Annotated in this window: 57 protein-coding genes, 1 pseudogene and 1 other annotated feature (1 of these 59 cut by a window edge); of the genes and pseudogenes, 18 read left to right on the forward strand and 40 right to left on the reverse strand. The window is 40.0% G+C overall.

Translation table 11 applies throughout. The features are described from left to right. Positions 1–30 precede the first annotated feature (30 nt). Entirely contained in the window at positions 31–942 is a 912-nt protein-coding gene (locus AC1TPB_RS09580; protein WP_482076265.1) for a LysR family transcriptional regulator, read from the forward strand. Here AC1TPB_RS09580 and AC1TPB_RS09585 read toward each other — a convergent pair. The 3 genes from AC1TPB_RS09585 to AC1TPB_RS09595 are packed head-to-tail and all read right to left on the reverse strand — an operon-like array spanning position 921 to position 3,495. Continuing rightward, positions 921–1,703 carry an ABC transporter permease gene (locus AC1TPB_RS09585; protein ID WP_482076266.1) on the reverse strand — a complete coding sequence of 261 codons (783 nt, stop codon included), beginning with the start codon at positions 1,701–1,703 and terminating at the stop codon, positions 921–923. The two genes, AC1TPB_RS09580 and AC1TPB_RS09585, sit on opposite strands and share 22 nt — an antisense overlap. A 2-nt stretch (positions 1,704–1,705) precedes the next feature. Continuing rightward, complete coding sequence (locus AC1TPB_RS09590; protein ID WP_482076267.1) at positions 1,706–2,509, reverse strand: ABC transporter permease; 804 nt, start codon at positions 2,507–2,509, stop codon at positions 1,706–1,708. Then, positions 2,506–3,495, reverse strand: coding sequence for an ABC transporter ATP-binding protein (locus tag AC1TPB_RS09595; protein ID WP_482076268.1), 990 nt, complete (start codon positions 3,493–3,495; stop codon positions 2,506–2,508). Before AC1TPB_RS09595 ends, AC1TPB_RS09590 begins: the two co-directional genes overlap by 4 nt. A 187-nt stretch (positions 3,496–3,682) precedes the next feature. Between AC1TPB_RS09595 and AC1TPB_RS09600 the strand changes: the two genes are divergently transcribed. Continuing rightward, positions 3,683–3,958: a hypothetical protein gene (locus AC1TPB_RS09600; RefSeq protein WP_482076269.1), complete on the forward strand. Its 276-nt coding sequence runs from the start codon at positions 3,683–3,685 to the stop codon at positions 3,956–3,958. A 77-nt stretch (positions 3,959–4,035) separates the two neighbouring features. Here the strand turns inward: AC1TPB_RS09600 and AC1TPB_RS09605 are convergent, their stop codons facing one another. After that, a complete protein-coding gene (locus AC1TPB_RS09605; RefSeq protein WP_482076366.1) occupies positions 4,036–5,109 on the reverse strand; it encodes a Gfo/Idh/MocA family protein in 1,074 nt (357 codons plus the stop codon). Positions 5,110–5,125: 16 nt separating this feature from the next. Beyond that, complete coding sequence (locus AC1TPB_RS09610) at positions 5,126–6,247, reverse strand: Gfo/Idh/MocA family protein (protein WP_482076270.1); 1,122 nt, start codon at positions 6,245–6,247, stop codon at positions 5,126–5,128. A 213-nt stretch (positions 6,248–6,460) separates the two neighbouring features. Here AC1TPB_RS09610 and AC1TPB_RS09615 point away from each other — a divergent pair, with 213 nt between their 5' ends. Then, complete coding sequence (locus tag AC1TPB_RS09615) at positions 6,461–7,318, forward strand: helix-turn-helix transcriptional regulator (RefSeq protein ID WP_482076271.1); 858 nt, start codon at positions 6,461–6,463, stop codon at positions 7,316–7,318. Positions 7,319–7,634: 316 nt separating this feature from the next. Here AC1TPB_RS09615 and AC1TPB_RS09620 read toward each other — a convergent pair whose 3' ends face one another. From AC1TPB_RS09620 to ilvC, 8 genes are all read right to left on the reverse strand, one after another. Continuing rightward, on the reverse strand, positions 7,635–9,224 hold the full coding sequence (locus AC1TPB_RS09620; RefSeq protein WP_482061612.1) for an ATP-binding protein: 1,590 nt from the start codon (positions 9,222–9,224) through the stop codon (positions 7,635–7,637). A 108-nt stretch (positions 9,225–9,332) separates the two neighbouring features. Beyond that, a complete protein-coding gene (gene odhB / locus AC1TPB_RS09625; protein WP_482076272.1) occupies positions 9,333–10,568 on the reverse strand; it encodes a 2-oxoglutarate dehydrogenase complex dihydrolipoyllysine-residue succinyltransferase in 1,236 nt (411 codons plus the stop codon). A gap of 7 nt (positions 10,569–10,575) precedes the next feature. Then, the gene (locus AC1TPB_RS09630) at positions 10,576–13,485 is read right to left on the reverse strand and encodes a 2-oxoglutarate dehydrogenase E1 component (RefSeq protein WP_482076273.1); all 2,910 of its coding nucleotides are present in this window, start codon (positions 13,483–13,485) and stop codon (positions 10,576–10,578) included. 217 nt (positions 13,486–13,702) lie between these two features. After that, complete coding sequence (locus tag AC1TPB_RS09635; RefSeq protein ID WP_482076274.1) at positions 13,703–15,208, reverse strand: leucyl aminopeptidase; 1,506 nt, start codon at positions 15,206–15,208, stop codon at positions 13,703–13,705. Between the two features lie 225 nt (positions 15,209–15,433). After that, positions 15,434–15,979, reverse strand: coding sequence for a peroxiredoxin (locus AC1TPB_RS09640; protein ID WP_482076275.1), 546 nt, complete (start codon positions 15,977–15,979; stop codon positions 15,434–15,436). 215 nt (positions 15,980–16,194) lie between these two features. Further along, positions 16,195–18,036, reverse strand: coding sequence for a BclA C-terminal domain-containing protein (locus AC1TPB_RS09645; protein WP_482076276.1), 1,842 nt, complete (start codon positions 18,034–18,036; stop codon positions 16,195–16,197). Positions 18,037–18,293: 257 nt separating this feature from the next. After that, positions 18,294–19,373: a 3-isopropylmalate dehydrogenase gene (gene leuB, locus AC1TPB_RS09650; protein ID WP_482076277.1), complete on the reverse strand. Its 1,080-nt coding sequence runs from the start codon at positions 19,371–19,373 to the stop codon at positions 18,294–18,296. Positions 19,374–19,608: 235 nt separating this feature from the next. After that, positions 19,609–20,601 carry a ketol-acid reductoisomerase gene (ilvC, locus tag AC1TPB_RS09655; protein ID WP_482061619.1) on the reverse strand — a complete coding sequence of 331 codons (993 nt, stop codon included), beginning with the start codon at positions 20,599–20,601 and terminating at the stop codon, positions 19,609–19,611. 389 nt (positions 20,602–20,990) lie between these two features. On the opposite strand from ilvC, the gene AC1TPB_RS09660 reads away from it, so the two are divergent. Beyond that, the gene (locus AC1TPB_RS09660; protein WP_482076278.1) at positions 20,991–21,134 is read left to right on the forward strand and encodes a hypothetical protein; all 144 of its coding nucleotides are present in this window, start codon (positions 20,991–20,993) and stop codon (positions 21,132–21,134) included. 22 nt (positions 21,135–21,156) lie between these two features. Here the strand turns inward: AC1TPB_RS09660 and ilvN are convergent, their stop codons facing one another. The 7 genes from ilvN to AC1TPB_RS09695 all read right to left on the reverse strand — a co-directional run bounded on the left by ilvN (position 21,157) and on the right by AC1TPB_RS09695 (position 27,026). Beyond that, a complete protein-coding gene (gene ilvN / locus AC1TPB_RS09665) occupies positions 21,157–21,642 on the reverse strand; it encodes an acetolactate synthase small subunit (protein WP_482076279.1) in 486 nt (161 codons plus the stop codon). Next, positions 21,639–23,384, reverse strand: a complete 1,746-nt coding sequence (gene ilvB / locus AC1TPB_RS09670) for a biosynthetic-type acetolactate synthase large subunit (RefSeq protein ID WP_482076280.1) — start codon at positions 23,382–23,384, stop codon at positions 21,639–21,641. The genes ilvN and ilvB overlap by 4 nt, the downstream gene beginning before the upstream one ends. Positions 23,385–23,451: 67 nt before the next feature. Beyond that, positions 23,452–23,729, reverse strand: a binding site (T-box leader). Between the two features lie 123 nt (positions 23,730–23,852). Next, a complete protein-coding gene (locus AC1TPB_RS09675; RefSeq protein ID WP_482076281.1) occupies positions 23,853–24,224 on the reverse strand; it encodes an LSm family protein in 372 nt (123 codons plus the stop codon). Positions 24,225–24,370: 146 nt separating this feature from the next. Next, complete coding sequence (gene rplT / locus AC1TPB_RS09680; protein ID WP_482061623.1) at positions 24,371–24,730, reverse strand: 50S ribosomal protein L20; 360 nt, start codon at positions 24,728–24,730, stop codon at positions 24,371–24,373. A 44-nt stretch (positions 24,731–24,774) separates the two neighbouring features. Further along, complete coding sequence (gene rpmI, locus AC1TPB_RS09685; protein ID WP_251666071.1) at positions 24,775–24,975, reverse strand: 50S ribosomal protein L35; 201 nt, start codon at positions 24,973–24,975, stop codon at positions 24,775–24,777. 32 nt (positions 24,976–25,007) lie between these two features. Then, complete coding sequence (infC, locus tag AC1TPB_RS09690) at positions 25,008–25,589, reverse strand: translation initiation factor IF-3 (protein WP_482061624.1); 582 nt, start codon at positions 25,587–25,589, stop codon at positions 25,008–25,010. A gap of 207 nt (positions 25,590–25,796) precedes the next feature. Next, entirely contained in the window at positions 25,797–27,026 is a 1,230-nt protein-coding gene (locus AC1TPB_RS09695) for a glycosyltransferase family 2 protein (RefSeq protein WP_482076367.1), read from the reverse strand. 391 nt (positions 27,027–27,417) lie between these two features. On the opposite strand from AC1TPB_RS09695, the gene AC1TPB_RS09700 reads away from it, so the two are divergent. Next, on the forward strand, positions 27,418–27,984 hold the full coding sequence (locus AC1TPB_RS09700) for a phosphatase PAP2 family protein (RefSeq protein WP_482076282.1): 567 nt from the start codon (positions 27,418–27,420) through the stop codon (positions 27,982–27,984). Positions 27,985–28,169: 185 nt separating this feature from the next. On the opposite strand, the gene AC1TPB_RS09705 is transcribed toward AC1TPB_RS09700, so the two are convergent. The 3 genes from AC1TPB_RS09705 to AC1TPB_RS09715 form a co-directional block, all read right to left on the reverse strand. Then, positions 28,170–29,474 carry a hypothetical protein gene (locus tag AC1TPB_RS09705; RefSeq protein WP_482076283.1) on the reverse strand — a complete coding sequence of 435 codons (1,305 nt, stop codon included), beginning with the start codon at positions 29,472–29,474 and terminating at the stop codon, positions 28,170–28,172. 127 nt (positions 29,475–29,601) lie between these two features. Continuing rightward, the gene (gene trmB / locus AC1TPB_RS09710; protein ID WP_482076284.1) at positions 29,602–30,315 is read right to left on the reverse strand and encodes a tRNA (guanosine(46)-N7)-methyltransferase TrmB; all 714 of its coding nucleotides are present in this window, start codon (positions 30,313–30,315) and stop codon (positions 29,602–29,604) included. A 244-nt stretch (positions 30,316–30,559) separates the two neighbouring features. Beyond that, positions 30,560–30,754, reverse strand: a complete 195-nt coding sequence (locus AC1TPB_RS09715) for a hypothetical protein (protein ID WP_482076285.1) — start codon at positions 30,752–30,754, stop codon at positions 30,560–30,562. A gap of 264 nt (positions 30,755–31,018) precedes the next feature. Between AC1TPB_RS09715 and mnmL the strand changes: the two genes are divergently transcribed. The 7 genes and pseudogenes from mnmL to AC1TPB_RS09750 all read left to right on the forward strand — a co-directional run bounded on the left by mnmL (position 31,019) and on the right by AC1TPB_RS09750 (position 37,607). Next, positions 31,019–31,981 carry a tRNA modification radical SAM protein MnmL/YtqA gene (gene mnmL, locus AC1TPB_RS09720; RefSeq protein WP_482076286.1) on the forward strand — a complete coding sequence of 321 codons (963 nt, stop codon included), beginning with the start codon at positions 31,019–31,021 and terminating at the stop codon, positions 31,979–31,981. A 4-nt stretch (positions 31,982–31,985) separates the two neighbouring features. Then, the gene (mnmM, locus tag AC1TPB_RS09725; protein WP_482076287.1) at positions 31,986–32,561 is read left to right on the forward strand and encodes a tRNA 5-(aminomethyl)-2-thiouridylate-methyltransferase MnmM; all 576 of its coding nucleotides are present in this window, start codon (positions 31,986–31,988) and stop codon (positions 32,559–32,561) included. A 34-nt stretch (positions 32,562–32,595) separates the two neighbouring features. Next, positions 32,596–32,958 (forward strand): annotated as a pseudogene (locus tag AC1TPB_RS09730) (VOC family protein); the annotation flags it as partial. 27 nt (positions 32,959–32,985) lie between these two features. Further along, positions 32,986–33,957 (forward strand): type I phosphomannose isomerase catalytic subunit, encoded by a 972-nt coding sequence (locus AC1TPB_RS09735; protein ID WP_482076368.1) that lies wholly within the window; start codon positions 32,986–32,988, stop codon positions 33,955–33,957. A 466-nt stretch (positions 33,958–34,423) separates the two neighbouring features. Further along, positions 34,424–35,755, forward strand: a complete 1,332-nt coding sequence (locus AC1TPB_RS09740; RefSeq protein ID WP_482076288.1) for an ABC transporter substrate-binding protein — start codon at positions 34,424–34,426, stop codon at positions 35,753–35,755. Between the two features lie 125 nt (positions 35,756–35,880). Continuing rightward, positions 35,881–36,771, forward strand: a complete 891-nt coding sequence (locus AC1TPB_RS09745; protein ID WP_482076289.1) for a carbohydrate ABC transporter permease — start codon at positions 35,881–35,883, stop codon at positions 36,769–36,771. Between the two features lie 2 nt (positions 36,772–36,773). Beyond that, complete coding sequence (locus AC1TPB_RS09750; RefSeq protein ID WP_482076290.1) at positions 36,774–37,607, forward strand: carbohydrate ABC transporter permease; 834 nt, start codon at positions 36,774–36,776, stop codon at positions 37,605–37,607. An 81-nt stretch (positions 37,608–37,688) separates the two neighbouring features. Here the strand turns inward: AC1TPB_RS09750 and AC1TPB_RS09755 are convergent, their stop codons facing one another. The 5 genes from AC1TPB_RS09755 to AC1TPB_RS09775 form a co-directional block, all read right to left on the reverse strand. Beyond that, positions 37,689–39,488 carry a B12-binding domain-containing radical SAM protein gene (locus AC1TPB_RS09755; RefSeq protein WP_482076369.1) on the reverse strand — a complete coding sequence of 600 codons (1,800 nt, stop codon included), beginning with the start codon at positions 39,486–39,488 and terminating at the stop codon, positions 37,689–37,691. Between the two features lie 267 nt (positions 39,489–39,755). Then, positions 39,756–40,262 (reverse strand): ferritin, encoded by a 507-nt coding sequence (locus AC1TPB_RS09760; RefSeq protein ID WP_482061636.1) that lies wholly within the window; start codon positions 40,260–40,262, stop codon positions 39,756–39,758. 382 nt (positions 40,263–40,644) lie between these two features. After that, positions 40,645–40,863, reverse strand: a complete 219-nt coding sequence (locus AC1TPB_RS09765; RefSeq protein ID WP_482076291.1) for a DUF1450 domain-containing protein — start codon at positions 40,861–40,863, stop codon at positions 40,645–40,647. A gap of 190 nt (positions 40,864–41,053) precedes the next feature. Further along, positions 41,054–41,254, reverse strand: a complete 201-nt coding sequence (locus tag AC1TPB_RS09770; protein WP_482061638.1) for a cold-shock protein — start codon at positions 41,252–41,254, stop codon at positions 41,054–41,056. Positions 41,255–41,434: 180 nt separating this feature from the next. After that, the gene (locus AC1TPB_RS09775) at positions 41,435–42,856 is read right to left on the reverse strand and encodes a S41 family peptidase (RefSeq protein ID WP_482076292.1); all 1,422 of its coding nucleotides are present in this window, start codon (positions 42,854–42,856) and stop codon (positions 41,435–41,437) included. A gap of 182 nt (positions 42,857–43,038) precedes the next feature. Here AC1TPB_RS09775 and AC1TPB_RS09780 point away from each other — a divergent pair, with 182 nt between their 5' ends. Continuing rightward, a complete protein-coding gene (locus tag AC1TPB_RS09780) occupies positions 43,039–43,836 on the forward strand; it encodes a Cof-type HAD-IIB family hydrolase (protein WP_482076293.1) in 798 nt (265 codons plus the stop codon). Between the two features lie 80 nt (positions 43,837–43,916). Here AC1TPB_RS09780 and fur read toward each other — a convergent pair whose 3' ends face one another. Then, complete coding sequence (gene fur, locus AC1TPB_RS09785; protein WP_482061641.1) at positions 43,917–44,384, reverse strand: ferric iron uptake transcriptional regulator; 468 nt, start codon at positions 44,382–44,384, stop codon at positions 43,917–43,919. A gap of 672 nt (positions 44,385–45,056) precedes the next feature. On the opposite strand from fur, the gene AC1TPB_RS09790 reads away from it, so the two are divergent. Continuing rightward, positions 45,057–46,328, forward strand: a complete 1,272-nt coding sequence (locus tag AC1TPB_RS09790; RefSeq protein ID WP_482076294.1) for an IS110 family RNA-guided transposase — start codon at positions 45,057–45,059, stop codon at positions 46,326–46,328. Positions 46,329–46,716: 388 nt separating this feature from the next. Here AC1TPB_RS09790 and AC1TPB_RS09795 read toward each other — a convergent pair whose 3' ends face one another. After that, positions 46,717–47,187: a hypothetical protein gene (locus AC1TPB_RS09795; protein WP_482076295.1), complete on the reverse strand. Its 471-nt coding sequence runs from the start codon at positions 47,185–47,187 to the stop codon at positions 46,717–46,719. Positions 47,188–47,353: 166 nt separating this feature from the next. Beyond that, the gene (gene thyA, locus AC1TPB_RS09800; RefSeq protein WP_482076296.1) at positions 47,354–48,187 is read right to left on the reverse strand and encodes a thymidylate synthase; all 834 of its coding nucleotides are present in this window, start codon (positions 48,185–48,187) and stop codon (positions 47,354–47,356) included. A gap of 482 nt (positions 48,188–48,669) precedes the next feature. Here thyA and AC1TPB_RS09805 point away from each other — a divergent pair, with 482 nt between their 5' ends. Genes AC1TPB_RS09805 through AC1TPB_RS09815 form a run of 3 tightly spaced genes read left to right on the forward strand, consistent with a single transcriptional unit; the run spans position 48,670 to position 49,419 of the window. Then, entirely contained in the window at positions 48,670–48,861 is a 192-nt protein-coding gene (locus AC1TPB_RS09805) for a hypothetical protein (protein WP_482076297.1), read from the forward strand. Further along, positions 48,858–49,220 carry a hypothetical protein gene (locus AC1TPB_RS09810; RefSeq protein WP_482076298.1) on the forward strand — a complete coding sequence of 121 codons (363 nt, stop codon included), beginning with the start codon at positions 48,858–48,860 and terminating at the stop codon, positions 49,218–49,220. The genes AC1TPB_RS09805 and AC1TPB_RS09810 overlap by 4 nt, the downstream gene beginning before the upstream one ends. Positions 49,221–49,233: 13 nt before the next feature. Then, the gene (locus AC1TPB_RS09815; RefSeq protein ID WP_482076299.1) at positions 49,234–49,419 is read left to right on the forward strand and encodes a hypothetical protein; all 186 of its coding nucleotides are present in this window, start codon (positions 49,234–49,236) and stop codon (positions 49,417–49,419) included. On the opposite strand, the gene AC1TPB_RS09820 is transcribed toward AC1TPB_RS09815, so the two are convergent. From AC1TPB_RS09820 to AC1TPB_RS09845, 6 genes are all read right to left on the reverse strand, one after another. Continuing rightward, a complete protein-coding gene (locus AC1TPB_RS09820) occupies positions 49,416–50,426 on the reverse strand; it encodes a sulfate ABC transporter substrate-binding protein (protein WP_482076300.1) in 1,011 nt (336 codons plus the stop codon). The two genes, AC1TPB_RS09815 and AC1TPB_RS09820, sit on opposite strands and share 4 nt — an antisense overlap. A gap of 103 nt (positions 50,427–50,529) precedes the next feature. Further along, positions 50,530–51,594: a sulfate/molybdate ABC transporter ATP-binding protein gene (locus tag AC1TPB_RS09825; RefSeq protein WP_482076370.1), complete on the reverse strand. Its 1,065-nt coding sequence runs from the start codon at positions 51,592–51,594 to the stop codon at positions 50,530–50,532. A 3-nt stretch (positions 51,595–51,597) separates the two neighbouring features. Beyond that, positions 51,598–52,395, reverse strand: coding sequence for a sulfate ABC transporter permease subunit (locus AC1TPB_RS09830; RefSeq protein ID WP_482076301.1), 798 nt, complete (start codon positions 52,393–52,395; stop codon positions 51,598–51,600). Continuing rightward, positions 52,392–53,198 carry a sulfate ABC transporter permease subunit CysT gene (gene cysT, locus AC1TPB_RS09835; RefSeq protein ID WP_482076302.1) on the reverse strand — a complete coding sequence of 269 codons (807 nt, stop codon included), beginning with the start codon at positions 53,196–53,198 and terminating at the stop codon, positions 52,392–52,394. Before cysT ends, AC1TPB_RS09830 begins: the two co-directional genes overlap by 4 nt. Positions 53,199–53,390: 192 nt before the next feature. Beyond that, the gene (locus tag AC1TPB_RS09840) at positions 53,391–54,023 is read right to left on the reverse strand and encodes a YigZ family protein (protein WP_482076303.1); all 633 of its coding nucleotides are present in this window, start codon (positions 54,021–54,023) and stop codon (positions 53,391–53,393) included. 19 nt (positions 54,024–54,042) lie between these two features. Beyond that, positions 54,043–55,392: a glucose-6-phosphate isomerase gene (locus tag AC1TPB_RS09845; protein ID WP_482076304.1), complete on the reverse strand. Its 1,350-nt coding sequence runs from the start codon at positions 55,390–55,392 to the stop codon at positions 54,043–54,045. A gap of 131 nt (positions 55,393–55,523) precedes the next feature. On the opposite strand from AC1TPB_RS09845, the gene AC1TPB_RS09850 reads away from it, so the two are divergent. Beyond that, entirely contained in the window at positions 55,524–55,769 is a 246-nt protein-coding gene (locus AC1TPB_RS09850) for a hypothetical protein (RefSeq protein WP_482076305.1), read from the forward strand. Here AC1TPB_RS09850 and AC1TPB_RS09855 read toward each other — a convergent pair. The 3 genes from AC1TPB_RS09855 to tkt form a co-directional block, all read right to left on the reverse strand. Next, entirely contained in the window at positions 55,755–56,276 is a 522-nt protein-coding gene (locus tag AC1TPB_RS09855) for a DUF420 domain-containing protein (RefSeq protein WP_482076306.1), read from the reverse strand. The two genes, AC1TPB_RS09850 and AC1TPB_RS09855, sit on opposite strands and share 15 nt — an antisense overlap. A 218-nt stretch (positions 56,277–56,494) precedes the next feature. Continuing rightward, entirely contained in the window at positions 56,495–56,806 is a 312-nt protein-coding gene (ppnP, locus tag AC1TPB_RS09860; protein ID WP_482076307.1) for a pyrimidine/purine nucleoside phosphorylase, read from the reverse strand. A 252-nt stretch (positions 56,807–57,058) separates the two neighbouring features. Then, positions 57,059–57,671, reverse strand: partial view of a transketolase gene (tkt, locus tag AC1TPB_RS09865; RefSeq protein WP_482076308.1) — the end only. The gene runs 1,406 nt beyond the window's last position; 613 of the gene's 2,019 nt are visible here — the last part of the coding sequence; its start codon lies off the right edge, out of view; the stop codon is at positions 57,059–57,061.

Genomic DNA, 57,671 nt, shown 5'->3' on the forward strand with positions numbered 1-57,671 from the left:
GGTATGACCACATCGAGGGGAAGCGTTGTCATGGATATACGTCAATTGAAATACTTTTTGACTATTGCTCGCGAAGGTCAAGTTACACGCGCAGCGAAAATATTGAATATGGAGCAACCACCTCTAAGTCGTCAATTGAAACAAATAGAGGATGAGCTAGGTGTCCGGTTGTTTGATCGTCACGGTAAAGGTTTGCAGTTAACCGATGCTGGCATCGTACTGAAGCAAAAAGCCGAAACGCTTATTTCGCAATTTAATGAGACGATTGAAGAGATGAAGGAGCTCCAGGAGGGCGTCCGTGGCGTGTTGTCGATCGGCGCTGTATTTTCCTGCATTTCCCTACTCCCGCAGCCGATCGAGCAATTTAGAAGGCTCTACCCTCATGTAAACTTCAAAATATTAGAAGGCGATCATTATTATTTGGGTGAACAGCTAGAAAAACGAGCCATTGATATTGTGTTCGCTCGCCTACCGTTCGAAGCACTTACTGATCCTAAGCAGCTTGCTATTATGCCATTACCCTCTGATCCGTTCGTCGTTGTCATTCCTAGCAAATGGGATCAATATCGCAATACGAAGCAGTTTCAGATCGAGGAGCTTGCAGGTTTACCGCTGTTAACGCTGAAAACAGATCAAACGACTCATATGCATGAGCAGGTTATCGCTGCTTGTCGCAAACATAACTTTGAACCTAATATTATATGCGAATGTTCATCTGTTGCGATTACAATTGCCCTGATTGCTGAAGGAATTGGCATTTCACTTTTGCCGCGTTCAGTTATGCATTCATTTATGGACCCGCGCGTTAAAATGATCCCACTAGCGAATGAGGAGCTACAATCCGATATCGGCATCATCTGGCATAAAGATCATTACTTAACGAAAAGTGCTCGCTTCTTTATCGATTCGATCCGCGAAGATCATGATCCAGTTGAACGATAATGCTTTACGCCAAATTGCCATATCAAGTAACAGGGAATGAGAAATAGTGAGCCACCGAAAGGAATAAGCATCGCTTGCCACAACGGAGCTTCCACTTTGTCTAAAATCATTTGCAATGGGATATAGCTCACTAATCCGAATGGAATAATGAATGTAAATAGCTTCATGACCCACTTTTCATAAATATTAAGCGGATACTGGGCCATCTCACGCCCACCATCTGTAAATACATTAGCAACTTCTAACCCTTGCACCGTCCAAAAGCATAGTGTTGCCGCCAGCATAAATATGCCAATAAAAATACATACACCATTAACAATCATGAACAAAATAATAAGTATATGCTGCCAATGCCATAGCTGTGGGAGCTGGCTAATAGCATAGATAAGTACGATCAAGCTTTGCAACAAACGACCGATTCTCGTAAATTCAAATGCTGAACCGAGAACTTGTAATACAGTATGCCGTGGACGTAATAATAGTCGATCAAAGTCTCCGCGAATAATAAGCGAAGAAAAACTATCGAATCCTCTAGCGAAGCATTCACTTAATGAAAATGATTGGTGAATGATCGCAAAGCATAAAGCAACCTCGGCAAAGTTCCAGCCTTGCAGCGATCCGAACTTCTCGAACATGAAATATAAGCCTGCAAATATTGTAAATGGAATGAAAAATTGCCCGATACTTAACATGAGAAAAGAACCTTTATATTGCAGCTGGGCACGTAAATGCATGAATAAATATTTATAATATAATGTCATAGCTAGCCTCCTTGAATAACAACTGCACGGACAGCTTTATTCATTATCCAATATCCGACAGCGAGTATAACCACTAGCCAACCTAATTGATTACAAATTCCGATTATAAGTTCACTACCTTGTACATGCTCATTAAATACACGGAATGGGAAATCTACCGTCCAGCGAAATGGAAAGGCATATGTAATGAGTTGCATCCACTGTGGCATTAGCGGTATTGGAATAACCAGACCAGCTAAAAACTCTCCCAACACTGCAAATAGTAGCACTGAGCCCGTTGGTGACATTGTCCAAAACACAGAGATATAGATGAGCATTGAGATCGCAACAACTAAAAGTAATGCTAGCAATAAAGTAACGATAAAAGCTAGAAAGGTAATCCAATGAGATGGAATCGTTAGTCGATACGGTTCCGGAATTAATAATACAATGATCGTCACTGGTACGCAGCGTAGCGTCATATTCGCTACACGCTGGGCTAGTAGCTTACTATACCAGAAAGGATAGATCGAGCTTGGACGACATAATTCATAGGCGATATTGCCACTTGTTATTAATTCAAAAATTTCAGGATCACGCACCCATAGCATAACAAGCGATAGGCATATTTGCTGCAACCAAATATAAGATACGACTTGTTGCAAAGAAAGATCCGGCTCTGCTGGTGCTTGATTGTAAAAGGCGATATAGATCATGATGAATATGAAGCCAAAAAACAATTGTGTTGCTATGCCAGCATAAGCTGCTGTACGATACTGCAATCCATTCAAAAAGCGAATTCTCCATACCGAAGTGTATGTTCTCATACCGAATGCTCCTTATATAGAGACAAAATTAAGTCCTCAATCGGGATCGCTTGTACCGTAAAATCAGTTACTTCAATTTGCGCAGTTAACCATTGAATACATTGAGGCACAGTACATAATTCAGTATTTACAGCAAGTGATAATTTCTCTTCACTTTGCTCGATCAACGTAATACCTGGTAAGATTTCATCAACTAAATGTCCACTGTAAGCCACTTGAACAATTTTCCCTGTACCATAGCGCTGTTGTAATTGTGTTAACGTTCCATCGAATAATAGCGTTCCTTTGCCGATCATCATAATCCGATGTGCTAACGCCTCAATATCATTCATATCATGCGTCGTTAAAATGACCGTAACACCATAGCGCTCGTTAATCTCTTTCACAATCGATCGGACAGCAATTTTACTATCCGCATCTAAGCCAATCGTCGGTTCATCTAGAAACAATATGGAAGGTTTATGGAGTAAAGATGCGGCAAGCTCACAGCGCATGCGTTGACCAAGGCTAAGCTGCCTTACAGGGGTATGTAATATATCCGCGAGCTTCAACAAATTTGTTAATTCCTCTAACGTTTCAATATATTGCTGTTCCGGTATACGATATATATCTCTAAGGAGCTGGAAGGAATCAATAACCGGCACATCCCACCACAGCTGAGATCGCTGTCCAAATACAACACCGATTCTAGCTACATATTTTTGCCGATCTAACCACGGCGTCATATTCATTACGCTACAGCTACCGCTATCTGGGAGCAACACCCCACTCATAATTTTGATCGTCGTTGATTTGCCCGCTCCATTGGGACCGATATAACCAACAATTTCACCTTGCTGCACTTGAAAGCTAATATTCTTCAATGCTTCAATAACTTTATAATCCCGTTTAATCAGCGCTTTGAACGCTTCCTTTAAGCCCCCTTTACGTATAGCAACTTGATAGGATTTACTAATTCCGTGCAATGAAATGATAGGCTTATCCATTCCTTCCCTCCTCTTTTTTTAATAGAGCGTGATCACAGTTGGGCTTTTTGAACATCCTCTAATATGATCGGACTTATTACTATATATTAATTTGCACACGCTTTCAACAGTTCTTTTCGAGAATAACGGCTCATATTGAACGAGCCGTTATTCATAAGATCGTAAAGAACACTCGTGACCTCTAGTCGTGAGAGGAATTGATGCATTGAAGATGGATGATTATCATGATACGATCGGAGGCTGTCCATTGACGTTATCACTAGCGCGCTCGCAAAATCCAACCTTTCAAGTTTATATTTTTCGAATGAGTTTAATAAAGCGATATTTTGCGCTTGATATTATAGGGGGACTTGCATTTTATATGGTAGGAAGAATGGTATTTGGCAGCGAATTACTTGGAATTGGATGTAATATAGTAGTCTCTCAGATGCTTCAATATATTGTGCCTATAAATTCTAGTTAATTCCATAGAAAAATATGCCTATATATCCGCATGTCCAGATATATAGGCATATTCATTTAAACTGATATCCTGCTTACTTATTCCACAACAACTGCTTGTTGCTGAGCTAACAACGTCAATTCAGCTACTTTGAAAATATGATTCTGTGTCATAGCGTTCTCCGTACCATGTAAACAATCAAGTATGAACTTTCCGAAGAATGGAAAACCTACTTTACCTTGCAAATTCCAATATTGCTCACCTTGCTTATTCACTAGAAATAGATGATCTCCACCTGCAGACTTTGTTATATCTACATACTTTCGCAGTTCAATATAACCTTCCGTCCCAAGTATAATCGTTCGACCATCTCCCCAACTACTTAATCCGTCAGGTGTCAACCAATCGACACGAATATATGCTGTAGCACCATTAGCCCCTACCAGATGTGTATCGCCAAAATCCTCAAGCTCAGCTCGATGTTTATTATTGTAGTTAGCAACTTGGCTTGAGGTTATGCGAGCGTCATTATTTCCCGAGAAATAAAGAAATTGCTCGATTTGATGAGATGCGATGTCGCATAATATGCCTCCATACTGCTCTTTATTGAAAAACCAGTCTGGTCTACTAGCTTCATTAAGGCGATGTGGTCCTAGCCCGATCATCTGAATAACTCTACCGATTGCTCCTTGCTGAATCAGCTGCTCTGCAAACACAGCACTTTCAACATGAAGTCGTTCACTGTAATACACTGCATATTTACAATTTGTTCGAGCTACAACTTCCTTAACCTGCTCTAGCTGTGCCAATGTAGTAAACGGTGCTTTATCCGTAAAGTAATGTTTACCCGCTTCCATTACTTTAATACCTAACCCCGCTCGTTCATTCGGTATCGCCGCTGCTGCCACTAATTTAATTGTAGCATCCTCTAATATTTGCATTAATGAGCTCGCAATTTGAACAGTAGGATATGTAGCGACAAACTGTGCAACCCTTTGCTCATCCTCGTCATATACCCATTTCAAAGTAGCACCTGCTTCGATTAACCCATTGCACATGCCATATATATGTCCATGATCTAATGCGATCGCCGCGAATTGAAATTCCCCTTGTTCCACGACATGATCTGGCTTTCCAATAGGAGCATAGTTCATTCCATCGCTATGATTCACTATATTTTCCATATCATCACCCCTGAAATTTTGATTTTGCGATCTTTTCTTCTAAATGAGCAAGGTATTTGTCCTCGTCAATCGGAAACTGTACCCAATCATCTTCCCATGTAGACAATAACATCGCATTAGCGAGCATAAGACCTTTAATACCTTCTACACCAGGTGCAATTAGCGGCTCATTATGCAATATCGCATTAGCCCAATTTTGTGTGATTCCCGCATGATCTGGATTGCTACCTTCGATCGGTATATCGATTTGCCAGCATTCAGGCTGAGCAAACGGCTCCGTCGAGCGTGCATTGAATTCAGACTCTGATTCTAGCAATCGATAAAATGTTAATTTACCATTTTCGATCACGACTTTACCGCGATCCCCAACAACCTCGAAGCGGTTCGTTCCAGGCGCTTCTGCTGTCGTCGTTACGAAGACACCTGTAGCACCATTCTCATACTCCACGAAAGCGGTCACATCATTTTCCACTTCAATATTACGATTTTTCCCGAAGTAACAGAACGCACGTAGACGCTGAGGCATCATACTTACCGTCCATTGCCATAGATCAAGCTGATGTGGATCTTGGTTGAGCAATACCCCGCCGCCTTCACCACCCCATGTAGCACGCCATGTCCCTGAATCATAATAGCTTTGCGATCTATACCAATTTGTAATAATCCAATTCGTACGTCTTACTTCGCCTAGCTCACCACTATCGACTAGTTGCTTCAGCTTCCGATAGAGAGGATTCGTTCGTTGATTGTACATCATACTAAATACAACATCACTTTGCTCTGCCGCTTCATTCATATGGCGGACTTGCTTCGTATATACTCCAGCCGGCTTTTCTAGCAGCACATGTTTATTATGCTTAAAGCTAGCAATCGCTAATTCGGGATGTGAGAAGTGCGGCGTACAAATAATAACACCATCCACTACATCAGAGGCAATCAACTCGTAAGGATCGCTATATACATGAACAGCTTCACCTAATGTCTCACTTGCCCATAAGCGACTTCCCTCATTAACATCAGAGACAGCAGTAAGTTCTACACCACTTACCACTCCATTACGAATATATGAAATATGACCTTTACCCATATTACCTAAACCAATAATTCCGATTCTAACTTTTGACATAATAAACCTCCTAAAACTTTTCTAGGCTCCTTGGAGTAACTTCTCGGTACAGAAAAGTTGCTTCGGAAGCCTGAGCCTCAATATTCACTAGCATACTTGTATGTTAGCATTACCAGCTATCCATTACTTCATCACCGTTAATCGATTTCAACATGCAATTAACTCTAGTTGGTGTATAATTTAAGTTAATACAATGATTGAGGTGAATCGGATTTGTCAAACACAACACATCTTATACCATTCACAATAAACTATCATAACAATATTCCTAATCACTTGACGTATCACACCCATGCCACCTATGAAATTTACTATTTTCATGCAGGAAAAGTTAATTACCTTATTAATGATCGCATCTACAAACTAGAATCAGGAGATATGATTCTTATGCACGGAATGACATTACATAAAGCCCATTTAGAACAAACGGATTGTTATGAACGAACCATTATTCATTTCGATCCATTTTATTTCAAACAACATATGCAACCAAGCTTTGTACCCGATCTGCTAATGCCATTTCATAAACTAAAAAATATCCGACTATCGTTCATCGAGCCCGTTCGCATAGAATTAGAAACTCTTCTCCATAAATTAGTGCTGCTGCAGCAAAGCGCAGAGCCATTCGCCATAGAGCGAAGTCATATCGTGCTACTAGAGCTAATGCTATTAATCTACACACAATGCCAGCAACCACTGCAGGATATCCAGCAAAATCAACATGCTTCAACGAAGGAAACCCATGTTCAAAATATCATTTCATATATAGAAGAACACTATAGTGAAGATGTATCGCTGCAACATATCCAGGAAGCGCTTCATCTCAATAAATTTTATCTTAGTAAATCATTCAAAGAAGTAACGGGAACAACAATCTTTCAGTATATGCTAGAACGTCGCATTTACGCTGCCAAAGTATTACTTATCAAGCAGATCAGCACTATAACAGATATTAGCTATGAAGTTGGCTTCAAGCATCCCGCACACTTCTCAAGATCGTTCAAGCTAGTTACCGGAGTAACCGCTGAGCAGTTCCGCAAACAATACAATACCCACGATAAAAACCATTAAGCAGCAAAGCGCTTAATGGTTTTTTATTCCTTATAATTCCCATAATCGTTGCGCGGACAGCCAGCGTGAATCTGCGAGTCTGTTCACTTTCATACAGAAAGTGAACTAGGAGGCAACACCGGAGCATCACCTACAGCTTTTCCGCTTTACTTCGGAGCGTAGATCGCTTGTCAGCACCGAGAAGATGACATGAAGCTAGTGACGCGAGTAGCGGAGTGTACGTTATTGGTACACGAGCAACACAGCTAGCGATGAATGGCATATTCGATGCCGAGTACGCTGCGTCAGCATAATCATCGTGATCACAAGCGGTCGGTTACAAGGGGAGTTGGATGTCTATCAGAGTACCTTCACCAGGCCGACTCGAAATAAGCATCGTCCCTTTATGCTCCTCGATAATACGCGAGCTAACCATCAGCCCTAATCCTGTTCCATTTTCTTTGGTCGTTAAGAACGGTTCGCCAATACGCTTCATAACATCTTCTGGCATCCCATCGCCCTCATCTTGTATTTTCACATGTATCAGTTGTTCGGAAGACTCAAAGCGTACTGAAATCGCTACAGTCCCGCCTTCGAGCATTGCTTCAAAAGCATTTTTTATTACATTTAAAAACACTTGCTTCAATTGATTTTCGTTGCAATATAATTTGGGCATATCGTTCTCAGTCTGAAAATTAACTTCTACACCTAGTAGCATAGCTTGAGTATCTAGAATGGACAGTACACTTTGCAATATATGTTCTATGTCGTTGAATTGAAAGGAATTGTAGTGGGGCTTCGCTAAAGTCATAAATTCATTCACAATAAGGTTGATGCGATCAATTTCAGTACCCATAATGTCAAAATAGTAGCTATGCTCCATATATTTATTACGCAACAGCTGGGTAAATCCTTTCAATGCCGTCAATGGATTACGAATCTCATGGGCAACACCTGCGGCTAGTTGACCAATAACCGATAATTTCTCAGAACGTATGAGGCGTTCTTCATCCTGCCGTCGCTCTGTCAGATCACGCAATACAGTTAATATCGCCGTCCTACCAATATAATTTTCAATTTTCACGCTCGAAAGCTCGACCTCGATGATCTGATCACCGATGCACATTTGCTGTTTGCGAAATGCTGTTGCCTCCTCTAATGAAAGCGCACTTTGAAAATCTTTTAACACTTCTTCACGTTCTACTTCAATAAAATGATCGGTAAACAATTGATCTGATAATCCGCTAACATGCCGTTTACCTAGTAAATCTAGTCCATGGCGATTGGCAAATACAATAGCAGTATCTACCGTTATAAATATCGGTTCCGGTATCGTCATTAACATACGCTGATACATTTTGGCATTACGAATGAGTTCACGTTCTTTCTCATACTTAATCGTCACATCTTGCACTGTTGACAAGTAATAGGATTGATCATGATGAATCATTCTTGTTCGTTTGCCTTCCAAGTAAACCGTCGATTTGTTTTTATGCTTCCCATGCCAACGAATAATTTGACGCTTCGTATATTCCTTATCTAGCACTTCATCAAATGTTTGAGGTAATAACCAATCCTCTTCTTCGATAAAAAGCTCCATCTGGCAATTAATCATTTCATGAACAGCATAACCTAGTAGCTGTGCAAAGTAAGTGTTAACATAAATGATTCTATGGTCGTATACAACGAATACGCCCGCGACAACATGATCCATTAAGTTCTGATAAAAATTAGGCTGTTCTTTAATCAATTCTTCAAAATGATTAATACTTTCCTGTTCTGAATTAGCATACATCATTGGTTCTTGTCCTTCTTCAAATCTTTGTTCACCTATTGAGCTTAATTCAACTGCGCGTCCATAATTATCATCTTTATGTAATTGTTCACGGTATTCATTCGTATTATGTTGATCACATTGAATATTCATGTCATCCTCCTTACTGCTTCCTTACTATAGTATTTGCCATAAAATTCAAAAAACCTCTCGGATTTAGTAATCACCAAGAGGTTTTTTTGAATTTTGTAAGTTTAATAACTATCCTTGAAGAAGTAATTGCTCTGGATCTTCAAGCAACTCTTTAATTGTAACTAAGAAACGAACCGCTTCACTACCGTCAACGATACGGTGATCGTATGATAATGCAAGATACATCATTGGACGATTTTCCATACGTTCTGCATCAATCGCAACGGGACGAAGTTGAATTTTGTGCATACCTAGAATACCAACTTGAGGTGTATTCAAGATTGGAGTAGACAGCAATGATCCAAATACTCCACCATTTGTAATTGTGAAGCTACCACCGTGTAGGTCGTTCAACGTCAATGTATTAGCTCGTGCCTTCTTAGCAAGCTCGCCAATATTACGTTCAATTTCTGCAAAGCCCATACGATCTGCGTCACGTACAACTGGAACAACTAGACCTTCTTTGGCAGCTACAGCAATACCGATATCGAAATATTTCTTCATCACGATATCTTCACCGTCAATCTCAGCATTCAACATTGGGAATGCCTTCAATGCACCGACAACAGCCTTCGTGAAGAAGGACATAAATCCAAGATTAACATCGTTTTTATCAAAGAACGACTGTTTACGGCGTTTACGAAGATCAAGAATAGCCGTCATATCAATTTCATTAAATGTAGTTAGCATGGCTGCTGTTTGTTGAGCTTCAACTAGTCGCTTAGCAATTGTTGCTCTACGACGAGACATACGTTTACGTTCAACCGCTTTGCCGTCTGCTGACACAGAAGCTGGTGTTGAGTTGGCTACAGGAGCAGCTATTGGCGCTGGCGCAGCTGTAGGTTGAACCTGATGTGAACGAACATCTTCAGGGTAGATACGACCGATTGCATCTTTGCCTTGAACTTGAGTTAGATCAACACCTTGCTCACGAGCAAGCTTACGAGCCGCAGGAGACGCATTAACGCTTCCTGACGCTGCAGCTACCGATTCAGTCATTGCTACTGCTACTACTGGCGCTGACGGCTGAGCCGCTACTGCCGTCGCTGGTGCTGGTACAGCGGCAGCAGATGCCCCACCAATCGAACCAATGGCTTCGCCTACTAGTACAACCTCACCGTCCTGCTTCGCAATTGCCTGTACTGCACCGCTACTCTCAGCACTAATTTCGATATTAACTTTATCCGTTTCTAGCTCCAGTAGTACGTCTCCTTGATTAACAGTATCGCCAACTTTGACGAACCATTTCGAGATCGTTCCTTCTGAGATCGATTCTCCTAATTCTGGTACAATAATATCTGCCATTAGTAGCTTACCCCCTTACAATATTCGATTCAAATGGCTGCCCATTCAAAGTAGATGAAATAATTGCTTGTTGTTCTCTTACATGAACCTCTTGATGTCCACTAGCTGTACTAGCGCGATCAGGACGTCCGATGTAATTCACTGTTACATTTTTCGGAGCGATCGCACGTAATCTTGGATCCATGAATAGCCATGATCCCATATTTTTCGGTTCTTCCTGTACCCATATAATTTCCTCTAGCTTCGGATAAAGCTTAACGATACGCTCAATCTCAGCCTCTGGGAATGGGAATAGTTGCTCGATACGTGCAATTCTTAACCATTCATAATCGGTAGGAGCGGAAGATGATTGTGCTTCTTCAAGATCAACCATAACTTTACCTGTTCCGAATACGATACGTTTCACTTTATCACGATCAGCCTTTGCTTCTGTTAAGCTGAACTGTGGCAACACTGGCTTGAACGAGCCTTCGCTAAATTCAACACCATGTGCAGCGACACGAGGATTACGAATTAAGCTCTTCGGCGCAATAAGCACTAATGGACGAACATTTTCACTTCCTAGCATTGCTGCTTGCTTACGTAATAAGTGGAAGTATTGTGATGCACTTGTTAGATTCGCAACTGTCCAGTTATTGTCAGCTGATAGCTGTAAGAAACGCTCAAGGCGTGCACTAGAATGCTCTGGACCTTGACCTTCATATCCGTGAGGTAGAAGAATCGTAATACCAGATTTTTGCGCCCATTTTGCACGACCAGCTGCAATGAATTGATCAAATATTACTTGTGCAACGTTTGCAAAGTCACCATATTGAGCTTCCCAAATCACTAATGTCTCTGGCGCAAATACATTATAACCATATTCGAAGCCTAGAACAGCAGTTTCAGAAAGTGGACTGTTATGAATAGAGAACGACGCTTTAGCTTGCGGAATATAATGTAATGGCGAAAATTTTTGGGCATTTACATTATCATTCAAGACGATATGACGATGTGAGAATGTTCCACGCTCGACATCTTGACCACTCATCCGAATCGGAGTACCATCAGCCAATATTGTAGCAAATGCTAACGCTTCAGCATGTGCCCAATCAACCTTTTCCCCATCATTCAAGCTTACAGCACGACGTTGTAAAATCTTTTGTAGCTTATTATATTCGGTAAAGCTTTCAGGACGATTAAGCATCTCAAGATTGATTTCACGTAATTGCTCCATCACTACGGATGTTTTCACATCTTCTGGAACAGTAAAGCCTTCTGGCTTTTCACGTTTTTCTTTCTTTTGTCCTTCATTAGCTTTCATCGTTGCATACGCATTTTGAAGCACATCCAATGTACGACCACGTAAGCCTGCTACCTGTTCCTTAGTCATAGAATTACGCTCTACCAATTCGTTAGCATAAATCGTACTAACTGTAGGATGGTTACGGATTTTGCTGTACATCAACGGTTGCGTTCCTTCTGGATCGTCCATCTCGTTATGACCGTAGCGACGGTAGCCGATTAGATCGATGACGAAGCCTTTGTTATAGCGTAAACGATACTCACATGCTAATCTAACCGCAGCAAGACAAGCCTCTGGATCATCCGCATTTACGTGAACAATCGGAAGATCGAAGCCTTTCGCCAAGTCACTAGCATAATAAGTCGATCTAGAATCTTGACTATTCGTTGTAAACCCTAGACGATTGTTAGCGATAATATGCAAAGTACCGCCATTACTATAACCGTCCAAATTATTAAAGTTAAGTGTTTCAGCTACAATACCTTCGCCGATAAACGCAGCGTCACCATGAACGCAAATCGTTACTGCGGCATGAGGATCCTGCTTAGGATAACCTGGTTTGGAACGATCCTCTTGAGCGGCTCTTGTAAAGCCTTCTACCACTGGATTAACAAATTCTAAATGTGATGGATTATTAGCAAGTGTAATATTAGCTCGTACCGTTTCACCTTCGCGCACTGTACGATCAGCACCAAGGTGGTACTTAACATCACCTGTCCATCCGTAATTTAAGTTTTTAGCGCTTTCAAGTGCTTTATTAGGTGAGTTTTGGAATTCCGCAAAAATACGCTCATACGGCTTTCCAAGTATGTGGGCAAGTACATTCAGACGCCCACGATGTGCCATTCCCACCAAAATATGCTGTGCACCATCATGTGCCACAGCTCTCACAATTTCATCTAGTACAGGAACTAGCATATCTAGACCTTCGATAGAAAAACGCTTCTGACCAACGAATGTTTTGTGAATGAAGTTTTCAAATAACTCAACCTGTAGTAATCTCTCTAGCAATGCTTCTTTCTCACGATCGGAAAGTGGAGCAGGGAAAGATCCAGATTCAGCTTTTTCAAATAACCAATCACGTTCATGTTCGTCATGAATATGAGTAAATTCATAGGCAGCAGAACGTGCGTAGATTTCACGTAAACGCAGTATAGCTTCCCAACCATTAGCAATATTAGCAGGAGCATTATTCCATATTAATTTTGCTGGAATGGCTTCAAGATCATGCTTAGTTAAGCCAAAAGTTTTCGGTTCCAACAGCTTCGTATCAGCTTTAGGACTTAGATCAAGAGGATTGATATCTGCACCTAGATGTCCATAACGACGAATATTCAACATCAATTGGTGAGCAGCTACAACCTTTTGCAATAAATTACTGTCTAACGGGATGTTACTACTTACGAGTGACGCTCTTGAAGCATTAACTCCAGAATTCGCTACAGAAGATTGCGCTCCACGTGTAGAAAAATCAGTTGGTGGTTCCCCCCAAAGGACAAATAATTCACGAACGGAAGGATCGACCATATTCGGGTCTTGCAAATAAAGCTCATATTGCTCCTGCACATAACCATAGTTATGACCATAGTAACTCTTCCAAGGAGAAGTGTTGCGCTCATCATGGATGCTCATTGCAGTTTATTCCACCCTCTCTATACTTTTAGATCTTGATATTATTATAAGTGCATTAACACTTATATTGAAAAGAGAAGTACACTACTGTTTGTCACAGTATCGTAACTTCTCTATATTCTAGTACATTAATGAAAAGGCTTCAACCGCTATTTTGGCATCGGTTTCATCGATTATCCATATGGATTCAACCGATATCGACCTTTCTGTCCATTTCTCAATCATTTTCAGATATTAATTGATAAAGTGTTCTCACCATTACGCCTGTTGCACCTTTTGTTTCCCATTTGCGAGAGTTGCTCAAAAAGGCAGTACCAGCTATATCTAGATGTACCCATGGTTTTCCTTGAGCAAAATGTCCAACGAATAGACCACCTGTAATGGTACCTCCATGTCTGCCACCACTATTTTTCAAATCAGCAACGTCGCTGCGGATTAGCTTCTTATATTCAGCATATGCAGGAAGCTGCCATACCCGTTCTCCGCTTCTAGTAGATGCAGCAATTACTTGTTGCATTAGCTGCTCATTATTCGTAATCGCACCTGTGGCTTCTGTCCCTAGTGCTACTACAACAGCCCCCGTTAACGTAGCGACGTCAACTAGTTTCGTAGCTCCTCGCTTAATAGCGGTCGTCATCCCATCAGCCAATACTAATCTACCTTCGGCATCGGTATTAACGATTTCTACCGTATATCCACTCATCGTTGTAATAATATCGCCTGGTTTCAAGGCACGGTCACTAGGCATATTTTCTGCTGTTGGAATGACAACGACAACATTGACTGCTAATTTCATCGAAGCAATGGCACGTAATGCACCAAGCACAGCTGCCGCACCACCCATATCAGAAATCATTTCTTCCATGTTTGCAGCAGGTTTCAAGGAAATACCACCTGTATCAAATGTAATCCCTTTACCAACGAGACCCCATTTTTCATCTGAAGAAGGATCACCTTCATAATGAATAACGATCATTCTCGGTGGATTAACACTACCTTGACCAACACCAAGCAGAGCTCCCATATTTTCTTCAGCCAATGTCCACTCATCCAGCACTTCAATATCCAGTTCCAATTCGTCGGCTAATTGTTCAGCATAAAAAGTAAGTCGTTCTGGTGTCAGATCATTGCCTGACATATTCGTCAAGTCACGAGCAAGTTTTACACTTTGTACCATATGCTCTGCTTCATTAACCGCTGCTTCATACATAGCGACATTGGCAAGCTGTGAATCATTAAGTACAAAGTTTAAAACCTGCAAATTATAAAATTTCTGATCTTCTTTCTTCATTACTGTACGCTCATATAATGCTAATTGTAACCCTTCGATCATCGCTTGTACGCTATGATGTGTACCTTGAGTTGATAGCGCTGTCTCTAATTCCGCATTATTCAGTGATAGTGACAAAGAAGCAAGTCGTAATGACTTCACTTGTTTCGCAATAGCTGCAAATAGCTCACGTAATCCATCTGCTCCATCTTCCTCGCTATAAGCTGCAAGCAACAAATATCGCTCATTAATTAAACCTAACGTAGCAATAACAGCAACTTGATTCGCTTTTGCACTAAATTGTTCATTTTCAAACATTGATAAAATATGCTGATCAAGTGCATTTCCTGCAATCGGCGCACCTTGCTTCAATTGTTGTAATTGTTGCTTATTAACTAGCAATAATAATGCATCTGATGGCTGCTCTTTATTGCCATATGTATAAGTTGTCATCTTTTAACCTCCAACGCTTTTCTCTACTTCTTATCAAATGAAATTTTTCTGTGAATTATTCCTTTTCTCATTCTAAACTGTACCACTACAAAAGGCAATTTAGCGTTGCCTTTTGTAGTAATATCCACACTTAGATCAGTCATATAATACAAAAATAAAAAGACCATCTACCGTTGTCAAATTGACAATCGATAAATGATCTTTTGTATTAATTAACTGTTTTAATTAACCTTGAAGGTTAGCTTGTCCTGGTTTCCAGTTAATTGGGCAAAGTCCACCAGATTGAAGTGCTTGAAGTACACGAAGAGTTTCTTCAACGCTACGTCCAACATCATTGTGGTTAACTACTTGATACTTGATTTCGCCTTCTGGATCAATAATGAATAGACCACGTAATGCTACGCCTTCTTCTTCAATAAGAACACCATAATCAGCTGCAACACTCTTCGTAATGTCAGAAGCCAATGGGAAGTTCAAATGTCCAAGACCATTGCTCTCAACTGGAGTAGTAATCCAAGCTTTATGAGTATGCTTACTATCGATAGAAACACCAAGAACTTCAGTGTTCAGTGCTTTAAATTGATCATATGCAAGACTTATTGCTGTAATTTCAGTCGGGCATACAAAAGTGAAATCTAGTGGGTAGAAGAAAAATACTAACCATTTTCCTTTGTAATCAGAAAGTGAAGCAGTTCCAAAATCAGAACCATCACCAAGTGCAGTTTCCATTGTAAAATTAGGTGCTTGAAGACCTACCAAACGTTCAGCCATAATAAATTCCTCCTCATATCCTATCTATTTATTATCATGTAGTTTTCCGTGAAAACCATAATAATGCTCACTGATAAATATTATCATTACAAAAGACTAGTGTCAAGATTATAAGTAATATTTATTTGTAATCATTATAAATAAACTAAAAAAGTCATCATTATTTCACATAATGATGACCTTTTTATTATTAATAATGTCATTAGTTAGGTCAGTTAACTAACCTTCAAAATAGATATTGAAGCGCCTTGACCTTGACTTACCAAGTTCACAACCTCTGAAGCTCCATACAATTGAAGCGAAATCTTACTCCCTGCAGTAATATACTCTATCACAGTAGCTGAATAGCTTGCTTGAGCATGACCTAAAGGAATCGTAGAAGTTAATAATGAAAAATCATTTATAAGCAGACGTGTTCCAATGCTCTTTGCCTCAGTCAAATTGACATGATAGGTAATATAATAAAAGCCAGTTTGTTTAACTTCTATACCGTCCGATAAATGAGTATAGTTAGTTGTATTCAGTGAAGCGCTCGGCCAAGGTATTTTTACTCCATCTGAAGTGACAGAAACGGCTGTATTTTGCGTTACAGCATTCGCCCAAGGAATGGAGTTACTTCCAGACTCACCTTGTGGGCCTGCTGGTCCAATTGCGCCCGTGTCGCCTTTGTCTCCTTGAGGCCCTTCTGCTCCTGCTGCGCCTGGGTCGCCTTTGTCTCCTTTTGCCCCTGCTGCGCCTGCATCGCCTTTATCTCCTTTTGCTCCTGCTGCGCCTGGGTCGCCTTTGTCTCCTTTTGCCCCCGCTGCGCCTGCATCGCCTTTATCTCCTTTTGCTCCTGCTGCGCCTGAATCGCCTTTGTCTCCTTTTGCCCCTGCTGCGCCTGGGTCACCTTTATCTCCTTTTGCCCCCGCTGCGCCTGTTGCTCCCGTGTCACCTTTTTCACCTTGAGTACCTGCTGCGCCTGTTGCACCAGTGTCACCTTTTTCACCTTGAGTACCTGCTGCGCCTGTTGCTCCCGTGTCACCTTTTTCACCTTGAGTACCTGCTGCGCCTGTTGCACCAGTGTCACCTTTTTCACCTTGAGTACCTGCTGCGCCTGTTGCACCAGTGTCACCTTTTTCACCTTGAGTACCTGCTGCGCCTGTTGCACCAGTGTCACCTTTTTCACTTTGAGTACCTGCCACGCCTGTTGCACCAGTGTCACCTTTTTCACCTTGAGTACCGGCTACGCCTGGGTCCCCTTTATCTCCTTTTACCCCTGCTGCGCCTTTGTCTCCTTTAGCTCCGGCTACGCCTGGGTCCCCTTTATCTCCTTGCGGTCCTGCAACGCCTTTGTCTCCTTTATCTCCTTGTGATCCTGCCGGGCCTGTTGCTCCCGTATCTCCTTCATTCCCTTGCGATCCCGCTGATCCCGTTGCCCCTGTAGAACCTGAGGAACCGGTATCTCCTTTATCTCCTTTATCCCCTTTGTCTCCTTTATCTCCTTTGACACCTTGCTCGCCCTGCTCACCCTTTTCATCTGTTGGTTTTTTACCAGCTGATTGAGTGTTAATATTGACTTGTCCATTAATACCATCCCAAGCGATTTCTAACCCTAGAGAAGTGGCAAGCGTTCGAATTGGCAAGTACATACTACCTTGGAACGATAGAGGTGGTGTCGCATTACCATTGCTATCCTTTAGCTGAATCTGTTTGCCATCTACAAAAATAGTAGCATTAGATACTGTTCCTGAAATTGTCGATCCTGCTTTAAGTCCAGTTCCATTAATAGCGGATGTAGTAACCGATGCGGAGCTAGTCGTAATGTATACTGCTTGATCTGCTTGACTCCAGCGAACATTCAACCCAAGTAGCTGTGAAGTCGCACGAAGCGGTAAATATAATCGATTTTCATTAGAAATTGAAAGGATATCCTGCTTGGCTTTCTCACCATCTACATAAATTGGTGTATTCGTTACCTTTCCTTGCTTATTTTCCACAGCTGTTGAAACGGGGACAACAAATGCAATAGAGGCCATCAATATAAAAACTAACAAAACGCACATTCTCTTTTTCATCTTGTTATATCCACCTATTAACTCGTTTCGCATTTCATTTTTAATTATCACTACTATCTTACTCCCTTCGATTCACACATTATTCATAGCACTGTCATCAACTGATATGCCTATGTCTTCTTTATTAAAATTTAACCTATTTATCACTAATAGTATGTAATGCAGATTACAAAGAACAAAAAAAAGAGGAATTTAGAGAAGTAAACCTCTCTAAATTCCTCTTTAAAACAATGTATTTTTATTAATTGCAGATATATTTATTTTTTCATTGCAGCAATAATTAGATCGCCCATTGCTGTTGTTCCAATGGCTTGTTCCTTATCAACTGCTATATCTCCAGTACGGTGACCAGCATCAAGTACTTCTTTCACAGCATCCTCAATCGATTGTGCTGCTTCATGATAGCCAAATGTAAGACGGAACATCAATGCTACAGAAAGTATTGTTGCGATTGGGTTAGAAATACCTTGTCCAGCAATATCAGGTGCAGAACCGTGTACCGGCTCGTATAGCCCGAAGCTACCTTCGCCTAGTGAAGCAGAAGAAAGCATACCGATTGAACCTGTAAGCATTGCTGCTTCATCAGATAGAATATCTCCAAACATGTTTTCCGTTACGATAACGTCAAAGCTAGATGGACGGCGAAGTAACTGCATTGCACAGTTATCAACTAGTATATGCTCTAGTTCAACTTCTGGATATTCCGCAGAAATTTTGATAACAACTTCACGCCATAGACGAGAAGTTTCAAGAACGTTTGCTTTATCTACAGATGCAAGGCGTTTGTCACGAGTCATAGCGATATCGAATGCTTGACGAACAATACGCGTAATTTCCATCTCGTTATATGCACAAGTATCTACTGCTTCGATACCAAATTCAGTTTCACGACGGAATTTTTCTCCGAAGTAAATACCACCAGTAAGTTCACGAACTACGATTAGATCAGTACCTTCAAGCACTTCTGGCTTCAATGTTGATGCATCTTTCAAACAATCAAATACAGTAGCTGGACGGATATTAGAGAAAAGGCCTAGTGCTTTACGAATACCTAGAAGCCCAGTTTCTGGACGAAGATTACCAGGGTTACTATCCCATTTCGGACCACCAACAGCTCCTAATAGTACTGCATCGGATGCTTGACATAGATCCAATGTTTCTTGTGGTAGCGGAGTACCTTTTTCGTCAATTGCGATACCACCGAATAGAGCCTCTTCAGTTTCAAATTTGTAACCAAAAAGCTCCTCCGTTTTTTTCAATACTTTCAAAGCCTCTCCAACTACTTCTGGACCAATACCATCTCCGCCAAGAACGGCGATTTTTTTAACTTCAGACATCGTTAACACTCCTCATACTATTGTTTATGAATTGATTTCGAATAATACTATAATAATTATACTTTCATTTAACCACAATTCATTTCCTTTGACAAAGATATAAAAGCTATCAACTTTATAGGTTATAACTATAATAGAACAAATAAAAAAGCACGAAGCAGTATTACCCGCATTCGCGCTTTTTATGGATGAAACAGTATGCAATGACTTATTCAAACATCAATCCGAAAATTAATTATTTTTTGATCCAGTGCATAAGTTTACGAAGTTCTTTACCAGTTGTTTCAAGTTGGTGCTCGCTCTCGTTACGACGAGTAGCATTCATCATTGCAAAACCAGATTGGTTTTCAAGGATGAAATCACGTGCGAAGCGACCTGATTGAATATCAGCAAGAATAGCTTTCATAGCTACTTTAGTTTCGCTTGTTACAACACGAGGACCACTTACATAGTCACCGTATTCAGCTGTATTGGAGATGGAATCACGCATAGTAGCAAGTCCACCTTCATACATCAAGTCAACGATTAATTTAAGCTCATGTAGACACTCGAAGTATGCCATTTCTGGAGCATAACCAGCTTCAACAAGAGTTTCAAAACCAGCTTTAACTAGCTCAGAAGCACCACCACAAAGAACAGCTTGCTCACCGAATAGGTCAGTTTCTGTTTCTTCTTTGAAAGTAGTTTCGATAACGCCTGCACGAGTACAGCCGATACCTTTAGCATAAGCAAGACCTAGCTCTTTTGCTTTACCAGTAGCATCTTGGTGGATAGCGATTAGACCTGGAACACCAAAACCTTCTTCATACGTACGACGAACCATATGACCTGGAGATTTTGGAGCTACTAGAAATACGTCTTTATCAGCAGACGGTTTGATTTGTGCATAGTGAACGTTGAAACCGTGAGAGAACATAATTGCAGCGCCCTCTTTAAGGTTTGGTTCGATTTCTTCTTTGTATACACGAGCTTGAGTCTCGTCAGGAAGAAGAATTTGTACAATATCAGCGATTTTAGTAGCTTCTGCTACTGTAAGCACTTCAAAACCGTCTTTTTTCGCAACGTCAGCTGATTTACCAGGACGAAGACCGATAACAACTTTTGCACCGCTATCACGAAGGTTTTGCGCTTGAGCATGACCTTGGCTACCGTAACCGATAACCGCGATTGTTTTACCATCTAAAATACTGAAGTTTGCATCTTTTTCATAATATAAAGTAACTGCCATTTCTATAATTGCCTCCTTTAATGTGACCCTTTTGAACGGGTATGTAAGACGAAGAATAGTCTTCCCCTCACATCCCCGTTCAAATAGGGGTAAAAATAATTAAGTATAAATCCTCTAACAAAAGTAATTGGACAAGTCCAATGACGAGACCGAATAAACTAATCATACTTCAAAGCAGCCAAAACTTCCAACACCAAGAAATTGTAGAAACCAATTACAAGACCTGAATAAGCTTACCATACTTTAAAGCAGTCAGACACTCCAACACCAAAAAATTGGAAAATACAATTGCGAGGTCCAAGTAAGCTACCCATTCTTTACAGCATTCAAACCCCACCGCCAAGAAATTGGAGAAGCCAATTGCAAGGTCCGAATTAGCTAATCATTCTTTGAAGCATTCAAAACTTCGGAGCAGTCAAAGCTTTCAGCACCGAGAAGGTTGGACGAAGCAAGACTCTTGGAGCGTAAGCGTACGTTATTGGTACGTGCGCACCCAAGAGGTGAAGCTACGTTCAAGATTCGATGCCGATTAAGCTACGAAGCGGCACTTCGTGATCAAAGCTTGTTGCCACGATTAAGAGCGGTTACACCAGTCCTCGACACCTCACGAATACCGTATGGCTTAAGTAATTCAATCATTGCATCGATTTTTTCAGTATCACCAACAACTTGTACCATTAAGGAATGTGTAGCGATATCGACAACCGATGCTCTGAATGTATCAACAACTCCAAGAACTTCAGGGCGTGATGCTGGCTCAGCATTAACTTTAATTAATGCTAACTCGCGAGATACCATTGCATTCGCACTCAAATCAATAACTTTAATTACATCAATTAATTTATAAAGCTGTTTAATAATTTGTTCAAGCGTATGGTCATCGCCAGAAGAAACGATAACCATACGAGACAAACCTACCTCTTCAGAGGCACCAACTGTAATACTTTCGATATTGAATCCACGTCTTCCGAACAGACCAGACACACGTTGCAGAACGCCTGGCTGATCGTTAACAATTACAGCGACAGTATGTTTCTTCATTCTGCATCCCCCATAATCATTTGATCGATTGTGCTACCTTGAGCAACCATCGGATATACATTCTCATCACGACGTACAACAAACTCAATTACTGCAGGCCCAGGATGGTTCATCGCTTCTTCCCAAACTTTGCGAGATTCTTCTTTATTCGTTGCACGGAAGCCCTTCACTCCATAAGCTTCAGCCAGCTTAACAAAGTCTGGACTACCAGCCAAGTCAATATGGCTAAATCTATTTCCATGAATAAGCTCTTGCCATTGACGTACCATACCTAACACTTGGTTATTCAGAATAACAACTTTAACAGGAATATTGTTAATCGCACAAATAGCTAGCTCTTGCGCACACATCTGCATACCACCGTCACCATTGATTGATACAACTAGACGATCTGGATTAGCCATTTGCGCACCTATTGCCGATGGGAAACCAAAGCCCATTGTTCCTAGACCACCTGAAGTTACCCATGAACGAGGCTTATTGAATTTATAATATTGAGCGGCCCACATCTGATGTTGACCAACGTCAGTTGTAACAATCGCATCACCATTTGTTGTTTCATGAATTAATTCAACAACCCATTGCGGCTTAAGCTCTGTATCTGAATCGATATACTTGAACGGATGTGCGTTTTTGGATGCGAGTAGTTCCGTTCTCCACTCATCCGCTAAATCTGCACGAACTGCTGTTTGATTAGCAATTTCTAGTACCGTCTTAACATCTCCAACGATCGGAATATGTGTATGCACGTTTTTACCAATTTCAGCTGGGTCTATATCGATATGAACAATTTTCGCAAGTGGAGCAAAGCCACTTAGCTTACCTGTTACACGATCATCAAAGCGAGCACCAATATTAATTAGCAAATCCGCTTTTTGAATCGAATTATTAGCAGTGTAGGTACCATGCATACCTGGCATACCCAACCATAAGTCATTACCACTTGGGAAGCCGCCTAATCCTAGTAATGTCGTTGTAATCGGAATCTCAGTTTTCATAACGAACTCAAGTAGTTCTTCATGTGCACCGGAGTAGACTACACCGCCACCTGCAAGGATAAGAGGACGTTTCGCTTCTTGGATCGCTTTAATCATTTTATCAACTTGAAGCTTATTGGGTGATACCGTTGGATTGTAGCCACGAATATTCACTTCACTCACTGGCTTAAACAATGTTTTCGCAGCAGATACGTCCTTCGGAATATCAATTAACACGGGACCTTTACGACCAGTATTGGCAATATGAAATGCTTCGTGAATAACTCTTGGCAAATCTTCAACATCCCGAACCAAATAACTATGCTTCGTAATCGGCATTGTAATCCCTGTAATATCAGCCTCTTGGAAAGCATCAGTACCGATTAATGTACTCATTACATTACCTGTAATAACTACCAATGGTGTAGAATCCATGTACGCTGTTGCAATACCTGTTACAAGATTTGTTGCCCCTGGGCCAGATGTTGCAATACACACACCAACTTTACCACTTGCACGAGCATAACCATCAGCTGCATGGATTGCTCCTTGTTCATGTCTTGTTAATAAATGATTGAAATCTGGATTTCCATGCATTGCATCATATATATAGAGAACTGCACCACCTGGATATCCGAATACACAATCTACTCCCTCAAGCAATAAGCTCCGTAGTAAAATCTCAGAACCTGAAATTACCTCTGGCTTAGAAAACTTCTCGATTAGCTCTTCTCTTGATTTCGTTGTCACATTTGTTGTTGTCATTTGTATTCCTCCTCTCGAAAAATCAAAAAAACCTTCCGTCACTGTCACCATCATTTTCATGAAAGTGTACAGGGACGAAAGGTTGATCTTCCGTGGTACCACCCAAATTCGTTATCTATTTCTCAATAGATAACCTCTGCAGGTTGGAGTCGTATGTAAATAAACATAGGACATCCTACCATTGGCACTTTAACGCTTGCCCTGCGAATTCCCCTAATCTAAAAATTTCAGGGAAATAGCTCCGAGGTGACTTCGTAATATAGGGATTCCGGTGTTGGTTCCAGCTAATCCAACACTCTCTGAGCAGTAGAGCCCTAAATACTTCTTCCTCATCATTGCCTATTTCTTTATATCGTAAATAGTAAAAATATACATTGGATATTGCTTTTCATTATTATATGACGATTAAACACATACGTCAATAACCTTACACTATTCTTTTATTAGTTTAACTTAAATCGTCAGTTTTTATGCATAGCGACGACTTCTATGAACTCTTCTTCTTTTACTTCTACCTCTACATCTATTGCAGCCACATGGTCGACGACGTCGGAACGAACAACCACAGCCACAGCGTCCACGACGTGCTCCACAGCATGAACAAACAAGGATTGCTAATAGTCCAACCGCAATAATCCCGATAATAAAAAAACAAAATAAAAATTTAGTCTCAACTTTTTTATTTTGTTTTTTATTTTTATTCATTGAAAGCGGCGCTAGAAAAATCCGATTACCGTCTACTGCAACAAGTTTTCCTTTGACCTTCGTTCCATCCGCTTTTTCAACATATATGTGTTGACCTACATACTGTTCAAAATCCTTCTTGGCTAAGTTACTCACTGAATAAGACACCTCCTTAAGTTAGATAAGGTAGTCTATGCATTTTGCCACGGACAGGACTGTATGTTTGTCCGTCCATACAACAAAAAAGGCTCTAATTATCCCATCTAAGAGATAAACTAGAGCCTTTATATAGAAGTTAACGACTACGCGCTAACTTTTTCTTTCGCAACTTTAGCTAGAGCATTGAATGATGCAATATCGTTAACTGCTAGCTCAGCTAGCATTTTACGGTTAACTTCAACGCCTGCAAGTTTCAAACCATGCATTAATTTGCTGTAAGAAATATCATTCATACGTGCTGCAGCATTGATACGAACGATCCAAAGTCTGCGGAAATCACGTTTTTTGTTACGGCGGTCACGGTAAGCATACATTAATGAATGCCCAACTTGCTCCTTAGCCGATTTAAATAAGCGATGTTTCGAACCAAAGTAACCTTTAGCTAATTTAAGAATCTTTTTACGACGACGTGTGCGGACAAATCCGCCTTTGACTCTTGCCATGAATAGAAACCTCCTGATTGTATAATCGATTTATTGTTCAATAATTATTTAAGATTAGAAAGACCTTGCTGAATACGACGAACGTCGCCAGCTGCCATCAACGGTTGACCAGCAAGAACTCGTTTTTGACGTCCTGATTTGTGAGAAAGTAAATGGTTTCTGTAAGCTTTGTAACGTTTAACTTTACCTGTACCAGTAATTTTGAAGCGGTCTTTAAGACTGCTGTGCGTTTTCATCTTGGGCATTGTGTTATCCTCCTTAAAAGTTATACATAAGATTAGGTACTGCTTTTTGGTGCCAAAATCATAATCATGCTCCGGCCTTCAAGCTTAGGAGCGCGCTCAACATTGCATATTTCGGCAACCTCTTTTTGCAAACGATCTAAAATCTTTTTCCCTAAATCAGCATGTGCAATTTCACGACCACGGAAACGAACAGAAGCCTTTACTTTATCGCCTTCGCCTAAAAATTTCACAACATTGCGGAATTTAGTTTGATAATCATGTTCATCAATGTTTGCACGGAACCAAACTTCTTTAAGATCAATAACCTTCTGGTTTTTACGTGCTTCTTTTTCTTTCTTCTGTTGCTCATAACGGAATTTACCATAGTCCATAATGCGACATACTGGCGGCTTTGCTGTCGGAGCGACATTCACAAGATCAAGATTCATTTCAATTGCCATTTGTAACGCTTCACGTATTGGCTTAATACCAAGTTGTTCACTCTCTGGACCAACTAGACGAACCTCACGAGCGCGGATTTCGTCATTGATTTGATGTTCTCTGCTAATAGTGTTCCACCTCCAAATTTTATTACCTGCACAAAATAAAGGATGCGGGTTCGATTGAACCCGCATCCTATAAACGTAATGTATCATCAAAATCGAATGATTGCCATTCGATTATTCTGCATTCGTTCATCGCTACCAGTCAGTTTTAACCGAACAGGTGAGAAGCGGGTGCCTCTACTTGTGCAATGTATTCAATTAATGTTCCTCAAATAATATATCACACTACAAATCGCATGTCAAACATTTACCGACAACTACGAAAGATAGCTTAATTTATTTCCCTCTAACCTCTTCGATGCGTACAACACGTGTATGCTCTGTATGGCTCCATACTTTGTTGTTCTGTGTAAAGAACGCATAGAATGTAATTGGGAACCAAGAAATTAAGAAGAATGGTAATGTGATTAGATGAGCGAACATTTTCCACGACTTCACTTTTTCCATCATCATTGCTGCTGGGAATGGTAATACTCCCGCTATAATAATAATCGTAACAAACCAAATCGGCATCGCGCTATAGATTGAGAAAATAACATTGTCAGCCGGAATAATCAAATCAATCCACAATACAACCGTTAATAAGAATCCAATAAGTGTATTGTATACGGAGATCGAATATACAGCAGCATCAATTTTTGTAAGATTACGTTCTTTTATACCTGCCCACAAAAGCGGGAAAAAGTAATTTTTAGCTACGTTGAAATGACCTTGCATCCAACGTAAACGTTGACGAGCTGAAGCCTTAAAAGTAACCGGCTTTTCATCGTATACTTTTGCATCATAGTTCAAGACAGGATATACGTTACGCTTTACACAACGCATAGAGAATTCTAAATCCTCAACTAAACTCGTTGCACCCCAACCCATTTCTTTCAACAAGTTGGTATCGAAGCACATCCCTGTACCGCCTAAGAAATTACTCATTTGCAAGTTTGTACGCGATAACTGCCATAGACGATTACAATACCAATACGTAATCGCATAAGCTGCTGTAACCCATGAATCTTCAGGGTTTTTAGTGTCCAAATACCCTTGGATAACTTTGTAATCCGCACATAGATCATCATTCATTAAAGTTAAGAAGTCGTGGTTAACTAGATTATCAGCATCAAACATGACAACTCCATCATATTGACGAGGCTTAGCCCATAGTTCTTTCAACATCCATTCAATCGCGAATCCTTTACCACGTTGCTCGTGATTTGTACGTTCACAAGCATTTACACCATGTTCGCGTACAATATCAGCTGTACTATCCGTACAATTGTCGCAAATGACAAAAATGTCAAACAACTCAGCTGGATAATCCATTGCTTTCAAATTTTCAATTAACGCCCCTACTACTTTTTCTTCGTTATGCGCTGCTACAAGAACAGCGAATGATTTTTGCGGTTTCTGTCTAGGCCTACTTTTATTTTTCTTGAAGCCAAACATCGATAACGTAAATTGGTATACCGCAATGATAGCCAGTAGAATCTGAATCACAAGAAATGCTACTGTCATAACCATGTTGTATCGCCCCCTTTAATACATCTTTCTCTCTGTGTAAAAATGTTTAAGTAATTCTTTACGAAAACTTTATTAACCTTCTGATTGTGCAGTCTAACGATCACTCTTGTCAAAATGAAAAAAAGGTCTATAATAGCCACATTAGGCTATAAAAACGTTTGCATCGTGATCACTCTTCATTTTTGCTTCACAAAGCTACGAAAACATCCCATTTTCATGTTTTTTGCTTTTGGAAAAGAGATTATTCATACTATTTGTTAGGTTTACCATAATTAAAAGTTTCTATTACCCATACTTAAAACTAAAATGGTATAGTATACATGTAAAAAAAGAATTTCATCACAACATATGCTGTGAAGAGTTATATATTGGAAGGATGTATTGCATGGAAAAATGGATTAGTTGGTTGAGAATCCATGAGGAACGATTGTTAATATGGGCCAACAGAAGACTATCACACCGCATGGTATTTCGCTTTATGCATAATTGGATGAGTATAATAACTCATCTCGGTGGAGCTACTTTCACCATTTGTTTTTCTTTTCTATTGGCAATTTATGCTAAAGGAGAAGTTGCTTTAATTGGTTGGAAATGTTTAACTACTTTGGCGATTAGCCATATTCCCGTTGCCATTTTAAAACGCAAATTTAGACGCTTACGACCATATCAATCCTTACCAGGTGTTAACATCGGATTAAAACCGTTAGAAGATCCATCATTCCCATCTGGACATACAACTGCCATATTCGCACTAATTATTCCCATTGTGTTAAATGCGTCGTTGCTACCATCCTTTGTTGTCCCGCTAGCACTGATCGTTGCTTGCTCCGTTGCATGGTCACGGATGTACCTTGGATTGCATTATCCTTCAGATATTGCAGCAGGTGGCGTGATCGGGACGCTCACTGCTTATGCCGTTGAATTTTTCTGGCAAGGCACTTCAGGTATGTAACAAAAAAGCTATCGCTAACGTTCCTCCTGAAATTCAACAAAATAATTAAATGAATAAAGCTGTCAATGCTTCGTCTTTTTGTTAGGACAAGTATCAACAGCTTTTTGTGTATTCACATTTGACTACATTGATATATTACACCATAATAACCTACTCGTATTAGAGTGTAAGTAGGCCAATTACGTTCAATCTGTTACTTTAGGAGCAAATTGAATATTAGCGATTACCGCAAGCAATAGAGGCCGAACAGTTTCAATATCCTTTGTTAGATAACGTACAGAAACGATAGCTTGATGATCCTCATCATGTTTATACGTATAGTAGTCGTAGCGTATACTCCGGTCGTCTCCATAATACTCCGTTCCAAGATACTCCGAGAAGTTCTCTAGATCAGATTCTTTTCGTAAATAAGGTAAGTTGGACCTATCCTGGTCGATAATATTAATAAGTGAGCCGCTTTCTTTATGCCTAAATTCATATCCATCTTCAAAACTTACTGTTTCAATCGATTCAGGAAAATAAAGTCCGAATTCACTTAAAGGATCTTGAAACCAACTCGCTTCGATCGACGTATCATTTACTTCGAGAGTCACTTGTTCAGTACCGTCAAATACACCACCAATAAATAGAGGCAATTGTGATGATTCTGTATCATTTACAAGTACGAATATATCTTCAAGTCTTTTGTATTGATAAGCAATAGTTTGATCTTCAGTTTGGAAAATAAATTGGTAGCTAACATTATCGTAGTACACAGTATAAGACAAATCCTCACCTAAAATTGTATCTAAATCAACGTATTTGATTTGCTCTCCAAACTTTTTGTATATTCTCATGTTACCATCGACTGTTGACTCCGTAGCTATAATTTCAGTTATCCCATCTTCATCCAGATCTATTTTTTGAGCGTGCGTATTCAATTGAAAATTAATGACGGGAACTGCATAGTCGAAGAAAAACCATAGATTATGCACACAACTAGCTCCACATGAAGAAAACACTTGAATTTGAAAATTTCCAAAGAGATTACTCTTCATAATTTCAATTGTATCCAAATATCCAAGTTCACCAGCAGTTCCTATTTCATACATCTCATTCGTCGGTTCTGATCCAACCCTATCTACCCCAACAGGCATACCTATATAAAGTTCAGTATCCTCTTCACTTTTGGTATAAATGACAAAATCACTAATTTCATCTAGCGAAATTGTAGATTTCACAAAAATTGAAGAGTTTAAAATCTTTTTAGCCCTATATTGATTAATACTTACTGGGAAATCTCCTGCACTTTCTTCTACGTTTTTATAAATCAGTTCAATTTCTTCTTGTGGTTCAAAAAAACTAGGTGCAGGTTCATCAATTAGATCAGTCATTACGGTTTGCGTTGTTGATGGCGAGGTAACTCCAATAATCTCACCTTGATTTTGACAACCTACTAATAAAATTAAAGAACAGATAACTAATACCCAAAAATATAAAAATCTATTCAATATTCACGCCTCCATTTCTGAGTATTAGACGATATATCCAAAACAAAAGTTTCATTATTTTCCATAAAACACAAAAAACCATTAGCATCAAAAGGCACTAATGGTTTTTTGCAACGTTCAATAAGAACTACATACGATATTTCGTTTTCTTCTGCTCGCGATGTTCCTTCAACACTTCTTCACCAATAACAACCTCGACACGATGAATCGGCTGACCTAAATGATAAAACTTCGTTTCATACTCGGTGAACACAAGATCCTCACGGGGCTCGTCTTTATGAAGATTAAGTGAAATATTACGCATCACTAATTCCATATCGGCAAAGCTATTCAATGAGAAATCGAACAATGATTGCGAATCCGTTTTGAAATGAATTTCACCGCGAGTATTAAGCTTCTCCATATACTTTTCGACAAATCGAGGATGAGTTAAGCGACGACGAGCGTGCTTGCTTTTCGGCCACGGATCACTGAAATTCAAATAAATACGTTCAAGCTCCCCATCTGCGAACATTTCATCAATGTTTTCGATATTAGCGCGTAGCAATGCCAGATTAGGAGGTGTTTCTTCACCTTTTTCCTCCCATGCTGTACGCCCCTTCTCGCTTGCACGACGAATAAGTTCATCGTACATATCGACACCAATATAATTAATTTCAGGATTACGCACACTCATTTGACTAATAAATTGACCTTTGCCCATCCCTAATTCCACATAAATAGGATGATTGTTACCAAAAAACTCATGCCATTTTCCTTTATATTGAGAAGCATCAAGCACACATAAGTCAGTTTGTGACTCTATGCTTTCAAGAATCCCTTTTCTCCCTCTTAGACGCATTGTTATATCTCCTTCATTATGTTCAAGTTCATATTATAATCAGCTATTATTGTGCCTAACAAATGCTTGCTTGTAAAGAACTTTCCGTTTTATTGTGCATATTACCAGATAAGTGCAGCAAAAAGAAAGTTCAACAACAAAAAAGACCGATATGGAAAAATCTCTTCCAACCAGTCTTTAGCTAAATTATATAAGCGACGTTACTACGCTAATAGAGCCATCACTTGCCGATCGAGCAGCTCGTTTACCAATAGCGCTCACTTTCGCTAGAAGCCTCTTTGTTCATTGTTTGCTGTAATGCACTGTTTAATTTTTTGTGCGCCGAAACTTTCAAGGATTGGTTATTGTTAAAACGTACTCCTGTAAGAGCAATAAGCTCCTTAACTGTTAATTCAACCGTCAATACTTCATCGCCCTGTGGAATTTTTGTCATATCCATCTCTAATCACCTCATCATATATTATGAAAATGAAGCTAAAGTTATGCAAATTTGAATCCGTTTACAAAAAGTAAATGTCAGGTTTTTTTGTTGATACTTCACACTTTCAATATAACATATGGTGTTACTTTTAACAAGTCAATCCTTTCATTTCCACGCCTTACTCATTTCCGAACAATTAAGAAGTTATACAATAGAAAGCATGGCTTTTCAGCTTATTTTTCGTTACAATTGATGATGAAGCAGGATAAAGGATGGGTAAAGATGATTAATATACAAAACACCTCAGAACAGCCTTTGCTGTGGGGAGATAAAAATTTTCATACTTGGAATTATGAAATGCGCAATGAATTTGATTCTAAAGTATTCAAAGTGATGCTAGATGCAGGGTTTACTTGTCCCAACCGCGATGGTTCTATCGCTAAAGGCGGCTGTACATTTTGCAGCGCACGCGGATCAGGTGATTTCGCTGGGCGTAGACGTGACGATCTAGTTACTCAATTCAATACCATTCGTGATCGACAACATCAGAAATGGCCTGATGCCAAATATATTGGATATTTCCAAGCGTATACAAATACGTATGCACCGGTAGAAACGCTGCGTGAATACTTTGAAGTGATCGTTGATCAACCAGGCGTTGTAGGGCTATCTATTGCCACTCGTCCCGATTGCTTACCAGATGATGTTATTGATTATTTGGCAGAGCTCAATGAGCGTACTTATCTATGGGTGGAAATGGGCTTGCAAACGGTTCATGAATCGACTTCCACATTAATTAATCGTGCACATGATACAGCCTGTTATCTTGACGCTGTTCGCCGCTTACGCGAACGAAATATCCGGATCTGTACACATATCATTTACGGATTACCAGGAGAAACGCATGAAATGATGCTAGAAACAGGTAGACAGGTAGCGAAGATGGATGTTCAAGGCATCAAGATCCATTTGCTGCATCTGATGAAAAAAACGCCTATGGTAAAGCAATATGAAGCAGGACTACTGAAATTTCTAGAAATGGATGAGTATATAAAGCTAATTGTCGATACACTCGAAATATTGCCGCCTGAAATGACTGTTCATCGCCTTACAGGTGATGCCCCAAGAGATTTACTGATTGGTCCGATGTGGAGCTTGAATAAATGGGTAGTACTGAATAGCATTGATCGCGAACTTAAAGTGCGCAACAGTTGGCAAGGTAAGCTGTGGAATGTGGAGGGTTAACTAAATGGGTTTTATCTCATCTCTAACAATGGCTCAGCGCTGGATCGCTGAACGTGTAACCTCGGGCGGCTTCGTTATCGATGCAACGGCTGGCGGGGGCGTAGATACATTAGCACTCGCTCAGCTTGTCGGTGCAAAAGGGACTGTGCTTGCGTTCGACATTCAACAGGATGCGCTGGACAAAACAGCTACAAGATTGCAGCAATACAAAGATCAGACAGCATTAGCTACAGTCTCGCTTATTTGCGATAGTCACGCTAATATGGCTCAATATGTTGAACAAGCAGGGACGGTAGGGGCAATCATGTTCAATCTTGGATACTTTCCTGGTGGAGATGAGCGTATTATAACGATCCCTAACTCAACGATCGAGGCGCTTGAACAGTCACTACAGTTACTTAAAGTTGGTGGCATTGTTACTTGCATGCTCTACCCTGGTCATGCAGGCGGCGATACAGAGGCTGATGCCGTGCAGCAATGGGCAAGCGCTTTACCCGTGGAGCGTGCACAATGTGTTATATATCGACAGCTGCAGCGCGCCAATGCCCCCTATCTGATCGGCATTGAAAAAAAATCATAGGCTTTATTAAATTTGAATGATAAGGAGCATACATATGACTATTCAAAAAATCGAGCATGTTGGTCTTATGGTACAAGATATTGAAACATCTATTCAATTTTATACAAAAGTACTAGGTCTAAAGCATTTGCGTACGATGCCACACTCTAATGGTTTAATTACATTAGCTTTTCTTGGTTATCCAAATTCCAATGAAACGGTAATCGAACTTATTCAAAACTTCAATGATAATCTGCCTGCTGAAGGAAAGGTTCATCATATCGCATTTACCGTTACCAATATTGAAGCGGAATTTGAACGTATGAAGCAATTACCGGAAGTTACACTGAAAGATAAAGAATTAATTACTTTACCTGATGGCTCATTATATTTCTTCTTCTATGGTCCAGATGGTGAGTTTCTTGAATTATTCCAACCAGGTAATATTACACCGTACCCGTTACAGTTCCAACCCGAGTTCAAGGAGCGTATATGGGGTGGACGTGGCTTAGAGAAGTTTGGTCTAACGCCACCTGAAGGGGCAATTGGCGAAGGCTGGATGATCAGCGACCATCCCAACGGCATTACAAAGGTCATTAACGGTGCACTCGCTGGTACAGGGCTAGATGTTATTCGCGAACAATTCGGTACAGCTTGGTTTGGTAAAAATGGTGTATCAAGTAAAAGTGAACGCTTCCCACTTCTTATTAAACTACTAGATTGCCGTGACGATTTATCGGTGCAGGTCCATCCTACCGATGATTATGAGCAATTACCAGCTGGGGAGCTTGGTAAAACGGAAATGTGGTATATTCTTTCCGCAGAACCTGATGCGAAGATTATATATGGATTAAAGGAGCATGTCACGCGTGATCAACTTGCACAAGCGGTTGCTGATGGCAATATTATGGGTTGCTTGCAAGAAGTATCCGTTAAAACAGGAGATGCCTTCTATATTCCTGCTGGTACCGTACATGCATTATGTTCAGGGGTCGTTGTCGCTGAAATCCAGCAAAACTCCGATACAACATACCGCTTGCATGATTATAATCGCCCTGGACTTGATGGGCAGCTACGAGAGCTACATATTGAAGATTCATTAGCAGTTATCGCATATGAAGGCGCAGGCGCTTCCTACGTGGATACGACGACTATGCGAGCTGGAGAGTGGCTAACGATTGCTGCTTCTCCTTACTTCGTCGTAGATAAAGGTATAATTGTAGATCAAACTACATTATCCACATCTGCTGATAGCTTTGAAATTATTGTTGTTGCTGACGGAAACGGGACAATTGGCTGGGGAAATCAAGAACAAGCAATTTCAGCTGGTCAATGCTTCCTATTGCCTGCTGTACTAGGAAAATATACATTAAACGGTAATATGACAGTGTTACGCAGCGTTGTGCCTAGCATTTAATTTCAACTCTAGATATGTTAAACATATTTTTCATTTTCATATAATGATAATTTCCAAGCCATTGAAGCTGCTACCTAAAGTAGTCGCTTCAATGGCTTTTCTATCTTTCTGGGACTATCATTGCATATTATAACTTTTTCCGAATATATTTATTTTCAAGGTGAATTGTTAACATTACACTTTATCCATTACATAAACATTTACAATTTAGCAAGAAGACATTTTTCAAGAAAACGCTCTACGAAAACCATCTAACCGTTTAGTTTTTAAATGGTTTATCTAAAATACATTTACTTTTATCCAGTTAAAACTAAAAATAAGTGGTTTACAAAATTATGCTATTATGATATTTTATCATTAAAGCGTTTTCATTAATGTTATAGCTAACAATTAATGAAAATATTAATACGATTTTTCTCTTCTTAGTTTTTACTTTCAAGTTAAAAAAATTTATAGGGGGCTTCACATGAAAAAACTACTTACGCTTTGTCTGATTTTATCAATGTCTTTATTCGCTTGGGGTTGTTCAAGTGGAAACAACGCTGCCCAAGGTGACAAATCTGTTATTGATGGTGGCGCCGGAGAAAATGCAACAGCGTTAGATTACTGGACTTTCGTAGAGCTGCACGGGCAACATTTCGAGAAAATGTTAAGTAAATGGAATGCTGAATTCCCAGATCGTCAAATTAAGTTAAACGTTACCGTTATGCCTTATGATGATATGCACAACAAACTCCTAATCGCACTTCAAACTGGAACGGGAGCTCCTGATATTTCAGATATCGAGTTAGGTAAATTCCCTGACTTCCTTAACGGTACCCCTAATCTAGTTGAGCTTAACGACGTAATAGATCCTTACCGCGATACAATCGTTGAGTCGCGCATTAACATCTACAGCAAGGATGGTAAAAATTATGGAATCCCAACTCACGTTGGTGCAACCGTTGCCTTCTACAACACAGAAATTCTTGAAGAGGCTGGTATCGACTACAAAGATATCGTTACTTTTGAAGACTACAAAAAAGCTGGTATTACGGTGTATGAAAAAACCGGAAAATATCTTGGAACTGCCGATACGAGCGCTAACTGGCAGGCTGGTATACTTCTTGCTCAGCAAGGCAGTGATTTGACGGATGATAACGGCGTACCGCAAGTTAATTCCTCTGAGTTAATTCGTGGATTCGAGATGATGCAGGATCTTCTTGAAAACAACGTTATATCCACCATTGCAGGCGGTCAACCGGATACAGAAGAAGCATATGGAGAATACAATGCAGGTAATTTTACTAGTGCATTCATGCCATTATGGATGATGTCACGCTTTACAAATTATATGCCTGATCTTGCAGGAAAAATTGCTATCGCACCACTTCCTGTACTCGAACAAGGAATGCCTAGATCGGTAGGTGGCGGTGGTACTGGTACTGTTGTTACGAAAACATCTAAAGATGTTGAGCTTGCAAAAGAATTTCTAACTTATGCAAAGCTATCTCTAGATGCTAATATCGAAATCTGGAATACACTCGGCTTCGATCCAGTAAATATGGACGTATGGGACATGAAAGATATAACCCACAATCCAGAAAATATGTTTGTTAAATACTTTGTTAATAGTCCATTTGATGTTTTGAATACGATTAGAGATGAAATTAGAATGATCAAATCTACATCAGCATCACCAACAATTAATAATATGTTTGGAACAACTACACTTAATGAAATATTCGAGGATGGTAGAGATGTAACTGAAGCGTTGAATGAAGCTCAAGAGCTTATAACGCAGCAGCTAAGCAACTAACCGCAATCGTCATTCTTCAAAAATACGAAGAGCTATCTATATGTAACTGTAGATAGCTCTTTCATATCAATCTCTACCATCAAAGCTATCTATTGAATATATTAAGAGGCCAAGGAGTTTAATTTATGAAAAAAATATTACACTCACAAAAAGTAGCTCCTTACGTATTTATTCTCCCTTTCGTGCTAGTCTTCCTTATTTTTTGGTTATATCCATTACTTAGTTCGGCTGGAATGAGCTTTCAAAAGGTTACGCTCGGCCAAGATGCAGCTTGGATAGGCATGAACAACTACGAAAAATTATTGGGTGATAAAATTTTCGGGAAGGCTGTAATGAATAGCATTGTTTATATGCTGTTAACACTTATCGTTCTAATTCCTGGACCTATGATACTAGCCGTACTCATTAATAGTAAGTATATGACATTCAAAGGATTTTTCAAATCTTCGTTCTTCTTTCCAGCACTCACTTCGGTTGTTGTTGCAGGTACCATTTTCCGTTTAATGTTTGGTGAAATGGAGAGTTCGCTAATTAACACGATATTATCTTGGTTCGACATTGATCCTATGAAATTTCTTAAAGGTCAAACGACTGGCTTTATCGCCTTATTAACTCTAGCAGCTTGGAGATGGACAGGGGTTAACATGCTATATTTCCTTGCTGGACTTAATAATATTAGCGATGACTATTATGAGGCCGCTTCAATTGATGGAGCCTCAAAATTTCAAAAGTTTATGCTTATTACGGTTCCGTTATTGAAGCCAACGTCAATATACGTTATTACGATTTCCATCTACGCTGGTCTTGCGATGTTCGTAGAGAGCTTGATGCTCTGGAATGGTAACAACTCTCCGAAAAATATCGGTCTAACTATTGTAGGTTATTTGTATCGTCAAGGTATTGAGAAAAATGATCTTGGCTATGCAGCTGCTGTAGGTATCGTGCTTCTTGCCGTGACGATGATTATTAATTTATCGCAATTAACATTAAGTGGTATGTTCAAGAAAGGAGACTAGCGATGGAATATGAAAAGCTCAAAAAAACAAGTCTCTTTATCTTTTTTGCAATCATTGCAACCATTATTCTAATACCTTTCTACGCGATAATGATCGCATCCTTTAAGCCTGGACAAGAATTGATTAGAAAAGGCTTAAATCTTCATCTCGACTTCTCTATGATGAGCTTTGACAACTATATTTATTTGTTTACCGGAAACCACTCCTACTTCACTTGGTTTGGCAACTCGATTTTACTAACTGTTGTACAAGTGGTACTTACACTATTTATTAGTGCAGCAGTTGCTTACGGCTTTGCCGCATACGAATTTAGAGCGAAAAACTTCTTATTTATTTGTGTGTTAATGATCATGATGGTTCCATTTGAAATATTGCTATTACCTCTTTATACGCTAACCTTTAAGCTTGGTTTAATGAACACTTACTCAGCAATCGTATTGCCTGGCATCGCGAATGCTTCAACCATATTCTTCTTTCGTCAATATTTGAGAGGTATTCCGAAAGAGATTATTGACGCCGGGCGCATAGATGGTGCTACGGAGTACGGTATATTCCTTCGTCTTATCATTCCGGTTATGAAGCCTTCATTTGCCGCGATGGCTATTCTACTTGGTATGAATAGCTGGAACAATTTATTATGGCCTTTCATGGTACTAAGTGATGGTTCCAAATATACGTTAACGATCGGCTTGAAAACATTGTTAACGCCTTATGGAAACAACTATGATCTACTAATCGCCGGATCATTTTTCTCTATTATTCCGATTCTTGCATTATTCTTTGCTTTCCAAAGATATTTTATCGACGGTATGACTGCTGGAGCTGTAAAAGGATAGTGGAACTCAAAAATAGACTATAGCGCTAGGCTATAGTCTATTCATTAGCATCATTACTGTTTCAGTCAGTGTAGGCATTCTCTATTGTTGTACAGTTTGGCTAATATTCATACTATATATATTAGCAGTGGAATGCTTCTCACCCTGCTCCTGGATATACATTGCAATGAGTAATGATTCCCCTTCAGCCACCACTTCACCTGTCTCCAGGTAATGTGACATATTGAATGGAACTTTCTCTAGAACGACATGCTTCTGCAATTCACGTTCATTGAAGCGATAGCCGGCAAACTGCTCGTTCACTTGTTCAGGTTGATCAGCAAGCTTCTTCATCCAGCTTGACCATTCTGATTTCTCCATAATCGAGTCCCACCATACTTTACGAGGCTTATAGCGATGGTTTCTATAATAATCTAGCTTCATCAAGCCTTGTATTACTGGAAGATCAAGTTGATGCCCCTGGGCCTCTTGTGCATAAACAAGATATGACCATAACCGCGAGAATAGATCCTCTAGCTGATGACCAATTTTCTGCCAGCCTTGTCCTTCCCAATAATCGCCGAAGCTTTGGAAGAAGTCAAACGGTGAGTTGAATACATGATCAACGAGATAAAGCAATGTGCTATCCATCCGATGATCATTCCAGTATTTCTCTAGAACATCCTCTACCCGCTTAATTCTAACAATATCAGCAAAGGGCATAAGATCGTTACCGAGCATTTCATACGGCGCACGATCTTGGTAGATGTAACCCCATTTGTCTGCATCATTGCGTAGGCCAGTACCACGTAGCATCTTCAAGAAACCAAGCTGAAGCTCCTCAGGGCGCAGTGCAAATACATCGTTAAATGTGCCACGGAACGTATCATAGTTTTCAAGTGGTAAGCCCGCAATCAAATCCAAATGCTGAGCAATCGTTCCTGACTCTTTAACTTTAGTCACTGTGCGGACAAGCTTACTCCAGTTCTGACGACGTTGAACCGCTAGATTGGTTACATCATTCGTTGATTGAACACCAATCTCAAAGCGGAACACACCTGGAGGAGCATTTTCAGCCAAATAATCTAGTACCTCTGGACGCATAATATCCGCAGTAATCTCAAATTGGAAGACGCAACCACGATGATTTTCAATTAGGAATTGGAACATCTCTAGTGCATAGTCTCGCTTAATATTAAAGGTACGATCGACGAATTTAATCAAATTCGCACCTTGATCGATAAGATAGATAATATCCGCCTTCGTACGCTCGATATCGAAATAACGTACGCCAACTTCGATACTCGATAAACAAAATTGACAACTGAACGGACAGCCACGGCTTGTCTCGAAATAGACCACTCGATTTCCTAATTGCGGAATATCTTCTTCGAATCGGTACGGAGATGGCAATGTATTCAAATCAAGCTTCGGACGACCTGGACTAATACGAATCTCTACCCCGTCTGCCAAATGTTTGCGATACGCAATGCCAAATACCATATGATACTTCTGTGTTGTTTCAATTTCAGTTAATAGATGATCGAACGTCTCCTCACCTTCACCCATGACGATAAAGTCGACATCCGTCAATCTTTCCATCCACTGCTCCGTATCATAGCTTACTTCAGGACCACCCATAATAATTTTCAATTCAGGCTGTATTTTACGTAGCATATTAACAACAGTAATCGTTTCTTCAATATTCCAAATGTAACAGGAGAACCCGACGACATCTGGCTTTCTTGCAAATATATCAGATACGATATTCATTGCAGGGTCTTTAATTGTATACTCTGCAATGTCCATATCAAATTTATGACCACTGAATGCTTTTAGACAGCGCAATGCAAGCGATGTATGAATAAATTTTGCGTTCAATGTTGATAGTACGACTTTCATGTATTGTCCCTCGGCTTTCGTTTTCAAATAAAGCTCAATCATCATCTGTATAAATAATTGTGTGTTCCTCTATTGTAACTAATTTTAATGCAAATAAGAAGACTAGCGCATATATTCCCTAATGGAGGATCACTGTTCACCCTGTAATTAGAGCAACCATTAACCTAGCTTGTCTACATAAATAAACTATGTAGACAAATAAAACCGTCATACTAGCAGATAGTCTGCTAATATGACGGTTTGTCTTATATTCAAGTCGTTAACCGATTAAGCTTCCGCAGCAGGATCAAAAGAGCGTGTTGCAAACTCCGCGTCAAGCATATAGAATGCGTTGCTATCCTGGTCAATTCGTTTTAATTTGGTAATGATGCCATCAAATAACGCTTCTTCTTCAACTTGTTCATCTATGAACCATTTCAAGAAGTTAATAGTAGCATGCTCACGATCATTCATTGCAATATCAGACAGATCGTAGAAACGTTTCGTATTTTGCATCTCATGTTTGTAGCCTTCTTCAAATACTTCAAGTACAGATGCATAAGTATTATTCGGTTCTCCCAATGCTTGAATCGTTGCGCGACGTCCACGATCATTCAAAAATTTATAAATTTTCATACCGTGAAAACGTTCCTCTTCCGCTTGCACAAGGAAAAAGTTTGCGAAGCCATCAACATTATCTGCAGAGCAATGTGCAGCCATAGCTAGATATACATGAGCGGAATAAAATTCAAAGTTCATTTGATCATTAAGTGCTTTTGCTAAACTATCATTCATAAAATGTGCACCTCGCATTTCTTATTTGTAATAATTCTAACATAAAAATGAAGATAAGCAAAGTGTAGAAATCAATTTTTACCAACTACGAAGCAAACATCGGGTGGAAGGTAGCCCACTCATCGAGAGCCTACGCAAGTAGCTGGCAAAGCCAGCACCCTTGCAGCAATCACAGTCGTGTTTTTTAACTACCATTCCAATGAAGGTTAAAAAAGTTCGGCTGTCAGCACCAAGAAGATGCCCTTCAGCGGAAACGAGTAGCACAGCGTACGGTTTATGTACGTGAGCACACGCAGGCTTTCGATGGAGGGCATATTCGCTGCCGACTACGCTTCGTCAGCATTCTCATCGTGATCACAGTCGGACTTTTTTAACTACCCCTCTAGCCTACGATTTTTTTAAGCCGCTTATATAACATATCAGGCGTCGCCTCAACGATGGGCTGCGATTTAATCATAACAAAGCATCCAGATCGACAAGACTTACATTGACCGAGACAGCCTGTTTTCTTCTGCTTCAGTTCAGGATATTTTTTCTTCAAACTCTTGTACACTGGTTTCAAGCCTTGTTCTAAGCTACGCTTGCAATACTTAATTTTCATAAGCAACCCACCACCCACACTGATAATCAATCTCAATACTTATGATGATAATGATTATCAGCGATAATGTCAACTTATTGTTTAACTCTACTATGTAATAGAGTCGCTATAGTTGCTGTAAAACAAAAAAAGGTGCCTGATTCATTCCGAAGAATGAGATCAGACACCTTTTTCAAGCTAACGAGTAAAATTAAAGTTTTACTACGTTTTCAGCTTGAGGACCACGGTTACCTTGTGTAATATTGAATTCTACACGGTCGCCTTCATCCAAAGACTTGAAGCCTTCGCTTACAATAGCGCTGAAGTGAACGAATACATCGCTTCCACCTTCAACTGAAATGAAGCCAAAACCTTTTTCTGCATTAAACCATTTAACGATACCTTGTTCCAAAGTCGTTACCACCTTATAAGTATTTACTAAGTCCCTGTATTCACAAAAAGTCACAACCCAATTTACGGCAATTGAATTAACTAAAGCCTAATTGTGGCTGCGACTAAGGTCTTAATATCAATATAAATCATATTATCATACCTTGCATGAACTAGCAATAGATGTATTAAATTTACATCGTTATTTTTTCAGCAAATCCTCTGCCTTTTGTAATTGAGAGTCATTCGCTTGCAGTAAGTTGCGAATATCTTCAACTAGTAAAGTTCCTACTTCATCTGTATAGATTCCGTTGACATCTATTCCTTTGGCCGACTCATATTGCTTCACTGCTTGCATTGTTGCTTCATCATATAATCCGTTGTCTGATGGAGCATAGCCTACTGCTAGAAGCAATTTTTGTAGTGCAGTTACATCATCACCAAAGCTATTAAGCTTAAGCTCTATTCCAGCACTTATAGGATGCAAGTTCACATATTCAGGAAGTTCCACGACATCTGTTGGTTCAACACCTATTTTATGAATACCGCTTCCACTCGGTGTTTTCCACTCTGCTTCAGTCAACACAAGTACTGAGCCTGAACGGAATTGCTCATAGGTTTGCACAACACCTTTACCATATGTTGTTACCCCAACAATATGTGCATCAGCTGATTCCTTCAATGCTGCAGCAAGTACTTCACTTGCACTCGCGGAGTATTCATTCACAATGACAGCAATCGGAATGTTAAAGGGTTTGACTTGCTTAGATACGAATTTTATCGTCTTCTCATCATTTTTATATACAACATCAAGAATTTTTTCACCGTTAGGAACAAGTAGATTCGCGATCTCGACTGTTTGGATCAATAGCCCACCAGGATTTGAACGCAGGTCAATAATTAACCCTTTCATATCTCCATCCTTCATTAAACTAGCTAATGCTTCTTTGAATTCCACATCTGTTTCTTCAGTAAACCGCGATATAGTGATCATCCCAATATTATTATCCAGTTGCTTCGAACTAACCGTATGAACTGGAATTTCAGCACGTTCTATATTGAATTCGGTAATTTGCTCTGTCGCTCCACGCTTTATTCCAATGACTACACTCGTTCCTTTTTTACCACGAATTTTACTAAGTAGTTCATTGAATGTATTGCCTTCGATTGATTGCTGATCCACCGTTACAATTTGATCTGCAGGCTTTAAGCCAACTTTTTCAGCTGGCATATCTTTCACTAATGTACTAATAAAATATTTCCCATCTTCTTGCTGCACTTCAGCACCTATTCCATAGAAGTTACTATTGTAAGAATCAGCATAGCTTTCTCCCGCTTCATTGGCCAAGTACTGTGAATATTGATCTCCTAATGAACTTACCATCCCGGCAATAGCTCCATCAATAAGCTCACCGCTGTCCGCGCCATACAAATAGCTTTCTTGAATTTTACTATACGAGGCTTGTAGCAAATTAAAATCGTCAGCGTACATTACCGAATAGTGACGCTTTGTCCATGCTTGTCCACCCCAAAAACCTGCTATTAATGCGATAACAACAAAAACGGCAACATATTTACTTGAGTCTTTATTTGAGCGCTTTACTCTTTGTTCATTTGATTCCATGTATGTTTCTCCTTGTAGTTCCAGATTGTTTTCGATACAATCATACTAGCTATAAAAGGTTGTTCAAAAAGCAGACTTTGATAACGAAGTAACGCGCTGGAGCTTATTCGACGTCGAATATGAAAGCCTGCTTTTTGAACTCGTACTATAAACAGCAGTCTGAAGGGAGTTTTTTGACAACTATGTACAAATTAATTGCAATTGATATCGATGACACCTTACTTAACGATGATATTATCGTTACAGAAGCCACTAAACTTGCACTTGAACGAGCGATTCAAGCCGGCGTAACCGTTACATTAGCAACAGGACGCATGTATTCATCAGCTCGCAAAATAGCCGATCAAATTCAACTCAATGTACCAATTATCACCTATCAAGGCGCCTTAGTCAAAACGTTGCTTAATGAGCAAGTGTTATATGAACGTTGTGTTCCTGTAGACGCAGCACGCCAACTATTACAATATGCCAAAGAGCATAACTTGCATCTGCAATTATATGTTGACGATATATTATACGGCACTGAGGATAATGAGCGAATTCAAGCTTATTCTCAACTAGTTAATATCCCCTATGAAATTGAGCCTGATTTTGCAAAGCTGATTGATAAACCTAACCATAAAATGCTTATTATAGATGAACCAGACGTTCTCGATCATCACGCAGTAATTTTACAGGAGCTACTAGGTGACCAGCTCCACATTACAAAATCTAAAGCACATTACTTAGAATTCATGCACAAGGAAGGTACAAAGGGTCATGCGCTTCAAGCTTTGGCGCAGCATATCGGTGCCACAATGGACGAAACGATTGCGATCGGCGATGCATGGAATGATCGTGAGATGATACTTGCTGCTGGACTTGGCGTTGCAATGGGTAATGCCGTTCCGATGCTCAAAGAAATAGCTGACTACGTCACACGATCAAACAATGATGACGGTGTCTGTCATGTTATTGAAAAATTTATTTTCAACGAATAAAATGATGAAGTGAGCATAAAAAAGCCGTTGACCCCCTCCTTATTGAACGAGGCGTCTACGGCTTTATATGTCTGCACACACTATTTAATATTACTTTTACATTTTGGATTTACACAAGCTTTGAAATTCCCGATAAAATCAAGACGATGGTCCACAACCTTAAAGCCGTACTCTAGCTCTAAACGTTGTTCAAGCTCCAATAGCCAATCATCCTTGATCTCTTCTAATGCTCCGCATGTATGACAAATCAAATGATGATGCATATGCTCATGATCCTGTCCACGAAGATCGAATCTAGCAACACCATCACCAAAGTTCATTTTCGCTACGATTTGCAGCTCTGCTAGCAATTCTAATGTACGATATACCGTCGCAAGACCAATTTCAGGGAATTTCGCTTTGACAAGCATATATACATCTTCCGCACTCAAATGATCTTCTTCATTTTCCAGAAGCACACGGACTATTATTTCACGCTGTGTAGTTAGCTTATATCCACTTTCCATTAAGCTGTGTTTAATTTTTTCAACTTCAGCTTGTATATTCATACCTTCGCCTCCTACAGACAACTTTAAGTATACCTTATTTATTTAGTATTTTCTCAATTTAGAATGATTCTAAAATAATGGTATGCTATTTTGCCTAAGAAAGCAACTATAAATAGAACAAAGCTAGCAATTATTTCGAAAGTATTTGCTAGCTTCGTTCTATTCGTTAATTTTTTGATAATAAAAGCTCTGTTAAGTCTTGATAGACCTCTACTGAATCAAACTGTATCCTCATAGCTCCTAGTGGCATAAATCCCCTGTTTTTACCGTATATACTCATGAGATGCGTTTGATAATCAATAAGCGCTAAGGCATGTGTCGCGGTAGTTATAAACGCGACTCGATTATCAGTTAATGAAATCCGCCGAGTCGTGAACGATGTGAGCGTGATTTCCATTGCAAACTTATCGGCGTTCACGGACGGGATCTCGAAATGATGCGATATGTGACAGGTAGCGAGTCCTTCACCTAAAAGGTTGTCAATTTCGTATCGATTAAAATCCAGTTTTATTTTACCATGTCGTACTGGCTACTTTTCGATTGAGCTATCGTTCTCCGTTAGGATTCCTGTAGAGCGTTAAATTTACACTTTGCAATAAAACGAGCGACTCCGTTACGATAGGGTAGTCACGGGTCATTGCCCTTTAGCTATCTTAAGGAGGTCGCTCTATCTTGAATTTTAAAGCCCAAACCAAACAAAATCAACTACTTGAACGCATTTCTATCCAGCACCTTGTCGTCGGAATCGACATCGCTCAGCAATCTCATGTTGCTCGTGCTGTCAATTTCCGTGGCATCTCACTCGGTACTCCGCTTCACTTCTCTAACGACGAAGCTGGCTTTGGCCAATTGCTGCGGTGGATGAAAGATATCCAAAAAGCCAATCATCTAAACGACACCATCATCGGTATGGAACCAACTGGCCACTACTGGCTCAGCCTCGCTGCCTGGCTCAAGGACCGAAACTACGAGACAGTGCTAGTAAACCCCCATCTCGTCAAAAAGAATAAGGAAAACCGAGACAATACTCCCTCTAAAAGTGACATCAAGGATGCCTTGGTTATCGCCGACATGGTGAAAAACGGCTACTACACTGTCATTAAAGAAACTAGTAAAGTGTTCATAGAACTACGAGTGCTTATGGCCAACCGGGAGACAATCGTCCATCGACTTGTCAGCGTTAAGAATCAGATTCATCGCTGGGTCGATATTGTATTTCCGGAGCTAAGGCAGGTATACAAGCACCTCATTGGATCTGGCTCACTCGCTACATTGCGTCTCTTTCCAACGCCTGCTGATCTTAATAAACTCACTGTTCAACAGGTAATCGAAGGCTGGAAAACAGTCATGAAACGGCATAGCGGTGAACGCAGAGCTAGTGAGTTACTAGCATTGGCAGCTCGCTCGGTCGGTGCAAAGCATGCCCAAAAAGCCTATAAACTTCATATACAACAGCTTCTGGCAGAATATGATCTGGCTATGGAGCAGCTACAGGTCATTGAGGAAGAAGTAGCGACTGTCCTAGCCCATATTCCACTAGCTAAGCCTCTTCTCGCAATGAAGGGGATGAGTACCTTGTCTGTTGCCGGCATTCTAGGTGAAGCTGGCGATCTCAGCGGCTATGCACATGGCAATGCGTTGTTGCGTCATGCCGGTCTCAATCTAGCTGAAGCAAGCTCAGGCAAGTGGAAAGGTCAGATGTCCATTAGCAAACGTGGCCGACCAAGGCTTCGGCATGCCCTGTTCATGGCAACTATGGCTCTCATTATGAACGATGAAACATTTAAACGACAACACGAAGTAAATGTAAAGACAAAAAGTATGAAGCCCATGCGTTCAGTGATGAAGCTTTGCGGTAAACTGGCCCGCATTCTGGTTGCCCTAGCTCGTAGTGGTGAAGCTTACGAACCGGATCGAGCTCTTCCTATAAAGCAGGTGTCTTAATCGCTACACAATCAGCACAAAAATTGGCTTATTCGCAGGATTTTAAGATTGCACGGAGTACCGGATTGCATTGAACAAAAGGGCATAGACCCGTACCGTTAGGATTACCGGCCTCCACCCTCTAGATAGGCGTAACGAAGGAATGAAAGGGCATAGACCCGTCGAGAAATGGGAGTGAAAGCCTCCGGAGGTGCGTGGAGCAGCGTGCAGTAGATCAACAAAAAAGGAGCGAAAACTCGCCCCTTCTGTTCCCGCATGCCCATCGGTTACCAATTTTGACGGCACCCGTTCCATTTAATCCGAGTTATGATTTATCTTCAGGTGAAATCCTGCGAATAAGCGAGCATTCGTGAGAAAACTACATCGTACCGAGGGAGCTCAATAATCTTTAGTTTGATATTGGAGATTTGAGGTGTTTTGATTGTATGTAATAAACACACTCCAACTCTGATTCATAATAACCAATATTGAATTGAGTTTTATCTATAAGGTCAGAAAAAGCATTCGGAAGCTTACAATCCCATTTGAGAAAATCAAAGTTCGTTGGAAAATCGTCCGAATTAGGGTTAGGTGTGTGAATGTAGATTGCATCAGCTCCCGCATCTTCATCATGAATACATACCCATGTTTGATACGGCTTATTTAGTTGCTCAAGTTGTTTTAAAATTCTTGTATATAGTGTGATATGAGCTTTAATGTGCGCTCTTCTTACTTGCAAGCTGTCATTTCCTAAACCAAAGAAATCGAGATGTCTATGCCAATAATCATACCAAGAATCTTCGTCGACATGTGCCTGATAATTTTCAACAGATAACCATAGTTTTCTGAAGTATTTTTTTTTACCGCGAAACTTTTTCAAAGTTGCACCCCCATTTACTGAATTAATCGCTACTTTTAATGTAATTCACCATGTATTGAAATATCCTGCCCGTTCGCTTAATAAAATGAGCAGGATACCTAAGCACCTACTCATCAATGTGTATTATTCAACTATCGTTCCTCGTTAGTTAAACCTCATTGAAGAATTAGATGGCAATCTCCATTTTTATTGATGGATGATATTGATAATTTATTAACTCGAAATCATTAATAGTAAAATCATCGATATTTTTTATTTCTGGATTGATCCAAAGTTCAGGTGCAGGATATGCATCTCGTTGAATCTGTTGTTTCAATGGGTCAATGTGTCTCTCATAAATATGAGCATCATTAATATTTAGCGTAAGTGTTCCTAATTGGTATCCGGTAACTTGAGCTATCATTCGCTGTAAAACGTAATATTGAAATACATTAAATGGGTTTCCTAAACCAATGTCATTTGACCTTCCATTGACAACTAAATGAAGAACTCCTTGCTTTATAAGCCATTGGTTATTCCAAACACAAGGATAAAGCTCCATTTGGTCAAGATCATCAATATTCCAAAGTGATATTACATGCCTTCTTGAAGTAGGATTATTCATTAGTTGATCAATTAAATTATGCACTTGGTTAGTGATTTTACCGTTGATCATGATCGGCTTACCCAACTGATAGCCATATGCTTTACCTATATTATTATTGGTATTTGTCCACTCTCTCCATATTTTTACGTTGTTTTCGTTCAGATAGGAGCAATCACTTGTTCTTTTCACATAAAACCATAGTAGTTCGTGTATTGCTGATTTCCATGGTACTCTTTTTGTTGTAAGTATAGGGACCTCATAATTATCATATTTTAACTGCTTTGAAATCAAACTTTTTGTGTAGGCTGGAGTCCCATCCGACCAAATCGTTCTAACGTCATGGTCTTTGTCCCAATCTCCAAATTCAAGAATTTCATTTACCAATTGATTATACATCCCATCAGCCTTACCCATCTACTACACCTCCCAATCATAAGCATTGCTTTATAAGATTCGAGGGGTTAATAAATTTCCCTTTTTTCATTTAAAGACTAACTATCCAAGTTCAACATAACTAGTAGATTGCCATCATGCAAACCTGCTCGTTAGCCATATATGTAGCACAAACTAAGCTACGAAGCCATTCATCGTTATCACGAGCGATAAAAAAAAACCAGCAACGTGTACGGTACGAGTACACCAGCGGGCAAATGCTCGAAACTTTCAATCAAGGTTAAAAAGCGGGTTTTCGCAAACCGAGCAGGTGAAGCGTCACTTGAGAAAGGCAGACGCGCAAATGTATGTACTTGGTACATGCGATCCTACAATGTTTCTGCAAGAAACATACATCGGAAGCTTATGCTAAACTTTCCAAGTTCACTTCAGCTTCGATGTCGAATATGCTACGTCAGTCAATCTTCGTTATCAAAGCCCACTTTTTAACCTACCTAATTAATATGAAGGTTAAAAAGCGGACTTTCAGAACCGAGCAGGTGAAGCGTTACTTGAGAAAGGCGGAAGCGCAAGTGTACATGATTACGTACACGCGAACCGTACTTTCCAAGTTCGCTTCAGATGCGATGTCGAATATGCTACGTCAGTCAATCTTCGTTATCAAAGCCCGCTTTTTAACCTACCTATTCCAATGAAGGTTCAAAAAGCGGGATTTCAGAATCGAGAAGGTGAAGCGTTACTTGAGAAAGGCGGAAGCGCAAGTGTACATGATTACGTACACGCGAACCGTACTTTCCAAGTTCGCTTCAGATGCGACGTCGAATATGCTACGAAGCCAATCATCGTTATCAAAGCCCGCTTTTTAACCTACCTCATTAAAATGAAGGTTAAAAAGCGGACTTTCAGAACCGAGCAGGTGAAGTGTTACTTGAGAAAGGCGGAAGCGCAAGTGTACATGATTACGTACACGCGAACCGTACTTTTCAAGTTCGTTTCAAATGCGACGTCGAGTACGCTACGAAGCCAATCTTCGTTATCAAAGCCCGCTTTTTAACCTACCTATTCCAATGAAGGTTCAAAAAGCGGGATTTCAGAATCGAGAAGATGAAGTGTTACTTGAGAAAGGCGGAAGCGCAAATGTACGTACTTGGTACATGCGAACCGTACTTTCCAAGTTCACTTCATCTTCGATGTCGAATAAGCTACGTCAGTCAAACTTCGTTATCAAATTCCGCTTTTTAACCCACCTCTAAAGGTCGGCAAGCACTTGGTACCATATACCACGCTTAGAGTACAACACCTCACGCACATGATCCCAGCCACCCAAATAATCAATATCAAATAGATCAGTAGGTTGCTCAAATTGATCTTCACTAGCAGCGGCGACTTGCTCATTCACCGCTCTGAAGCCATGCTTTACAAAAATCGTCTGTGCTTCTGCCGACAAAATATAATTGTAAAAGGCTTCCACTACTTCACGATTTTGATGCTCGTTAACATGTTTGTCTACGATTGCTATCGGATTCTCAATTAATAATGTATGCTCTGGAATAATAATTTCGTATGGAATCCCTTTACTTATCCGCGCACGCAACTCATTCTCATAGGTAACGATAACATCTCCGACACCGTACTCAAAGGCTGCCATAGAAGCGCGTCCGCTCTTATCTAGAGACTCGACGTTTGCATGTACTTGCTTCAAAAAGTTTTTGGCATATTGCTCATCCGCATATCCTAACTCCTGCTCAGATCGCTTCAAGCCCGCTCCAAAGACCGCATTAATATCCCATTGTGCGCCACCTGATGTTTTCGGGTTCGGATACATTACACGGACATCCGATCTAGTTAGATCGTTCCAGTCTTGAATATGAAGCGGATTACCTGCTCTTGCGCCTAACACAACAATTGAACGAGATACCATCCCTTTGCTATCATTATTGCGCCAATCATGCGTAATAAGTCCTGCTGCCTCAATCGTATCGATATCGCCTTCCATCGCAAGGATCGCAATATCTGCATCGAAGCCACCGATAATAGCTCTCGCTTGCGTGCCAGATGCCTCGTACGATTGTTGGTAGATTACCTTTTGACCCGTTTCAGCTAACCATTGCTGTTGAAATAACGGTAACAGCTCCTCTAGCGCATCTTTCGCTACAGAATAAGCTCCAATAACTAAAGTAACCTCGTCAGCTTTACCTTGCTCGGTGTTCACTCCACCTGCAACAGGCGTATTACTGCAACCATTTAATAATATTGTCATGATTATCATTCCAATGAATAAGAAGCTATATGACTTTATATTAGAGCGTTGAACACTGTTTTTCACGACCAAACCACGCCTTCTCTGCCGATATTGACCTTACTTAGATATAGACTGGAAGCGGATCAACCTTCAATGGATTTTCCATGATCCAGCTCATCTCATCGTTAAACAAATATGCACGATGCACAAGAACTTTAACACGATCACCTGGCTGCAAAACTTCCTTTTCCAATGAACGATAAGTAATTAGCTTTTGATCGCCTACTTCAAGCTCTACCATCCATTCATTACCGCGGAAATGAAGATGTCTCACCAATGCATCTATTGTTGCTGAAGCAAGTATAATTTCCCCTGGTCTGCCTACTTCAATATATTCTGGACGAATAAGTGCCTTAATTCCCTCATCTACAGCTACATCTTCAAAGCCACGGATAAATTGAATATTTTCAATAACCGAAGATTCTCCGATAAAGCTAGCGACGAATGGCGTTTGTGGATTTTTGTATATGTCCCACGGTGTGCCTTTCTGTTCTAACTGACCTTTGGAGATGATCATAATCTCATCTGCAACCTCAATCGCTTCTTCTTGGTCATGAGTGACGAATATAGAAGTTATACCTAGCTCAGAGATCATATCTTTCAGCCACGTACGCAATTCAGTCCGAATCTTCGCATCGATCGCAGCAAACGGTTCATCTAGCAATAGCAATTGCGGCTCAGGAGCTAATGCTCTTGCAAAAGCAACTCGTTGACGCTGACCGCCAGATAATTGATGAGGATAACGATGCTCAAATCCTTTTAAGCCCGTTAGCTCTACCAAATATTGAACTCTTTCCTTTATATAAGCTTTCTCTTTCTTCTTCACCTTTAGCCCAAAAGCAATATTATCAAATACCGTCATATGTTTGAATAGTGCGTAATTTTGAAATACAAAGCCAATCCCACGCTCTTGAGGGGGGAGGTCATTCACTCGTTTGCCATGGAAGTAAATATCTCCAGTAGATGGCGACTCAAGACCAGCTAGCATGCGAAGGATCGATGTTTTCCCACCACCACTTGGTCCTAGAAAGCCGATTAGCTTCCCCTTTTCAATCTCAAAGCTAACATTGTTAACCGCTTGAAAATCGCCAAATGATTTATTCAAATCTTTCACTTGTATATGCATCATCTAATGCACTCCCTTTCTTTTCTTCGTCCACTCCATTAATAACAAAAGCATAATTGAGAATGCAGCAAGTACAAGTGCAATCGCATTAGCAGCCACTACATTGAAATTTTCAACATCCTGATACACTAATGTCGTTGCAGTCTGTGTCTTGTTAATAATATTGCCTGATACAACGAGAACTGCTCCAAATTCACCAAGTGATCTAGCTACCGTAAGCACCACTCCATAAATAACGCCAAACCGAATATTAGGCCAAGTCACTTTCCAAAATGTGTACCATGAGTACGCTCCAAGCGTTGATGCCGCTTGTTCTTGCTGATCGCCGATTTCTTGTAGCACTGGCATTACTTCACGAATCATAATCGGAAATGTTACGAATAATGTTGCCAAAATCATACCAGGTAACGCATATACAATTTGCACACCAATATTATTGAAAAATGTACCCATAATTGTATTCGGACCTAATAGTAGAACAATCATTAGACCGCCAATAACGGGTGATACCGCAAAGGGCAAATCGACAATACTATTACTTAACCGTTTCATTGCCTTGGAAAGCCATGTTGCTCTTACTAAATATAAGGAGAACATCACGCCGAAAAAAGTATTAATAGCCGTTACAGTAATAACGATAATCGCGGTCATCTTAAGGGCATGTAATGATTGCGGCCTTGCTATCGCTGCAATAAATCCATCGAACCCTTGCGCCCATGCGCCAGTAAAAATCTTATACAAAGGAACAACTAATAGTAATGTTATAACGACATAAGTTAAGCTAATCCATAATCTTCTCATAGTGTATTCCCTCCGCGACTCAGCTTGCTAATAAACCATAGTATGATGAAGGAAATCGTCAGAAGTAAGACGGATACTGCTGCTGCACCTTGTGGATTGTTACTTTCAATCTCGCCAAAAATGTACACTGATGCTACTAATGTTTTGCCTGGAATATTTCCAGCGATTAATACTACAGCCCCAAATTCCGCTATCCCCCTAGAAAAGGCAAGCATCCCGCCACTTAAAATGCCTGGTAACATTGTTGGCATAATAATTTGAAAAAACGTTCTGAATTTCGATGAGCCTAATGTATATGCCGCTTCCTCTTCTGACTTATCTAGTTCTTCTAATAGTGGTTGCAAGCCTCTGATGACGAATGGGAAGGTTACAAATACCATTGCGACGATGATCGCAGGTTCATGAAAGACAAGACTTAGTCCGAACCATTCAAACATGACACTACTTGGACCCAAAAGTAGCAATATAATAAAACCAGCAACTGCAGTAGGTAGTGCAAATGGTAGATCAATTAAGCTATTAATAATACTTTTACCAGGAAACTCATAGCGTACGAGCACCCAACCGATCATCGTGCCAATGAGTATATTAATAATCGTTGCTATTCCAGCTAGTTTTAATGTTAGAAATACAGCCTTCCATGCGAGTGGATCGGAAATATTATCCCAGAAGCTTATTAGACCAGATGAGAACGATTGTGTGTAAATACTTATGATAGGAATAATAATTAAACCAATAAAATAAATGATAACGATACTACGAAAACTGTAGCTCCATGTACGGCTACGAAAAAGTGAATTCAATGTGCACAGCCCCCATTAACCATATAGATAATAATTCCCAGTTGAATACTAGGTATTAATAATGTAGCACCGCCACATTATGGAAGTCAATGTATTTTTTACGAATAACAGAAAAAAGCTCATGATGTGTAGGAAAATACACATCATGAGCTTTCTTATGGAACCATATTTCAAAATTTACAGAGTTGTACATTATTCACCATCGATGAAATAGTGATCTTCACCTGTAGTAATGATAGCTTTTCCTTGCGTGAAATCAATCGCCCACGCAATGAATGCATCTGCTTGATCACTTTCAGGAAGTGTACATACTGTCACTTTATCGGTGAAATCAACTTGACCAATACGAGTACTACGACTATGAAGTTCATTTTCAAGCTTACCATACCAAGTATAGTCTACTTCAATAAATACTTCACGATGAAGCACATACTCAATCTCTTGGGCAGCCTCAATACCAGCTACAGCACCGTCTGTATAGGCTCTCACCAAACCGCCTGCACCTAACATAATACCGCCGAAGTAACGCGTAACGACGACAGCTACATTTTTGAGCCCCTTATTCTTGATGACCTCTAATATCGGCTTACCAGCAGTGCCGCTTGGTTCTCCGTCATCTGACGCCTTCTGGAACTGATCTCTTTCACCAACCATATACGCCGAGCAATTATGAGTAGCTGTGCGATGTAATCTCTTTATCTCCTCAATAAAAGCAACTGCCTCTTCTTCCGAAGAGACAGGTTGCGCATAGCCGATGAAACGTGAGCGTTTGATGACAACCTCTTGGTTCGCAGCTTCGCGAACCGTGCGATATCTTTGTAGCATCTCAAACACTCCCATTATCTTATAGGCGGGCTTCTAGCTCAGCTTTTTCTTTTTCGAAGCCAGGCTTACCCAGTAGCGCGAACATATTTGTTTTGTATGCTTCAACACCTGGTTGGTCGAATGGATTAACACCTAGTAGGTATCCACTGATCGCACAAGCTTTTTCGAAGAAGTACACCATATAACCGAATGTGTAAGGTGTCATATCTTTAATGTTAACAATTAGGTTAGGAACTTGTCCGTCAGTATGTGCAAGCAATGTTCCTTGAGCCGCTTTTTTATTAACGAAGTCCATAGTTTTACCTGCAAGGAAGTTCAAACCATCAAGGTCATTTTCATCATGTTCAATTGTAATATGTTCTGCAACTTCGCCAACTTGAATAACCGTTTCAAAAATATTACGGCTACCTTCTTGGACAAATTGACCCATAGAATGTAGATCCGTTGTGAAGTCAACAGATGCTGGATAAATACCTTTGAAATCTTTACCTTCAGACTCTCCGAATAGTTGTTTCCACCATTCTGACACGAAGTGAAGATTAGGCTCGTAGTTAACAAGAATTTCAATTGCTTTACCTTTACGGTATAGAGAGTTACGAACAGCTGCATATTGATATGCTTCGTTATCTGCTAGTTCTGGCTTACTATACTCAGTGACAGCAGCAGCAGCACCTTGCATCATTGCATCGATATCAATTCCAGCAACTGCGATTGGCAATAGACCTACAGCAGTTAGCACAGAATAACGACCACCGATATCATCAGCAATAACGAAAGATTCATATCCTTCTGCAGTAGCTAGTGATTTCAAAGCACCTTTTTCTTTATCTGTTGTTGCATAAATACGTTTACGGGCTTCTTCTTTACCATATTTTTTCTCAAGCTCAGCACGGAAAATACGGAATGCGATAGCTGGCTCAGTAGTTGTTCCTGATTTGGAAATAACGTTAATAGACCAATCGCGACCTTCAATCAATTGTAGTAAGTGAGTCACGTATGTAGAGCTCACATTGTTACCTGCAAATAATACTTGAGGTGTTTTGCGTTGCTCTTTGGATTGAATATTATAGAAAGAGTTAGATAGCATTTCAATTGCTGCACGAGCTCCTAGATAAGAGCCACCGATTCCAATAACGATCAATACTTCAGAATCATTTTGAATTTTTGTAGCAGCTTGCTTAATGCGGGCAAACTCTTCTTTATCGTATTCATTGGGTAGGTCAATCCATCCTAGATAGTCAGAACCTGCACCAGTAGCATTGTGCAACTGGTCATGTGCAAGACGTACCTGAGCTGTCAAATAATCTACCTCATGCTGACCTACAAATGATAATGCTTTGCTATAATCAAACTTTAATGTATTTCCCATGATTTCAATAACCTCCTGATTTGTACGAAGCTAAGCTTCTTCTCTAAAAATTATAAGACATTTGTTTAAGAATATCTAATTTGCATCATAAACACAAGTCCATTAGCTATAATAATGAACTACTTATTCCAATGAAAGTTCAAAAAGCAGGCTTTCAGAATCGAGAAGATGGAGCGCTAATTGAGAAAGGCGGAAGCGCAAGTGTACATGATTACGTACACGCGGCCCTACAATGTTTCTGCAAGAAACATACATCGGAAGCTTATGCTATACTTTCCAAGTTCGCTTCATATTCGACGTCGAGTAATCCACGTAAGCATAATCATCGTTATCAAAGTCTGCTTTTTGAACTACTTATATTCTTAATAATAAGGTGAAATCATAAGATACACAATTACACCTGTCAAACTAACATATAGCCAGATAGGCATTGTCCATTTTGCAATTTTGCGATGCTTCTCAATTTTATTCGTTAGTCCAAATACTACCGAGAACAACGCTAACGGCACGACAGCAATCGCTAATAAAATATGAGTAATTAAGATGAAGAAGTAGATCGGTCGTAATATCCCTTCGCCACCATAAGATGTTGACTCCGTCAAATAGTGATATGACACATACGAGACTAAAAATAACGTCGTCGAAACGAATGCTACCCCGATAAATGTTCTATGCATCTTAATATTTTTCTTCTTAATTGCAGTCATTGCAACAATTAATGCTAGAAATGTAAAGCTGTTAAAAATCGCATTTAACATAGGTAAAATCGTTACATCAAATCCAAGCTCACCATCATAAGCTGGTAAGAAAAATAGTACGGCAACAAGTGCTACAATCACAACTGTCAAAGACAATACGAGCGGTGTGTAATTTTTATCCTTCATCCGATTGAAACCTCCAAATCTTATTCTTATCTATACTTTAGCTTATAATGAGCTCCTCATACCACCTCATTCTTGACCGTTTTGTCACAATAATACGATATTAAGTGAAACACGATCTAAATAGCAGTGATCGGTACATATAAAGAAGAGACTAATCCCAAAGTCATTTCTTTCTCAGACTTCGGGACAGCCCCTTGTTTCAATTTCAGTTAAATCTATTACAAATATGAACAGCAGTAATCTGTTACTTCAGTAACTTGCAGCTTGAATTTCTCGTTAGCTCCAACTTTGAATTCACCTTCGCCTTGAATGTGAATCCATTCCGCTTGACCTGGAAGCTGAACTTTCAAATCACCAGCCAAAATTTCCATAATCTCAATAGTATCTGTTCCAAATTCGTATTCACCTGGAAGCATAATACCTAATGTTTTTTTGGTCCCGTCTGGAAATACTATCGCGCGACTTGTAACTTTACCTTCAAAATAAACATTTGCTTTTTTCACTACTGAGACATTGTCGAATTGCGACATTGGAAACTTCCCCTTTGCTGTATAGATCTATTTGAGTGACTGTTTTGATTTTGAACTTCCTCTTCCAATAAAAGTTCAAAAAATGGGCTTTCGAAAGCCGAGAAGATGGAGTGCTACTTGAGAAAGGCGGACGCGCAAGTGTACGTGTTTGGTACACGCGAACCGTACTTTCCAAGTTCGTTTCAGATGCGACGCCGATTATGCTACATTAGCCTAATCTTCGTTATCAAAGTCTGTTTTTTGAACTACCTTCTAAAGTAATGCTTTAACTTTGCTTACTACATTTTCCACTGTAAACCCATACTCTTTAATAACGCGGTCGCCAGGAGCAGAAGCACCGAATGTATCGATAGCAAGGATATCACCTTGATCGCCTACATATTTATGCCAGCCCATTGGATGCGCCATCTCAACTGCAAGACGAGCTTTAACCTCTGGAAGAATAACAGAATCTTTGTATTCTTTAGATTGTTTTTCGAATAGATCCCAGCTCGGCATAGAGATAACACGAACTTGAATACCTTCCTCAGCTAATGCTTTTTGCGCTGCAACTGCAAGTTGTACTTCAGAACCTGTTGCAATAATTTGCGCAACTGGAGTTCCGTTAGCTGCATCAGATACAACATAAGCACCTTTTTTCACGTTTTCACGAACGCCTTCAACAGTACCAGGAAGAATCGGTAAGTTTTGACGAGTAAGAACTAGAGCTACTGGCGCAGATGTGTTCTCAACAGCATAAGCCCATGCAGCAGATGTTTCGTTTGCATCAGCTGGACGAAGTACCGTTAGACCAGGGATAATACGAATGGAAGCAAGTTGCTCGATTGGTTCATGTGTAGGACCATCTTCACCAACTGCGATAGAA

The organism is Paenibacillus sp. Y951, assembly GCF_056786395.1.

Coding starts and splice junctions, on each gene's coding strand:
- AC1TPB_RS09580 (WP_482076265.1), top strand. CDS start 31: ATGGATATACGTCAATTGAAATACTTTTTGACTATTGCTCGCGAAGGT.
- AC1TPB_RS09585 (WP_482076266.1), bottom strand. CDS start 1,703: ATGACATTATATTATAAATATTTATTCATGCATTTACGTGCCCAGCTG.
- AC1TPB_RS09590 (WP_482076267.1), bottom strand. CDS start 2,509: ATGAGAACATACACTTCGGTATGGAGAATTCGCTTTTTGAATGGATTG.
- AC1TPB_RS09595 (WP_482076268.1), bottom strand. CDS start 3,495: ATGGATAAGCCTATCATTTCATTGCACGGAATTAGTAAATCCTATCAA.
- AC1TPB_RS09610 (WP_482076270.1), bottom strand. CDS start 6,247: ATGTCAAAAGTTAGAATCGGAATTATTGGTTTAGGTAATATGGGTAAA.
- AC1TPB_RS09620 (WP_482061612.1), bottom strand. CDS start 9,224: ATGAATATTCAATGTGATCAACATAATACGAATGAATACCGTGAACAA.
- odhB (WP_482076272.1), bottom strand. CDS start 10,568: ATGGCAGATATTATTGTACCAGAATTAGGAGAATCGATCTCAGAAGGA.
- AC1TPB_RS09630 (WP_482076273.1), bottom strand. CDS start 13,485: ATGAGCATCCATGATGAGCGCAACACTTCTCCTTGGAAGAGTTACTAT.
- AC1TPB_RS09635 (WP_482076274.1), bottom strand. CDS start 15,208: ATGACAACTTATACATATGGCAATAAAGAGCAGCCATCAGATGCATTA.
- AC1TPB_RS09640 (WP_482076275.1), bottom strand. CDS start 15,979: ATGGCTGAACGTTTGGTAGGTCTTCAAGCACCTAATTTTACAATGGAA.
- AC1TPB_RS09645 (WP_482076276.1), bottom strand. CDS start 18,036: ATGAAAAAGAGAATGTGCGTTTTGTTAGTTTTTATATTGATGGCCTCT.
- leuB (WP_482076277.1), bottom strand. CDS start 19,373: ATGTCTGAAGTTAAAAAAATCGCCGTTCTTGGCGGAGATGGTATTGGT.
- ilvC (WP_482061619.1), bottom strand. CDS start 20,601: ATGGCAGTTACTTTATATTATGAAAAAGATGCAAACTTCAGTATTTTA.
- ilvN (WP_482076279.1), bottom strand. CDS start 21,642: ATGAAGAAACATACTGTCGCTGTAATTGTTAACGATCAGCCAGGCGTT.
- ilvB (WP_482076280.1), bottom strand. CDS start 23,384: ATGACAACAACAAATGTGACAACGAAATCAAGAGAAGAGCTAATCGAG.
- rplT (WP_482061623.1), bottom strand. CDS start 24,730: ATGGCAAGAGTCAAAGGCGGATTTGTCCGCACACGTCGTCGTAAAAAG.
- rpmI (WP_251666071.1), bottom strand. CDS start 24,975: ATGCCCAAGATGAAAACGCACAGCAGTCTTAAAGACCGCTTCAAAATT.
- infC (WP_482061624.1), bottom strand. CDS start 25,589: ATGCGGGTTCAATCGAACCCGCATCCTTTATTTTGTGCAGGTAATAAA.
- AC1TPB_RS09695 (WP_482076367.1), bottom strand. CDS start 27,026: ATGACAGTAGCATTTCTTGTGATTCAGATTCTACTGGCTATCATTGCG.
- AC1TPB_RS09700 (WP_482076282.1), top strand. CDS start 27,418: ATGGAAAAATGGATTAGTTGGTTGAGAATCCATGAGGAACGATTGTTA.
- trmB (WP_482076284.1), bottom strand. CDS start 30,315: ATGCGTCTAAGAGGGAGAAAAGGGATTCTTGAAAGCATAGAGTCACAA.
- AC1TPB_RS09715 (WP_482076285.1), bottom strand. CDS start 30,754: ATGGATATGACAAAAATTCCACAGGGCGATGAAGTATTGACGGTTGAA.
- mnmL (WP_482076286.1), top strand. CDS start 31,019: ATGATTAATATACAAAACACCTCAGAACAGCCTTTGCTGTGGGGAGAT.
- mnmM (WP_482076287.1), top strand. CDS start 31,986: ATGGGTTTTATCTCATCTCTAACAATGGCTCAGCGCTGGATCGCTGAA.
- AC1TPB_RS09740 (WP_482076288.1), top strand. CDS start 34,424: ATGAAAAAACTACTTACGCTTTGTCTGATTTTATCAATGTCTTTATTC.
- AC1TPB_RS09745 (WP_482076289.1), top strand. CDS start 35,881: ATGAAAAAAATATTACACTCACAAAAAGTAGCTCCTTACGTATTTATT.
- AC1TPB_RS09750 (WP_482076290.1), top strand. CDS start 36,774: ATGGAATATGAAAAGCTCAAAAAAACAAGTCTCTTTATCTTTTTTGCA.
- AC1TPB_RS09755 (WP_482076369.1), bottom strand. CDS start 39,488: ATGAAAGTCGTACTATCAACATTGAACGCAAAATTTATTCATACATCG.
- AC1TPB_RS09760 (WP_482061636.1), bottom strand. CDS start 40,262: ATGAATGATAGTTTAGCAAAAGCACTTAATGATCAAATGAACTTTGAA.
- AC1TPB_RS09765 (WP_482076291.1), bottom strand. CDS start 40,863: ATGAAAATTAAGTATTGCAAGCGTAGCTTAGAACAAGGCTTGAAACCA.
- AC1TPB_RS09775 (WP_482076292.1), bottom strand. CDS start 42,856: ATGGAATCAAATGAACAAAGAGTAAAGCGCTCAAATAAAGACTCAAGT.
- AC1TPB_RS09780 (WP_482076293.1), top strand. CDS start 43,039: ATGTACAAATTAATTGCAATTGATATCGATGACACCTTACTTAACGAT.
- fur (WP_482061641.1), bottom strand. CDS start 44,384: ATGAATATACAAGCTGAAGTTGAAAAAATTAAACACAGCTTAATGGAA.
- thyA (WP_482076296.1), bottom strand. CDS start 48,187: ATGGGTAAGGCTGATGGGATGTATAATCAATTGGTAAATGAAATTCTT.
- AC1TPB_RS09805 (WP_482076297.1), top strand. CDS start 48,670: ATGAAGGTTAAAAAGCGGACTTTCAGAACCGAGCAGGTGAAGCGTTAC.
- AC1TPB_RS09810 (WP_482076298.1), top strand. CDS start 48,858: ATGAAGGTTCAAAAAGCGGGATTTCAGAATCGAGAAGGTGAAGCGTTA.
- AC1TPB_RS09815 (WP_482076299.1), top strand. CDS start 49,234: ATGAAGGTTCAAAAAGCGGGATTTCAGAATCGAGAAGATGAAGTGTTA.
- AC1TPB_RS09820 (WP_482076300.1), bottom strand. CDS start 50,426: ATGACAATATTATTAAATGGTTGCAGTAATACGCCTGTTGCAGGTGGA.
- AC1TPB_RS09825 (WP_482076370.1), bottom strand. CDS start 51,594: ATGCATATACAAGTGAAAGATTTGAATAAATCATTTGGCGATTTTCAA.
- AC1TPB_RS09830 (WP_482076301.1), bottom strand. CDS start 52,395: ATGAGAAGATTATGGATTAGCTTAACTTATGTCGTTATAACATTACTA.
- AC1TPB_RS09840 (WP_482076303.1), bottom strand. CDS start 54,023: ATGCTACAAAGATATCGCACGGTTCGCGAAGCTGCGAACCAAGAGGTT.
- AC1TPB_RS09845 (WP_482076304.1), bottom strand. CDS start 55,392: ATGGGAAATACATTAAAGTTTGATTATAGCAAAGCATTATCATTTGTA.
- AC1TPB_RS09850 (WP_482076305.1), top strand. CDS start 55,524: ATGAAAGTTCAAAAAGCAGGCTTTCAGAATCGAGAAGATGGAGCGCTA.
- AC1TPB_RS09855 (WP_482076306.1), bottom strand. CDS start 56,276: ATGAAGGATAAAAATTACACACCGCTCGTATTGTCTTTGACAGTTGTG.
- ppnP (WP_482076307.1), bottom strand. CDS start 56,806: ATGTCGCAATTCGACAATGTCTCAGTAGTGAAAAAAGCAAATGTTTAT.